At 67.9% G+C, this 55405-nt stretch carries 56 protein-coding genes (1 of these 56 running past the window's edge); 28 read left to right on the forward strand and 28 right to left on the reverse strand.

Translation table 11 applies throughout. The annotated features are described in order from the left end of the window. Positions 1–33 precede the first annotated feature (33 nt). From ASE28_RS06395 to ASE28_RS06425, 7 genes are all read right to left on the reverse strand, one after another. Positions 34–699: a methionine ABC transporter permease gene (locus tag ASE28_RS06395; RefSeq protein WP_057206961.1), complete on the reverse strand. Its 666-nt coding sequence runs from the start codon at positions 697–699 to the stop codon at positions 34–36. A gap of 14 nt (positions 700–713) precedes the next feature. Then, entirely contained in the window at positions 714–1769 is a 1056-nt protein-coding gene (locus tag ASE28_RS06400) for a methionine ABC transporter ATP-binding protein (protein ID WP_057265583.1), read from the reverse strand. Between the two features lie 157 nt (positions 1770–1926). Next, positions 1927–3333 (reverse strand): GGDEF domain-containing protein, encoded by a 1407-nt coding sequence (locus ASE28_RS06405; RefSeq protein ID WP_057265585.1) that lies wholly within the window; start codon positions 3331–3333, stop codon positions 1927–1929. Positions 3334–3549: 216 nt separating this feature from the next. Then, a complete protein-coding gene (locus ASE28_RS06410; protein ID WP_235516060.1) occupies positions 3550–4755 on the reverse strand; it encodes an MFS transporter in 1206 nt (401 codons plus the stop codon). Positions 4756–4831: 76 nt separating this feature from the next. Continuing rightward, positions 4832–5824, reverse strand: coding sequence for an ABC transporter substrate-binding protein (locus ASE28_RS06415; protein WP_082607955.1), 993 nt, complete (start codon positions 5822–5824; stop codon positions 4832–4834). Positions 5825–5935: 111 nt separating this feature from the next. Then, positions 5936–7090 (reverse strand): acyl-CoA dehydrogenase family protein, encoded by a 1155-nt coding sequence (locus ASE28_RS06420; protein ID WP_057265589.1) that lies wholly within the window; start codon positions 7088–7090, stop codon positions 5936–5938. After that, positions 7087–7908 carry a class II aldolase/adducin family protein gene (locus tag ASE28_RS06425; RefSeq protein ID WP_057206968.1) on the reverse strand — a complete coding sequence of 274 codons (822 nt, stop codon included), beginning with the start codon at positions 7906–7908 and terminating at the stop codon, positions 7087–7089. The genes ASE28_RS06420 and ASE28_RS06425 overlap by 4 nt, the downstream gene beginning before the upstream one ends. 221 nt (positions 7909–8129) lie before the next feature. Between ASE28_RS06425 and ASE28_RS06430 the strand changes: the two genes are divergently transcribed. After that, on the forward strand, positions 8130–9152 hold the full coding sequence (locus ASE28_RS06430; RefSeq protein ID WP_057265591.1) for an ABC transporter substrate-binding protein: 1023 nt from the start codon (positions 8130–8132) through the stop codon (positions 9150–9152). A 66-nt stretch (positions 9153–9218) separates the two neighbouring features. On the opposite strand, the gene ASE28_RS06435 is transcribed toward ASE28_RS06430, so the two are convergent. Further along, positions 9219–10325 carry an LLM class flavin-dependent oxidoreductase gene (locus ASE28_RS06435; protein WP_057265593.1) on the reverse strand — a complete coding sequence of 369 codons (1107 nt, stop codon included), beginning with the start codon at positions 10323–10325 and terminating at the stop codon, positions 9219–9221. Positions 10326–10654: 329 nt separating this feature from the next. On the opposite strand from ASE28_RS06435, the gene ASE28_RS31910 reads away from it, so the two are divergent. Together ASE28_RS31910 and ASE28_RS06440 are read left to right on the forward strand one after the other, a co-directional pair. After that, entirely contained in the window at positions 10655–10819 is a 165-nt protein-coding gene (locus tag ASE28_RS31910) for a hypothetical protein (protein ID WP_157421898.1), read from the forward strand. A 6-nt stretch (positions 10820–10825) separates the two neighbouring features. Next, positions 10826–11170, forward strand: coding sequence for a hypothetical protein (locus tag ASE28_RS06440; protein WP_157421899.1), 345 nt, complete (start codon positions 10826–10828; stop codon positions 11168–11170). A 27-nt stretch (positions 11171–11197) separates the two neighbouring features. Here the strand turns inward: ASE28_RS06440 and ASE28_RS06445 are convergent, their stop codons facing one another. From ASE28_RS06445 to ASE28_RS06460, 4 genes are read right to left on the reverse strand one after another with little or no spacing between them, the layout of a single operon-like run. Then, the gene (locus ASE28_RS06445) at positions 11198–12373 is read right to left on the reverse strand and encodes a cytochrome c (RefSeq protein ID WP_057265597.1); all 1176 of its coding nucleotides are present in this window, start codon (positions 12371–12373) and stop codon (positions 11198–11200) included. Between the two features lie 9 nt (positions 12374–12382). After that, on the reverse strand, positions 12383–13186 hold the full coding sequence (locus ASE28_RS06450; protein WP_057265599.1) for an ABC transporter ATP-binding protein: 804 nt from the start codon (positions 13184–13186) through the stop codon (positions 12383–12385). After that, a complete protein-coding gene (locus tag ASE28_RS06455) occupies positions 13180–14265 on the reverse strand; it encodes an ABC transporter permease (RefSeq protein WP_057265601.1) in 1086 nt (361 codons plus the stop codon). Before ASE28_RS06455 ends, ASE28_RS06450 begins: the two co-directional genes overlap by 7 nt. 7 nt (positions 14266–14272) lie before the next feature. Further along, positions 14273–15301 carry an ABC transporter substrate-binding protein gene (locus ASE28_RS06460; RefSeq protein WP_057265603.1) on the reverse strand — a complete coding sequence of 343 codons (1029 nt, stop codon included), beginning with the start codon at positions 15299–15301 and terminating at the stop codon, positions 14273–14275. 155 nt (positions 15302–15456) lie between these two features. Here ASE28_RS06460 and ASE28_RS06465 point away from each other — a divergent pair, with 155 nt between their 5' ends. The 6 genes from ASE28_RS06465 (at position 15457) to ASE28_RS06490 (ending at position 21152) form a co-directional block, all read left to right on the forward strand. After that, positions 15457–16116: a cysteine dioxygenase gene (locus ASE28_RS06465; protein WP_057265605.1), complete on the forward strand. Its 660-nt coding sequence runs from the start codon at positions 15457–15459 to the stop codon at positions 16114–16116. A gap of 31 nt (positions 16117–16147) precedes the next feature. Further along, positions 16148–17749 (forward strand): rhodanese-related sulfurtransferase, encoded by a 1602-nt coding sequence (locus ASE28_RS06470; protein ID WP_057265607.1) that lies wholly within the window; start codon positions 16148–16150, stop codon positions 17747–17749. A gap of 276 nt (positions 17750–18025) precedes the next feature. After that, complete coding sequence (locus ASE28_RS06475; protein ID WP_057265609.1) at positions 18026–18559, forward strand: molybdopterin-dependent oxidoreductase; 534 nt, start codon at positions 18026–18028, stop codon at positions 18557–18559. After that, entirely contained in the window at positions 18540–20177 is a 1638-nt protein-coding gene (locus ASE28_RS06480) for a GGDEF domain-containing protein (RefSeq protein ID WP_057265612.1), read from the forward strand. Before ASE28_RS06475 ends, ASE28_RS06480 begins: the two co-directional genes overlap by 20 nt. Beyond that, positions 20174–20536, forward strand: coding sequence for a response regulator (locus ASE28_RS06485; protein WP_162262237.1), 363 nt, complete (start codon positions 20174–20176; stop codon positions 20534–20536). Before ASE28_RS06480 ends, ASE28_RS06485 begins: the two co-directional genes overlap by 4 nt. A 1-nt stretch (position 20537) precedes the next feature. Beyond that, on the forward strand, positions 20538–21152 hold the full coding sequence (locus ASE28_RS06490; protein ID WP_057265616.1) for a hypothetical protein: 615 nt from the start codon (positions 20538–20540) through the stop codon (positions 21150–21152). A gap of 21 nt (positions 21153–21173) precedes the next feature. Here the strand turns inward: ASE28_RS06490 and ASE28_RS06495 are convergent, their stop codons facing one another. Continuing rightward, the gene (locus ASE28_RS06495; protein WP_057265619.1) at positions 21174–22106 is read right to left on the reverse strand and encodes an aldose 1-epimerase; all 933 of its coding nucleotides are present in this window, start codon (positions 22104–22106) and stop codon (positions 21174–21176) included. A gap of 22 nt (positions 22107–22128) precedes the next feature. Further along, positions 22129–23058 (reverse strand): SMP-30/gluconolactonase/LRE family protein, encoded by a 930-nt coding sequence (locus ASE28_RS06500; protein WP_057206995.1) that lies wholly within the window; start codon positions 23056–23058, stop codon positions 22129–22131. A gap of 131 nt (positions 23059–23189) precedes the next feature. Here ASE28_RS06500 and ASE28_RS06505 point away from each other — a divergent pair, with 131 nt between their 5' ends. Continuing rightward, entirely contained in the window at positions 23190–23987 is a 798-nt protein-coding gene (locus tag ASE28_RS06505) for an SDR family NAD(P)-dependent oxidoreductase (RefSeq protein WP_057206997.1), read from the forward strand. Between the two features lie 13 nt (positions 23988–24000). On the opposite strand, the gene ASE28_RS06510 is transcribed toward ASE28_RS06505, so the two are convergent. After that, positions 24001–24963: a LysR family transcriptional regulator gene (locus ASE28_RS06510; protein ID WP_057265621.1), complete on the reverse strand. Its 963-nt coding sequence runs from the start codon at positions 24961–24963 to the stop codon at positions 24001–24003. Positions 24964–25081: 118 nt separating this feature from the next. Between ASE28_RS06510 and ASE28_RS06515 the strand changes: the two genes are divergently transcribed. The 15 genes from ASE28_RS06515 to ASE28_RS06585 all read left to right on the forward strand — a co-directional run bounded on the left by ASE28_RS06515 (position 25082) and on the right by ASE28_RS06585 (position 44041). Next, complete coding sequence (locus ASE28_RS06515) at positions 25082–26533, forward strand: aldehyde dehydrogenase family protein (RefSeq protein WP_057265867.1); 1452 nt, start codon at positions 25082–25084, stop codon at positions 26531–26533. Positions 26534–26610: 77 nt separating this feature from the next. Next, complete coding sequence (locus ASE28_RS06520; protein ID WP_057207118.1) at positions 26611–27576, forward strand: ABC transporter substrate-binding protein; 966 nt, start codon at positions 26611–26613, stop codon at positions 27574–27576. 109 nt (positions 27577–27685) lie between these two features. Beyond that, complete coding sequence (chvE, locus tag ASE28_RS06525; protein ID WP_057265624.1) at positions 27686–28756, forward strand: multiple monosaccharide ABC transporter substrate-binding protein; 1071 nt, start codon at positions 27686–27688, stop codon at positions 28754–28756. 99 nt (positions 28757–28855) lie between these two features. After that, entirely contained in the window at positions 28856–30373 is a 1518-nt protein-coding gene (gene mmsA / locus ASE28_RS06530) for a multiple monosaccharide ABC transporter ATP-binding protein (protein ID WP_057265626.1), read from the forward strand. A gap of 1 nt (position 30374) precedes the next feature. After that, positions 30375–31604, forward strand: a complete 1230-nt coding sequence (mmsB, locus tag ASE28_RS06535) for a multiple monosaccharide ABC transporter permease (protein ID WP_057265628.1) — start codon at positions 30375–30377, stop codon at positions 31602–31604. 5 nt (positions 31605–31609) lie between these two features. After that, positions 31610–33145: a sugar ABC transporter ATP-binding protein gene (locus tag ASE28_RS06540; protein ID WP_057265630.1), complete on the forward strand. Its 1536-nt coding sequence runs from the start codon at positions 31610–31612 to the stop codon at positions 33143–33145. Next, positions 33138–34196 carry an ABC transporter permease gene (locus ASE28_RS06545; protein ID WP_057265633.1) on the forward strand — a complete coding sequence of 353 codons (1059 nt, stop codon included), beginning with the start codon at positions 33138–33140 and terminating at the stop codon, positions 34194–34196. Before ASE28_RS06540 ends, ASE28_RS06545 begins: the two co-directional genes overlap by 8 nt. Then, positions 34193–35230: a galactofuranose ABC transporter, permease protein YjfF gene (gene yjfF / locus ASE28_RS06550; protein WP_369818127.1), complete on the forward strand. Its 1038-nt coding sequence runs from the start codon at positions 34193–34195 to the stop codon at positions 35228–35230. Before ASE28_RS06545 ends, yjfF begins: the two co-directional genes overlap by 4 nt. 31 nt (positions 35231–35261) lie before the next feature. After that, on the forward strand, positions 35262–36995 hold the full coding sequence (locus tag ASE28_RS06555; protein ID WP_057265637.1) for an IlvD/Edd family dehydratase: 1734 nt from the start codon (positions 35262–35264) through the stop codon (positions 36993–36995). A 23-nt stretch (positions 36996–37018) separates the two neighbouring features. Further along, on the forward strand, positions 37019–37957 hold the full coding sequence (locus ASE28_RS06560) for a dihydrodipicolinate synthase family protein (protein WP_057265638.1): 939 nt from the start codon (positions 37019–37021) through the stop codon (positions 37955–37957). Further along, positions 37957–38982: a 2-dehydro-3-deoxygalactonokinase gene (locus ASE28_RS06565; protein ID WP_057265640.1), complete on the forward strand. Its 1026-nt coding sequence runs from the start codon at positions 37957–37959 to the stop codon at positions 38980–38982. The genes ASE28_RS06560 and ASE28_RS06565 overlap by 1 nt, the downstream gene beginning before the upstream one ends. Next, positions 38979–39623 (forward strand): 2-dehydro-3-deoxy-6-phosphogalactonate aldolase, encoded by a 645-nt coding sequence (locus ASE28_RS06570; RefSeq protein WP_057265642.1) that lies wholly within the window; start codon positions 38979–38981, stop codon positions 39621–39623. The genes ASE28_RS06565 and ASE28_RS06570 overlap by 4 nt, the downstream gene beginning before the upstream one ends. Positions 39624–39659: 36 nt before the next feature. After that, positions 39660–40808, forward strand: coding sequence for a galactonate dehydratase (dgoD, locus tag ASE28_RS06575; protein ID WP_057265644.1), 1149 nt, complete (start codon positions 39660–39662; stop codon positions 40806–40808). A 102-nt stretch (positions 40809–40910) separates the two neighbouring features. Then, positions 40911–41735: a hypothetical protein gene (locus ASE28_RS06580; protein WP_057265646.1), complete on the forward strand. Its 825-nt coding sequence runs from the start codon at positions 40911–40913 to the stop codon at positions 41733–41735. Further along, positions 41732–44041 (forward strand): ATP-dependent DNA helicase, encoded by a 2310-nt coding sequence (locus ASE28_RS06585; RefSeq protein ID WP_057265648.1) that lies wholly within the window; start codon positions 41732–41734, stop codon positions 44039–44041. The genes ASE28_RS06580 and ASE28_RS06585 overlap by 4 nt, the downstream gene beginning before the upstream one ends. Here ASE28_RS06585 and ASE28_RS06590 read toward each other — a convergent pair. Then, positions 44030–44803 (reverse strand): alpha/beta fold hydrolase, encoded by a 774-nt coding sequence (locus ASE28_RS06590; protein ID WP_157421900.1) that lies wholly within the window; start codon positions 44801–44803, stop codon positions 44030–44032. The two genes, ASE28_RS06585 and ASE28_RS06590, sit on opposite strands and share 12 nt — an antisense overlap. 10 nt (positions 44804–44813) lie before the next feature. Further along, positions 44814–45827: a M14 family zinc carboxypeptidase gene (locus ASE28_RS06595; protein WP_057265869.1), complete on the reverse strand. Its 1014-nt coding sequence runs from the start codon at positions 45825–45827 to the stop codon at positions 44814–44816. A gap of 159 nt (positions 45828–45986) precedes the next feature. Here ASE28_RS06595 and ASE28_RS33365 point away from each other — a divergent pair, with 159 nt between their 5' ends. The 3 genes from ASE28_RS33365 to ASE28_RS06600 are packed head-to-tail and all read left to right on the forward strand — an operon-like array spanning position 45987 to position 46911. Beyond that, complete coding sequence (locus ASE28_RS33365; protein ID WP_255357714.1) at positions 45987–46118, forward strand: hypothetical protein; 132 nt, start codon at positions 45987–45989, stop codon at positions 46116–46118. Then, a complete protein-coding gene (locus tag ASE28_RS32570; protein ID WP_164470696.1) occupies positions 46084–46251 on the forward strand; it encodes a hypothetical protein in 168 nt (55 codons plus the stop codon). Before ASE28_RS33365 ends, ASE28_RS32570 begins: the two co-directional genes overlap by 35 nt. A 24-nt stretch (positions 46252–46275) precedes the next feature. Next, complete coding sequence (locus ASE28_RS06600) at positions 46276–46911, forward strand: hemolysin III family protein (RefSeq protein ID WP_057265652.1); 636 nt, start codon at positions 46276–46278, stop codon at positions 46909–46911. Positions 46912–46923: 12 nt separating this feature from the next. On the opposite strand, the gene ASE28_RS06605 is transcribed toward ASE28_RS06600, so the two are convergent. The 11 genes from ASE28_RS06605 to ASE28_RS06650 form a co-directional block, all read right to left on the reverse strand. Beyond that, positions 46924–48300: an LLM class flavin-dependent oxidoreductase gene (locus ASE28_RS06605; protein WP_057265654.1), complete on the reverse strand. Its 1377-nt coding sequence runs from the start codon at positions 48298–48300 to the stop codon at positions 46924–46926. Positions 48301–48457: 157 nt separating this feature from the next. Continuing rightward, positions 48458–48673 (reverse strand): molybdopterin-binding protein, encoded by a 216-nt coding sequence (locus tag ASE28_RS06610; protein ID WP_056168199.1) that lies wholly within the window; start codon positions 48671–48673, stop codon positions 48458–48460. A 65-nt stretch (positions 48674–48738) separates the two neighbouring features. Beyond that, positions 48739–49563, reverse strand: coding sequence for an ATP-binding cassette domain-containing protein (locus ASE28_RS06615; RefSeq protein WP_057265656.1), 825 nt, complete (start codon positions 49561–49563; stop codon positions 48739–48741). Between the two features lie 4 nt (positions 49564–49567). Then, positions 49568–50539, reverse strand: a complete 972-nt coding sequence (locus tag ASE28_RS06620; RefSeq protein WP_057265658.1) for an aliphatic sulfonate ABC transporter substrate-binding protein — start codon at positions 50537–50539, stop codon at positions 49568–49570. A gap of 142 nt (positions 50540–50681) precedes the next feature. Beyond that, on the reverse strand, positions 50682–51551 hold the full coding sequence (gene ssuC / locus ASE28_RS06625) for an aliphatic sulfonate ABC transporter permease SsuC (RefSeq protein ID WP_057265660.1): 870 nt from the start codon (positions 51549–51551) through the stop codon (positions 50682–50684). After that, positions 51548–51922 (reverse strand): VOC family protein, encoded by a 375-nt coding sequence (locus ASE28_RS06630; protein ID WP_057207042.1) that lies wholly within the window; start codon positions 51920–51922, stop codon positions 51548–51550. The genes ssuC and ASE28_RS06630 overlap by 4 nt, the downstream gene beginning before the upstream one ends. A gap of 27 nt (positions 51923–51949) precedes the next feature. Continuing rightward, positions 51950–53113, reverse strand: a complete 1164-nt coding sequence (gene ssuD / locus ASE28_RS06635; protein ID WP_057265662.1) for an FMNH2-dependent alkanesulfonate monooxygenase — start codon at positions 53111–53113, stop codon at positions 51950–51952. A gap of 23 nt (positions 53114–53136) precedes the next feature. Beyond that, positions 53137–53277: a hypothetical protein gene (locus ASE28_RS32575; RefSeq protein ID WP_164470697.1), complete on the reverse strand. Its 141-nt coding sequence runs from the start codon at positions 53275–53277 to the stop codon at positions 53137–53139. A 21-nt stretch (positions 53278–53298) separates the two neighbouring features. Continuing rightward, positions 53299–54270 carry a sulfonate ABC transporter substrate-binding protein gene (locus ASE28_RS06640; protein WP_057265664.1) on the reverse strand — a complete coding sequence of 324 codons (972 nt, stop codon included), beginning with the start codon at positions 54268–54270 and terminating at the stop codon, positions 53299–53301. 175 nt (positions 54271–54445) lie between these two features. Further along, on the reverse strand, positions 54446–55036 hold the full coding sequence (gene ssuE, locus ASE28_RS06645; RefSeq protein WP_057207049.1) for an NADPH-dependent FMN reductase: 591 nt from the start codon (positions 55034–55036) through the stop codon (positions 54446–54448). A 31-nt stretch (positions 55037–55067) separates the two neighbouring features. Continuing rightward, positions 55068–55405: the end of a sulfate ABC transporter substrate-binding protein gene (locus ASE28_RS06650; RefSeq protein ID WP_057265666.1), read on the reverse strand. The gene runs 685 nt beyond the window's last position; only the last 338 of its 1023 coding nucleotides appear in the window; the start codon falls outside the window, past its right edge; the stop codon is at positions 55068–55070.

Here is a 55405-nt window from a genome sequence, read left to right on the forward strand (position 1 = left end):
CAATCAAGGCAAAGAGCAACCACAGCCGACAAATCAACGATGGCTCAGCCGACGCACAGCCCAATCCCCGAGACTCTGCACCGCCTGCACAAAGAAAATCAACACCAGCACCACCGCCAACATGATCTCCGGCAGAAACCGCTGGTACCCATACCGGATCCCCAAATCCCCCAGCCCACCACCACCAATGGCCCCAGCCATGGCCGAGTACCCGGTAAGGCTCACGAAGGTAATGGTCAGCCCAGCAACGATGCCAGGCAAAGCCTCCGGCAGCAGCACCTTCCAGACGATCTGGCTGGTGGTAGCCCCCATGGCCTGAGCGGCTTCGACGAGGCCGTGGTCGACCTCGCGCAGGGCCGCCTCCACCAGGCGCGCCACGAAGGGAGCCGCTGCGATGGTCAACGGCACCACGGCCGCCGCCGTGCCGATGGACGAGCCCGTGATGAAGCGCGTGAACGGGATGATGGCCACCAGCAGGATGATGAAGGGCGTGGAACGCACGGCATTCACCAGCCAGCCCACGAGCTTGTTCACGGGGCTGTTTTCCAGCACGCCGCCTTGGTCCGTGAGGCGCAGGAACACGCCCAGCGGCACACCCAGCAGGCCGCCGACGAGGCCGGAAATGCCCACCATGATGAGCGTTTCCCACAGAGATGAGGCGAAGAGTTCCAGCATGGCCGGAGTGAAATGGTCGAACATTGCTTGTTGCCCCCTCAGGTTTCAATCGTGACTTCTTCGACGGCCACGCCGCCGGCGCGCAGGTGCTCCACCGCGCCGCGCAGGCGTTCAGGCTCACCACTCGCATAGACGGCCAGCGAGCCGAAGGTCTCGTCCTGGATCTCGTCGACCTGGCCGTGCAGGATGCTCATGTCCACGCCAAACTCGCGGATCAGCTGCGACAGGATGGGCTGGTAGGCGCTGTCACCCGAGTACGACAGGCGCAGCAGCCTGCCCGCGTTGCCGGGTGCCGTGGCAGCCAGCTGGCCGGTGAGCTTGCGCACGTGGTCGAGCACGCTGGCGGGCAGCTCCTGCGGCAATATTTCGTCGATCAGGCTCTTGGTGATGGCCTGCTGGGGGCGCGTGAACACCTCCAGCACGCGGCCCTGCTCCACGATGCGGCCGGCCTCGATCACGGCCACGCGGTCGGCCACCTGCTTGATGACCTGCATCTGGTGGGTGATGAGCACCACCGTGAGGCCCAGCTCGCGGTTCACCTGGCGCAGCAGGTCGAGGATGGAGCGCGTGGTCTCGGGGTCCAGCGCCGAGGTGGCCTCATCCGAGAGCAGCACCTTGGGCCGGCTGGCCAGGGCGCGCGCAATGCCCACGCGCTGCTTTTGACCGCCACTGATCTGCGCCGGGTAGCGGTTGGCCAGGGCCGACAGGCCCACCAGCTCCAGCAGCGGGTTCACCCGCTCGCGGATGGCAGCCTTGTCCATGCCCGCCAGCTCCAGTGGAAGCGCAGCGTTGTCGAACACCGTGCGCGAGGACAGCAGGTTGAAATGCTGGAACACCATGCCGATGTCGCGCCGCGCCGCGCGCAGTTGCGCGTCATTGAGCTTGGTGAGGTCGCGGCCATTGACGATGACCTCGCCCTCTGTGGGGCGGTTGAGCAGGTTGATCACGCGCACCAGCGAGCTCTTGCCGGCACCGCTCTTGCCGATGATGCCGAAGACCTCGCCCGAATGGATATGCAGGTCGATACCCCGAAGGGCTTCCACCGGGCCTTGTGGGCCCGGGTAAATCTGGGTGATACCCCGTAAGTCGATCATGAAAAGTACAAAAGGCCGCCCCGCGCCTGTGGCGCCGGTCCGGCCCTGGTTGGAAAGGATAAGGGAATGTACTATTGCAACATAAAGAAACCAACGATCAATAAATCAAGTAATAAGACATCAAAGTTATTTGGAAGCATCGACCGCCGCGCGCGCACTACGGCACGGCGGTCGCAGCGGGCAGGGATTCGTCGCCGCTGATCACCACCCGATTGCGTCCCGATTGCTTGGCAAGGTACAGCGCCGCATCCGCGGCTGAAAGAAAAGCATCCAGCGTCACCGGCACATCCGGCACATGCGCCACCCCGATGCTGACCGTGGAGATCAATGGCGTTCCGTCCTCCAGCAGGGTGGAGTGCGCGGCACAGGCGACACAGATGCGCTGGGCAATCGCCTGGGCCACTGCAGCAGAGACGTCGGGCAACAGCACCGCAAATTCCTCGCCTCCCAGGCGGCCCAGCACGTCGGTGTCACGCAGGCAGCTGTTGACCAGTTGTGCAAAATCCGCCAGCACCAGATCACCAGCCGCATGCCCGTACACGTCGTTGACCCTCTTGAAGTGGTCGATATCGAGCATCAGCGCTGAAAACTCCCGCTGGCGGCCTGCCGTGGCGCGGAACAGCGCCTCGGCCTGGTCGATGAAACCCGCCCGGTTGAGCACCCCGGTCAGGCGGTCGTGCGTGGCAGCGTGCTGCAATTGCCGCAGCAGTTCGTTGCGCGCCGCCATGACGCTGGCCACCGCCAGTGGGGCCAGCACCATCAACGCCACGCCGATGCGAAACGACTGCAGTTCGTATTGCCCGCCGAAGTCCGACCCCAGGTGCAGGTAGCCGACCGATACCGCCATCAGCGTCCACACGCTGCACAGCAGTGTGAGCACCGCCGTCACGAACAGGCTGTAGCTCAGGGCACACCACAGCAGGCCAGGCACTAGGTATGAGACGGCACCCGGCCCGCTGATGACCATGCCCAGCGCCCCGCCCAGAAACAGGCTCAAGGCCGGCGCCAGTTTCAGCGGATCCAGGCGCAGCACGAACTCGCGGTGCCGTTGGTCGCGCTGAGGGCGGCGCCACGCCGGCATGGTCAGTATCACGGGCAGGATCACCAGGTAATCGACCAGTTCCGCCGTGAACCAGATCAGCAAACCGTCGGCGCGCGATCCATGGAAGAGCAGCGGGTTGATCACCATGCCCACCAGGCCCGCAGTCAGCGAGGCCATGGCCACGATCACGATGAGGTAGACCACCGACAGGGGCTGCAGCAGGCGCCGGTGGCCAAGGGGTATGCGTGAGAAAAGCAGGTAACCCACGATGACGCCGGCCATGTTGGCCAGTGTCAGCCAGGCCACCTTGGGCCAGGTGCCGCCCATGACCACGTCGGCGAGTATGAAACCGGCGGCCGCGCCGCACCAGGCCAGCACGGAGGTCGGCCGCAGCCGGCGCACCAGCACACCGAGCAACACCGCATTCGCGGGCCAGAACGCCGCCAGCGCCCCGGTGGGACGGGTCAGGATGCCCAGCAGGGCAAACCCGAAAACCAGGCTACCGAGCAACAGCGCATCCATCGCAGACTCTTTGGCGAGCGCAGGCCACGCCGGGACTGCGCCGGGGGGAGGTACAGGTTCCTCTGTCATGGGCACCTCACGGCCACAAGGTCCCGCACCATGCGGGACCCCGCCTGACCGTTTTCTTTATATCGGTGAACCGGCAGGCTGCGGGCCCGCGCATACCCTCTTGCTTCCAAGCCGGGGGCCGGGCATGCACCCCCGGATCAAGGGCCCCTACGCAGCGACCGCCACCACCCGCCCCTGGACCCTGCGCGAGACCAGCACGCCCAGCACCACCACGCCCGCTGCGGCCATCGAGAACACCTGCGCGATCCAGCCCCGGTCCACACTGGCCGCCACTGCCAGCACACCGAGCGACTGGCCCAGGAACAGCAGGCAGGCGAACAGCGTTACGGCCGTGCCCCGCGCCTCCGGCGCCATCTGCGTGGCCTGCACCTGCAAGGTGTTGTGCAGCATGTAGAAGCCCAGGCCTGCACAGAAGCAGCCCACCACCGCCAGGTGCACCAGGGGCGCCCAGGCCAGCAGCAGCAGGCCCACCGCGATCATCATGGCCCCCAGCAGGGCCAGGCCTTTTTCGCCCAGCAGGGCCAGCCAGCGGCGCGCCATCAGGCTGTAGACCAGGCCGCCCACCCCATAGAGCACCATCACCCCGCCGGCTGCCGAAGCCGACAGGCCAAAGCCGTCGACCATGCGCGCGGGCACAAAGGCCATGGTGCCAAACCCCAGGGCCCCCTCCACCGCCACGATGGCCAGCACCCAGCGCACCCGGGGCATGCGCAGAAGGCGCCCCGTGGTGGCCAGGTAGGCTGGCAGCGAGAAGGCAGCCGGTTCGGCCGGATGGTCACCCGCCGCTGCAGCACCCGCCACCGTGGCACGCATCTGGCGCAGCAGCAGGGTGGCAGCCGTGAGGAACAGCACAGACAACACGGCAAACGCCCAGCGCCAGCCCAGGGCCTCCACCGCGAAGCCGCCGAACCACTGGCCGGCCATCATCCCCGATACCGTGGCCACCATGAGCCGGGCCAGCGTCTCCTGGCGCTGCTCGTAGGCCACGCTGTCCCCGATCCAGGCCATGGACAGCGGGATGATGCCAGCCGCCGCCGCGCCCATGAACGCGCGCGACACCACCAGCACCGGCAGGGTCGGCGCCAGGGCCGTGACGGCACTGAAGACCGCGCAGGCGAAGGTGGCGCCGATGATCACGCGCACCTTGCCAAAGCGGTCACCGAGCGGGCCGTAGAAGAGCTGGAGCACGCCGTAGGCGACCGCGAACGCGGCGATCACCGCCGACGCATCACCGGTGGTGACATGGAACTCCTGGGACAGGGTGACCAGCATCGGATCGCACACGCGCATGGATGCCATGCTGGAGAAGGCCGCCACGCTGATCAGGCGCAGCATCGTCGAGGAAGAATGCATAGGCGCCGATTGTGCGGCGCAGCGCGCCAGGCTGCTGGCGGCGGGTCAAATGCCCTGGGGCGCGGGGCCCCTGCCGTCAGGCCTTGGCATTGAACCGCGTATCGAAGGTGCCCCGCACGTCCAGCCGCTGCTTGAGGAGCCCTGCCGCCAGGTAGAAATCCGCCGTGCGCTGCTGGTCGGCCAGCACCTGGGCGTCGATGTCCTGCCAGCGCGTGGCGCGGCGCTCGAACTGCAGCTGCGCAGCGTCGGCCGAAATGCCGATGATGCGCGCGAGCGACTGGCCAAAGGGCTTGGCGTTCTGGTACGACCAGACCTGGGCGCGCACCACACGCTCCTTGAAGTCCTGCAGCACTGCGGTCTTTTCGGCCAGGGCCACCTCCGTTGCGGCCAGGTAGCTGAGCCCGCTCCACAGCCCGCGCCCGTTGACCAGCACGCGCGCGTGGCCGCTGGTCTCGGCCAGCGCGGTGTAGGGCTCCCAGGTGGCCCAGGCATCGACGGAACCCTGCGTCAGCGCGAGCTTGGCGTCCGGCGGGGGAATGAAGCGCAGCTGCACATCGTCGGCCTTGAGGCCCGCCGACTCCAGCACCTTGAGCGTGACGAAGTGGCCGATGGAGCCGCGGTTGGTCGCAATGCTCTTGCCCTTGAGGTCGGCCGCAGTCTTGAGCGGCGAATTCGGGGCCACCAGCACCGCCGTGCCATAGGCATCGGAGCGGCTCGCGGCAAAGGCCTTCACGCGGCTGCCAGCGGCCAGGGTGAACAGCAGTGGCGCATCGCCGATGGGCCCGAAATCCACGGCATTGGCGTTGAGCGCCTCGGCCAGCGGCGCGGCGGCCGGGAACTCGCTCCACTTGATGTCGTAGGGCAGGTTCTTGAGCTCGCCTGCAGCGTCGAGCAGGGCCTGCAGCCCGCCTTTCTGGTCGCCCGCGCGCAACAGCACGCGGGACTGTGCGTGGGTGAGCAACGGCGACAGAAAGGAACTGGCGGCGACGGAGGCGGTGAGCAGGTGGTTGAATTGGCGGCGCAGCATGGTGGCGTTGGACAAGAAGTGATCGGATTGGACAGGCTGCATTGCAGCACCCGCCGCGCGCCAGGCCAACGAAGCCTTGCGTCCATGGATATGCGGTTTTCGTATGCAGCGGGCATCCGTCCGGGGTCGGCACCCCGGGAACGCATTGCCCCGTCAGCCCAGGGCCGCCCTACCCGCCGCCACGTGCACGCTGTCATCTTGCGGTGTGTGGATGCGCCCGCACAGCACGTCGCGCAGGTGGCGCTCCAGTGGGTTCCTGCGCGCCAGGCCGTGGTTGCTGGTGAGCGACAGGGCCACCTCCACCGCGTGCACGGCGTTGTGGGTCACGGTGGACTTGATCAGGCCGCTGTCCACCGACGAGACCGGCACACCGGCATCCACGTCGGCCGCCAGGCCGCGCAGCAAGCGGTCATTGGTGAGCAGCAGCCCTTCCAGCGTGCCCACGGCCTCCTGCACGCGCGGCAGGCTGGCCAGCGGCGCGCCCAGGCTGGCGGGGCTGCGCGTGCGCAGGAAGTCGAGCAGCCATGCGCGCGCAGCCCGTGCCACACCGGTGTAGAGCCCGCCCAGCAGGACCACCATCTCGGCCTGCACGGCGGAGTCACCCCGCGCCCAGTCCTGCGGCAGGCGCAGTTCCAGCGCATGGCTGGCGGGCACCGGCACGCTGTCGAAATGCACATCGTGGCTGCCGCTGGCACGCAGGCCCAGGTGGTCCCAGGTGGGGTCGATACGGATGCCGGGCGCCCCTGCCCGCACCAGGAAGGCGCCGGTGCGCGGCGCCTCCTCGTCGGTGCGGGCCCACACCAGGTACCAGCGCAGGATGGGTGCGCCGGTCGAATAGATCTTGTGGCCGGTGATGCGCCAGCCTGCGCCCGCACCCTCACCCGCGCGGCGTGCCACCGTGGCCGGCAGGCCGCCGCGCGCGGGCGAGCCCAGCTCGGGCTCCACACGCAGGGCATTGATCAGCGACACCTCGCGCACCGACTCCTGCACCAGCTGGCGCGCCAACACCTCAGGCCAGGGCGATCCGGCCCGGCCCATGGCGCGCTGCTGCATGTACTGCATGGTCAGCACCAGCGCGGTGGCCGGGCAGCCCTGTGCGACGGCGCCGATCACCTCGCCCAACTGGGCCAGCGAGGCGCCCTGCCCGCCCAGGTGGCGCGCCCCGGCCAGCGACAGCAGACCGGCCTGCTGCAGCTCGGTGAAATTGCGGTGCGGAAAGCTGCCTTCGCGGTCATGCACGGCAGCGCGCGCGCCGAACTCAACGGCCAGCGTGCGGGCCAGTTGGCCTGCCGTGAGGGGCGCGTTCACTGAAGCACCTCGGGGTGCTCGCGCACCACGATGTCGAACAGGCTCTTGAAGGTGAAGTGCGCCCCGCCCGGCCCGCCGATCTGCGCATGCGTGTGGCGCGCCACTTCGGGCCGGATGGGCCGGGGCACGCCCGCGGCCTCGGCCAGCAGTTGGGTGTGGCAGGCGTTCTCGAGCGCGATGTACCACCAGGCAGCCGCTTCCACCGAAGGGCCGGCCGTCAGAATACCGTGGTTCTGCAGGATCACGGCTTTCTGGTTGCCCAGGGCCTGGCCGATGCGAAAGCCCTCGTCCGTCTCAAGCACCACGCCCGTGAAGTCATCGAACAGCGCATGGTCCTCGTAGAAGATGCACGAGTCCTGCGTCAGCGGGTCGAGCCGGCGGCCCAGCGCTGACCAGGCCTTGCCGTAGGTCGAATGCGTGTGCGCAGCGGCCACGATGTCGGGCCGCGTCTCGTGCAGCGCCGCGTGGATGGCGAACGCCGCCCGGTTCAGCGGACCGTTGCCGACCACAATCTCGCCCTGAGAGTTCACGAGCAACAGGTCCGACACCTTGATCTGCGAGAAATGCAGGCCCAGCGGGTTGACCCAGAAATGGTCCGCCCACTCCGGGTCGCGCGCCGTGATGTGGCCCGCTAGACCATGGTCGAAGCCATGCTGGGCGAACAGGCGAAAGGCCACGGCCAGGTTCTCCTGCCGGTGGCGGCGCTCGGCCTCCAGCGTGGGGCGCGCTGGCGGTGGATCGAACCAGTCCTTGCGCTGGGGGGCGAGGTTCCGGGCGTGGAGGTTCAGCGGAGGCAGCAGCGTGGCTGAGGAGGACATCGGGAGGCCTTGTGTCTGGGGAATGTGCTGCCCACCATAAAGGCCGCCCCCGGCACCGCCAACGAAGAAAAGCGCGTGTGCACATTCGGTTTTGGCATGAGGCGGGGCGCATGCTGCGGACCGCTGATTTGCGCATATCGATGCTACGCAATGGTCGTTGGAGCGGGAAAGCGGTTGCTGGAACCTTGGCATTCCCGCAGAACGACGAAAGGACTTTCTCCATGCCATTGCCAACCACCTCCGGCACCCACCGCCGCACCCTGCTGCGCGCCGGCCTGGGTGCGGCCACGCTGGCCACTCTAGGCGCACCCGCCGTGGCGGCAGGTGCCACCGACCTCTCCAAGGTCACCCTGCGCATCGGCACCTACAAGGGCCTGTGGCGCCCCCTCATCGCGGCCAGCGGCCAGGGCCAGACGCCCTACCGCATCGAGTGGCGCGAGCTCAACAACGGCGTGCAGCACATCGAGGCCATCAACGGCGACGCGCTGGACCTGGGCTCGGGCAGCGAGATACCGGCCCTGTTCGCGGCGCGGCAGAAGGCGCAGGTGCGCTTCATCGCCGTCACGCGCGAGGATCTGAACAACCAGGTCACCCTGGCGCGCAAGGACGCGCCCATAACGCGCATCGCCGACCTCAGGGGCAGGCGCGTGGGCTATGTGCGCGCGACCACCTCGCACTATTTTCTGAGCCGGCAGCTGGCCGAAGCGGGCCTGTCGTTTGCCGACATCACGCCTGTGAGCCTCACACCGGCCGACGGCCTGTCGGCCTTTGACCGGGGCGACCTCGATGCCTGGGCCATCTATGGCTACAACGGCCAGCTGGCGCGCCTGCGCTACGGCGCGCGCGTGCTCAAGACCGGGGATGGCTACCTCTCGGGCAATTTCCCGATCTATGCCAACCCCAGGTCTGTGCAGGACCGGCTCAAACACGCCGCCATCAGCGACTACCTGCAGCGCCTGCGCCGCGCCTACCTCTGGGCCAATGGCAACTACCTGGCCTATGCCCGCGCGCAGTCGGAAGAAACCCGCGTGCCGGTGGGCGACCTGATCGAGCTGTGGAACAACCGCAGCACCGACTACGACCTGCGCGCCGTGGACGATGGCGTGGTCAAGGGCCACCAGGCCGTGGCCGATACCTTTCTGAAGCTGGGCGTGCTCGATGGCCCGGCCCAGGTGGCCCCGCTGTGGGACCGCAGCTTCAGCGGGGCATTTGGGGCAAGAGGCGCTGTGCAGCCACCCGCCTGAGCCCAAAAGCACTGCGGCGCGCACTCGCAAGAAGTGCGCGCCGCATCTGCCCGCAAGGCGCGGTGCTCAGGCCACCTTCAGCGCCACATGTGCTGCGGTCTGCCGGTCCCGCTCGGCCACCTTGGCGCGCACCAGGGGCAGCAGTTCACGGCCATAGTCGATGGCATCCACCAGCGGATCGAAGCCGCGGATTAGGAAGGTGGTGATACCCAGGTCGTAGTATTTCAGCAAGGCGTCGGCCACCTGCTCGGGCGTGCCCACAAGCGAAGTGGAATTGGAGCGCCCGCCGATCTCGCGCGCGATGGCCGTCCACAGGCGCTCGTCCACCCGGTCGCCCTTGGCGGCGTCGGCCAGCAGGCGCTGGGCCCCTTCGCTCTGCTGGGGACCGACGCCGCGCGAGTAGCCCTGCTGCACGCGCAGGCGGCGCGTGTCTTCGAGGATCTGCTCGGCGCGCGCCCAGGCTTCGTCCTCGGTCTTGCCCAGGATGGGGCGAAAGGAGATGCTGAACTCCACCTCGCGGCCATGCAGCGTGGCCTCGGCGCGCACGCGGCGCACCAGGTCGCCGGCCTGGGCCAGCGACTCGCCCCACAGGGCATACACGTCGGCATGCTTGCCGGCCACCTGCAACGCGGGCGCCGAGGCGCCGCCGAAATAGATCGGCACATAGGGCTGCTGCAACGGCTTGACCTCGGACCAGACACCCCTGGCGCGGTAGTGCGCGCCCTCGTGGTCGAAGGGCTTGTCGGCCGTCCACACGCGGCGCAGCAACTGCAGGTACTCATCGGTGCGGGCATAGCGCTCGTCATGACCCAGGAAGTCGCCGTCGCGCTGCTGGTCCTCGTCGGAGCCGCCGCTGATGTAGTGCACCGCCAGGCGCCCGCCGGTGTAGTGGTCCAGCGTGGCCAGCTGGCGCGCCGCCAGCGTGGGCGCGACGAAGCCCGGGCGGTGGGCCAGCAGAAAGCCGATCTTCTCGGTGACCGACGCGGCATAGGCCACGGTGAGCAGGGTGTCTGGGCTGGACGAGCTGGCGGGCACCAGGATGCGGTCGAAACCTGCGTGTTCGTGCGCCTGGGCGAACACGCGCACATAAGCAGCATCCACGGCCGGGCCCTTGCGGGCGATGGTTTCAGAGACTTCGTGCGGCTGGATCATGCCGATGAACTGGACGGGCATAGCGGGCTCCTGGTGAGGCAAGTAAATGAACCGGTCCATGATGGAACGCCCACCGCTGTCAGCCAACGAAGAAAACCGCGTTTGCAAATTCACTGCGCACATACCGCCTGCGGCCACTGCTGCGGTGTGCGGTCACTACTGCCCCCCCCCGGCCCCACCCCATGCGCAGGACTTGCGCATGTTGACGGCGGCGCCGTTCGCCATGAACGCGCTGGAGGGTTGAGCGCAGCCCTGGCAAAATGCCGGAAATAACACGACGAGAGAGGGATTTTCATGCATTGCAACCAAGGGATGGCCGTGCCTGCCGTACCCGCCCCGGAGGGTTTCAGATGAACCGCAAGACCCAGGCCGGAATCGCCGGCATGGCCGTCGGCGGGCTCTGGCTGCTGGCCAACCTGCGGCACGTCCAGGCACAGGGCTTCGTGGCCATCGGCATGCCGCTCGTCATCCTGGTGCTGGGCGGCATCTACTTCGCGTGGGGACGCAAGGAGTAAGCGGTCATGGATATTCGACACACCTTGGCCGGCATCGCACTGCTGGCACTCTCCGGCAGCGCCCTGGCGCAGGAGGGTACCGGCTGGCTGGCCGGCACCTGGCAACTGGCCGAAGATCGCAAGAAGCCCGGCTTCACCGACGACTTCATGGACTTCGACGCCCAGGGCACGGTGTTGCTGCGCGACAGCCAGAAGGCCTATGCCCACTGCCGCTACCAACCGGGTGCCGGCGTGCTTCTGCTCACCTGCATCGCGGGCGGCAAGGAACGGCCGATGACCATGCGCGTGGCACCGGACAAGGCGTCGCTGACCAACTCGGTGGGCGACGTGTACCGCAAGAACCGCAAGTAGGGGCGCGCCAGTCCGCCCCCATCCGATTCAGTGCGGAAAGCCACCGCGCGTGAGCCGCACCGGTTCTGCGTCTATGCGGCGGATCAGCGCCTCCAGCCCGTCGTCCGGTGCGACGGCGGCGACCGCCACCGGTACATCGGGGGGCGCCCCGGGCACGGTGGTCGAGCGGCAGACCAGGTCGTCCTCGGACCAGGCCGCCTTGCCTGGCTGGCCGCGGGCGCGCAGCCAGCCGGCGCGGTCCACGATCAACTGGTAGCCCGGCAGTTCGGCGGCCGGGATGCCCAGGACCAGCGCCAGAGCCTGGTCTAGAGCATGCAGGTCTGCCTGCGGCCGGCATTCGGAATCGCCCCCTGCAGGCAGAACGCCGGCGACCAGGGTGACCAGGCGCGGGTCGTCGGCCACGGGCTGCACGCCGGGCCCCGCCACGGCCACGCGCACGCGCTGCCCCACCAGCTCGCGGCTGTGTCGCGCGTCACCCTGGCGGCATTGCACGGCCATGGCCGGCAGGCGCACCGGGCGGTCCCAGGTGCCCGATTCGCGCAGCATCTGCCCGGCGGCATGGGCCTGCAGGTAGTCGAGCACCTCCCAGATCTGCCCATCGCTCAATGCGCTGCCCACGCCGGGCATGGTGGGCACGCCCGCGCGGTTGTGCATGCCCTCGCGCACGCGCCAGAACAGCTCGCCGTCGAGCCGCTTCCACAGCAAGGCCCCGTTCAGGTTGGGTGGCCACTGCACCAGCTGCGGCGCGTCTGGCCCCTCTCCGCGGCCGTCGGTGCCATGGCAGCGCACGCAGTGCTGCTGGTAGGTGGCCTGGCCGCGCACGATGCCTGCCGCAGCAAAGCCGGTGGGCGATTGGTGCAGGCTGGTCGCCACGGCCGGCGCCAGCAGCAGATGGGCCTGGGGCCAGGGCGCCAGCACCAGCACGGTGATGGCCAGGGCCACCAGCGGCCACCGGGCACGGCGCCAGGCCAGCGCCACGGCCAGCAGCACCAGCGCCCCGCCTGCGCAGGCCAGCGACCAGAGAACGCGCCGTGCGTGGCCAGCATCCACCACCAGCATCTCGGCCGCAATGCGATGCGCCAGCGGCCAGCCGGGCTGGCCATGGACCTCGGGCGCCAGGCCCAGGGCATGCAGAAGCGCGCGCAGGCCCTGCTGTGCGGCATGCAGGCCTTCGAGCAGGCCGTTCAACAGTTCAGGCGACAAGAGCCTGGCCTACCAACTCGCATCCAGCCCCAGCAGGGCCAGAGCCTCATGGCGCAGCGCGGCCAGGCGCGGGTCGCCGCGGTGGCGTGGGTAAGGCAAATCGTTCACCAGCACCTGCTGGATACGCGCCGGCCGGTCGGAGAACACCACCACGCGCTGCGCCATGAAGAGCGCCTCTTCCACGTCGTGCGTGACCAGCAGGGCCGAGAAGCCGGTGCGCTGCCACAGGTCCACCAGCTCGGTCTGCATGGAAAGGCGCGTGAGCGAGTCGAGCTTGCCCAGGGGTTCGTCGAGCACCAGCAGGCTCGGGTCGTTGACCAGGGCCCGCGCCAGCGCCACGCGCTGCGCCATGCCGCCCGACAGCTGGTGCGGGAACACCTTGGCAAAGTCCTGCAGGCCGACCAGGCTGAGGGCCTGGTCCACCCGGTGGCGCTGCTGGCGCAGGATGCCGCGCGCCTGCAGGCCCAGGGCCACGTTGTCCCAGACGGTGCGCCAGGGGAACAGCGTCGGGTCCTGGAAGACCACGATGCGCGAGGGATCGGGCTCGGTGATGGGGGTGCCGTCCTGTAGCAACTCCCCCGTGGTCGCGGGCTCGAGCCCCGCCACCAGGCGGAGCAAGGTGCTCTTGCCACAACCGCTGGGCCCGAGCAGCGCCACGAACTCGCCGGGGGCAATGGAAAGGTCGAGCTCGTCGATGACGTGCAGCGGGCCTGCGGGCAGGTCGAACCAGTGGCTCACATTGCGCACGTCGATGCGCGCACCAGTGACCCGGGCTGCGGCGCCCGCCTCGGCGGCAATCGCTGTACTCACCATTTCACCACCCCCTTCTGCCACGACAGCACCCGGTCACGCAGCACGAACAGCAAGGTGATCACGCCCGAGAACAGCAGCGCCATCACGATCAGCGCGGCATACATGTTGGGGTACGCCGCCCAGCCCTGGGCCCAGGTCAGATACCAGCCCAGGCCGGCCTTCACGCCCAGCATCTCGGCCACCACCAGGGTGGAGAACGCCGCGCCCAGGCCCATGAACAGGCCCACGAAGACCTGCGGCAGCGCGGCCGGTATGGCCACGCGCAGCACCAGGAACCAGGGCGACGCGCCCATGGTGCGCGCCACGTCGTAATAATTCTTGTGCACGCCGGCCACGCCCGACCAGGTGAGGATGGCCACCGGGAAGGCCGTGCCCAGCGCGATCAGGAAGATCGCCGTAGACCAGCTCGACGGGAAGAAATAGAAGCTCACCGGCAGCAGCGCCGTGGTGGGCACCGGCCCCAGGATGCGCAGCACCGGGTGGATCCAGTAGCTGGCCTGGCGCGACCAGCCGATCAGAACGCCGGTGACGAAACCTGCTGCCGCGCCGATGGCAATGCCCAGCGCCAGCAGGCGGATCGATGCGCCAGCGCTCTCCAGCAGGCGCCCCCAGTCGGTCACATACACCTCCACCAAGCTCTGCGGCGGGGCAAAGAACGGCGGCGGCAAGGTACCCAGCTTGGCGGTGAACACCTCCCAGACCGCGAGACCGACGGCAATGGCCACCAGCCAGGGGCCCGCGCGGCGCGCGCGCCCACCCACAACGCCGAAAGCCGCCGGGGCCAGGGCCAGCGCCACCAGTGCCACGGCCACTACGCCGGCTCCCAGGGCGAATTCCTGGGTGAACTCCCATTCGCTGAAACCCGCGGGCTTGTTGGGCCACAGGTAGGTAAGCAGGCCCAGGGCCGCCCAGGCAACGGCAGCCACCAGGCCCGTCCACCAGATGGCGGGAATGGGCAGGGCCGCGCCGAAGGTAGCGGGCGCAGCCGCTCTGGTGGCGGGCGCGGCTGCACGGGGCGCCCGGGGCGCATCGGCCACGGATGCGGGCGCAGGCAGGATATGGTCGGCAACGGTGCTCATGGCGGGATCAGGCCAGAACGTCGGCGTGCACATGCGCGGCAAAGCGCGCGGGGTCGGTAGAGGGCTTGAGCACCCCCACCAGCTTGAAGTCACGCGCGTAGAACTCGATCTCCTGGCGCAGGGAGGTGCCCACCGGGTGGCTGCGGTGCGTGAGCGTGCCCAGCACGGCGCGCAGGTCTTCCTGCGGCACCTTGGAGTAGGGGCTGAAGATGCGTGCCGTCTCGTTGGGGTTGTCGGCCACGAAGTCCGAGGCCTCGATGATGGCGCGGGTGAGGGCCGCCGCCGTGCCCTTGTCGCTGCGCACCATGGCGCCGCTCACGCCCAGCACGCAGCAGGTCTTGGCCGCGTACTCGCCCGAGAGGTTGGAGGCCAGATCCACCAGGCCCTTGGTGCGCCGCTGGATCAACAGCAGGTTGGGGTCGCCGTCGGCAATGGCCTGGGCCTCGCCCTTTTCCACGGCCAGGCCCAGCATGTCGCCGGGGAACTGGCGCCAGGTGACGTCCTTCTCGGGGTTCAGACCCGCCTTGGCCAGCAGCACCGAGAAAAAATTCTTGCCCGGGCTGTTGAGGTCCGACACCGCGATGGTCTTGCCCTTGAGCTTTTGCAGGCTGGTCACGCCCGCCGCCTCGTAGCCCACCAGGCGCGAGCAGCCGCCATGCGAGCTGCCCACCAGCTTCACGTCGAAGCCCGACTCCAGCGGCTTGATCCAGCGGTGCACCATGCCCAGGCCAGCATCGGCCTTGGAGGTGGCGATGGTCTCCAGCAGCTGGTCGGTGGAGCCCGCGAAATTGACCAGCTCGACCTTGAGGCCGTGTTTTTCAAAAATGCCACGCTCGATCGCCACCGGGGCGGCCGACAGGCAGATGGCGTTGGCGTTCCAGGCCAGCTTCACCTCGCGCAGCTTGCCGGCGGCCAGCACCTGGCTGCCGACCACGCCCGAGGCGCCCACCACCGTGGCCGCACCCGTTGCACGCAGCAACTGCCGACGCGACCAATGCGCTTCTCCCCCACCCAGAATCTGGCCCTTGTTGTTCATGCCCTGCACCCCATGTGTAATGAAGACAACGGTGGCAAGCACCGCACCAGCCGCATTGCAACTGCTGGGCACCGAAAAGAGAACGAAGAAAAACGGAGATGGATATGCAAAAGATTCCGCACACCCCCACGCCCAACGCTGGTGCAATGCGGGGAATGAATGCCCTCGCCTCCACAGCCAGAGAACCCACCGCCCCTACCGCTGCCCCGGTTTCCCCCGACACCGCCCGCCTGCGCCACTTCGTGCAGCAACTGGCGGCCCTGGTGGAAAGCGCCCCGCCCGAGCCCGAACTGCTCGAACGCGGCGGCGCCCTGCTGGGTGCGCTCGTGGCCCATGACGACTGGCTGCCCGCCGCCTATGCGCAGCCCAGCCCCGAGCGCTACCAGCAGTTCCTGCTGCATGCCGACGCCCTGGGCCGCTTCTCGGTGGTGAGCTTTGTCTGGGGCCCGGGCCAGGCCACGCCCATCCACGACCACACGGTGTGGGGCCTGATCGGCATGCTGCGCGGGGCCGAGGATTCGCAGGCCTATGCCCGCACGGCGGACGGCCGCTGGGCGCCCGCCGGTGCACCGCACCGCCTGCAGCCAGGCCAGGTGGAGGCCGTGTCCCCTACCATCGGCGACGTGCACCGCGTGAGCAACGCGGTGGATGGCCAGACCTCCATCAGCATCCATGTCTACGGCGCCAACATCGGTGCCGTGCAGCGCAGCGTGTACCTCGAAGACGGCACGCGCAAACCCTTCATCTCGGGCTACAGCAACAGCACCCTGCCCAACATCTGGGACCTGTCCCGCAACCCGGCCCCCTCGGCCTGACCCGATTTTCAAAGACCCGTACGATCCCGCAATGACCGCACCCGCCATTCCCCAGACTTCCGTTCTCCAGGTCCGCCAGGCCCTGCTCGCCCGCGAGGAAATCGCCTTGCTCGACGTGCGCGAGGAAGACCCCTATGCCCAGGGCCACCCGCTGTTCGCCGCCAACCTGCCGGCCGGCAAGATCGAGCTCGATGCCTGGGCACGCATCCCCCGCCGCGACACCTTCATCGTGGTCTACGACGATGGCGAGGGCCTGGCCGAGCCGGCGGCGCGCACGCTGCAGCAGTTGGGCTACACCCAGGTGACCTTGCTCGCACGCGGCCTGCAGGGCTGGCGCGATGCCGAGGGCGAGCTGTTCATCGACGTGAACGTGCCCAGCAAGTCCTTTGGCGAGCTGGTAGAGGCCGAGCGCCACACGCCCTCGCTGGCCGCCGAAGAGGTGCAGGCCCTGATCGACGCCAAGGCCGACGTGGTGGTGCTGGACGCACGCCGCTACGACGAATACCACACCATGAACATCCCCACCGGCGTGAGCGTGCCCGGCGCCGAGCTGGTGCTGCGCGCCCAGGCGCTGGCGCCCAACCCGGCTACGCAGATCATCGTGAACTGCGCCGGGCGCACGCGCAGCATCATCGGCACGCAGTCGCTGGTCAACGCAGGCATACCCAACCCCGTGGCCGCGCTGCGCAACGGCACCATCGGCTGGCTGCTGGCCGGACAGACGCTGGAGCGCGGCGCCAGCCGCCGCTTCGATCCTGCCGTGCACATCGACCGCGCCCAGGCGCCGCAGCGGGCGCGCAGCGTGGCCGACCGCGCCCGCGTGCAGCGCGCCCAGGCCGACGACCTGGCCCGCTTTGTGGCCGATGCCGGCCGCACCACCTACCTGCTGGACGTGCGCACGCCCGAGGAGTTTGCGGCCGGCCACCTGCCGGGCTTTCGCAGCGCGCCGGGTGGGCAACTGGTGCAGGAGACCGACCACACGGCCGCAGTGCGCGGCGCGCGCCTGGTGCTGGTGGACGACGATGGCGTGCGCGCCAACATGAGCGCATCGTGGCTGGCCCAGATGGGCTGGGAGGTGTGGGTGCTCGACAGCGCACACCCCGCAGACTTCAGCGAAACCGGCGCCGTGGTCAACCAGGTGCCCGAGCCCGCCGGCCCCATCGCCTGGACCACGCCGGAGCAACTGGCCGCATGGCTGCAGCAGGAGCCGGCCGGGCACACCGCCGTGCTCGACCTCACCAGCAGCGCCAACTACACCCAGCGCCACATCCCGGGTGCCTGGTTTGCCCTGCGCTCGCAGCTGGCGCACGCCGTGGCCTCCATCCCGCAGGCGCGCCGCTACGTGCTCACCTGCGGCAGCAGCCTGCTGGCCCGCTATTCGGCGCAGGACCTGGCGCGCCTGACCGGGGCCGAGGTGCAGGTGCTGGCCGGCGGCACCCAGGCCTGGATCGCCCAGGGCCTGCCGCTGGAGCATGGCGAAACGCGCCTGGCCTCGCCACGCACCGACCGCTACCGCCGCCCCTACGAAGGCACGGAAAGCCCGCGCGCGGCCATGCAGGCCTACCTGGACTGGGAGTTCGGGCTGGTCGAGCAGTTGGGCCGCGACGGGACACACGGCTTTCGGGTCATTTGAAGCGGTACCGCATGGGCGGCCGGCAAGACCGGCCCGCACACGCGTGGAACCCCGGGTGCCATGGGCGATTCTTGCGCACCATGGGCGCCCGGAATGTGCCGCGCTTCAACCCATACGCGGCGCCGGGCTGCATGGCCAAGCTGTCAACAATTGTCAAAGCGGGCCTATTGCCCCCACAACAGCGTGCAAACAAGCCCACTTTGCAGGGCATCCCGGCATAGTCGCTGCGTCTGCTCCTGACACTGCATCCGAGGAGCGAGCCAGCGAGACCCCTTCATGACGCCCTGTTTCCGCGCGGGGCTGCCCTGCGCAGCGTTCGCCCTGTTTGTTGTCCTGTCCAGCCTGTGGCTGCCATTGCCCTCCCATGCCAGCCTGGTGTGCCAGCCATCAGGGGCGCGGCCGGTGCTGAAACTGCAACGCCCAACCCAGCCAGCCCTGGCCTGCGACCTCCAGGCGCTGGAGAGCCTGCCGGCCCGTGACATCGTCACCACCTTGCCGCAGGCCCTGGGGATTGCCGGCAAGTCCCAGTGGCGCGGCGTGTCCTTGCGCCAGTTGGTGGAACGGATGGGCGGCAACGAGCGCCACCAGATCGAGCTGACCGCTCTGAACGACTACGCCGTGCGCATCCCATGGAGCGACCTGTTGCAGTACGACCCGGTACTGGCCTACCGCCGCAATCACCAGCCAATCAGCATCCGCGACAAGGGCCCCCTGATCCTGATCTATCCCTTTGACGCACACCCCCAGTTGCAAAAGCAGGACTACGTCAACCGCACCATCTGGCAGGTCAATGTCCTCTCCGTCCGATAAGCCCCTGTCGCCTGCGGCGCAAGCCGCCCGCCTGCCACGCCACGAGCGTGGAACCTATTGGCTGCTGGCCCTGGTGGTGGCCATGGTGGTGGCCACATCCGTCGCCTTGTGGTGGACGCTGCGGCAGGCGCAATCGCTGGCGCAGCCGTTTCAGAAAAGCGATCTGTGGTACGTGTCGAGCGTGCACAGCGAACTGGGGCGGGTCGCCTTGCTGGCGCGCAAGGTGAAAGCGCTGGAGGCGCCCGAGGAGGAGCTGCGCGAGCGCCTGGAGGTTCTCTACAGCACCCTGGACATGGCCGGCGCAAGCCAGCGCATCGGCGCGCGGTTGCGGCAGGATCTGGCGCAGCCAGCACTCGATCTGGAGGAACTGGGCCGGCATGTAAAGCGCTGGTCCAGCCGCATGGCCTCGGCACCGCCCGAGCGTGCCGGCCTGAGCGACGACATCATCGCGCACACCGATGCCCTGCTGCAGAGCACCCGCAAGGCCGTGGTGGCGGTACACCTGTTTTCCTCACAGGACACGGACCGGATTCGCCAGGAACTGCAAGACCATTTCATGCTGCTCAGCGCCGTGCTGGGGGGCCTGCTGGTAGGCACGGCCCTCTTGATCCGCAAGCTGCTGCAAGAAGCCCGGGCGGCACAGGCCCTGTCCCAGCAGCTGGCGCAGGCCAACCGCCAGCTGGAGATGCGCGTGGCCAGCCGCACGCGCGAGATCGATGAGCACCGCGCGTTGCTGGGATTCATACTCGACTCCAGCCCCAGCGATGTCGTTCTCGCGGACGTCGAAAGCGGCTTCGTGCACTTCATCAACAACCAGATGGTGGAACGCCTGGGGCTGCAGTGGCCACCCATGAAGCTGTTCCTGCCCGAGTTGCTGCACGACCCTGCCACCAGCCGGCAATTGATGGATGCGCTGGAGAAGTATGGCCAGGTGGATGGAATGGAAGCGCTCATCGGCACCAGAAATCCACGCTGGAGCTCCCTGTCGGCGCGCCTCATCGAGGTTGATGGCAAGCTGGCCCATCTGCTGTGGGGCTTCGACATCAGCACGCACAAGCAACTGGAGTCGCAGCTGCGTGAACTGGCCACACGCGATTCACTGACCGGCCTGCTCAACCGGCGGGCCTTTCTGGAGCGCGGCACCGCACTGCTCGACCACTGCCGCCGCCATGCCAAGCCGTGCACGGTGCTGATGATTGACATCGACCACTTCAAACGCATCAACGACCGGTATGGGCACCAGACCGGCGACGACTCGCTGCGTGCATGCGCCACCTCGATTGCGGGCGCGCTGCGCGAGGCCGATATCCTGGGGCGACTGGGGGGCGAGGAATTTGCGGCCCTGCTGCCCCACTCGTCCACCGAAAGTGCCCAGCTGGTGGCCGAGCGCATCCGCGACGCCATCTCGCAACTGCAGATCCTCTCCACCGCCAGCGAGCCGTTGAGGATCACCGTGTCCATCGGCATGGCCGAGATGGCGCACCGGGATGCCGGGATCGAGACCATCCTGGCATGGGCCGACCAGGCGCTGTACCGTGCCAAGGCCACGGGCCGCAACAAGGTGCTGGCCTACGAACGATCCACTCCATCTCCCGATACAACCGAGACCCTGCCATGAGCCTGCGACTTTTGATTGTTGACGACAGCCGCATGTCCCGGCTCATCCTGCAAGGATTCATTTTGCAGGCCCACCCCCAATGGACCATCCTGCACGCCAGCAGCGGCGAGGAAGCCCTGAAAATGTGTGAAGAACACCCGGTGGACCTGGTGTCCATGGACTTCAACATGCACGGGATGACCGGCCTGGAGGCGGCCCTGGCGTTGCGCAAGACCCGGCCCCAGTTGCCCATTGCCATCCTCACCGCCAACGTCCAGTCTGCGATGCAGGAACGCATCGACGAGGCCGGCCTGGTATTCATTGCAAAACCCATCACAGCCGATGCAGCGAGGAAGCTCGCAGCACTGGCAGGAGCATGACATGACTGCCAAGCTTGATGCGGAACAAATAGACGCGCTCAGCGAGATCTTCAACATCGGTGTCGGCAAGGCGGCCGCTGCCATGGGCGATCTCATGCACGACGAGGTGCTGCTTTCAGTGCCGCACGTGAGCATTTTCACGGTGAGCGAGGCGGCCCAGCAACTGGGCACCGCCGGCAGCACCATGTATGGGGTGCGCCAGCCCTTCCGGGGCGTGTTCAACGGCGACGCGCTGCTGATCTTTCCGGGCGACAAGAGCCTGGAGATCGTCCGCATCGTCGCGGGCCAGAGCCTGCCGGGCGAGGACCTGAGCGCCATCGAGCAGGATGCCATGACGGAGCTGGGCAACGTGATGCTCAGCGCCTGCCTGGCCACCCTGGCCGACCTGCTGGGCAACGAGTTCGAGCTGAGCCCGCCCCGTGTCGACGTGGGCGACAGCCGCACCATTCTGGGCACGCGCATCCAGAACCACCTGGTGGTGTTCCTGCACATCCGCTTCGAGCTGCTTAGCAGCCAGATCGAAGGCTTCGTGGTGTTCGTGCTCAACACCACGTCCTTGCTGGCGCTGCGCGCAGCAGTGAACAGGCTTCTGGGTCGCCAGGCAGAGGTGGACTGATCCGACGGAAATCGCCTGTTGCTAGCCAACGGCCAGCCGGCCGTAGCGCCACTGCACGTTCAGCGCAAACGACTCCCCCTGCGCCAGCACGCGCAGCCCTGGCTGCCCCGCCAGGTGAAAGGCATCGATGGGCTGGGTGATGGGCTCGAAGCAGAAGGCCGGGCCCTGCGGTGGGCGGTAGATGAGGCAAAAGTGCTGCCCGGCGCCGCCATCGGCACCGAAGTCGGGCATGCGGGCGGTCAACCGCAGGCCGTGCTCGGGCCAGTCGATCTGCGCCGTGCCACCCCAACCGGTGTAGCCGTTGTCGATCAGGGTGCCATGGGCCGAGACGCCGGCATTCAGGTCCCAGCCTTCAGGGAACTGCCGGGTGTGTTCGGTCGGCAACGGGTCGTTGCCGCACAGCCAGACGGCCTGCACCGGTGCGCTGATGCGCGTGCCCGGCGTGCGCGGAAACCAGGGGTGCACGCCAATGCCGTAGGGCAGCGGCTCGGCGCCGAGGTGGCGCACCAGCACATGCTGGTCCAGCCCGCCCTCCACCAGGCAAAAGGTCTGCACCGATTCGTAGTCGTAGGGGTTGCCCCCGAAGCGCTCCGAGCGCAGCTGCATCTGCAGCGTGTCCGGGGCGGGCTGCGACAGCACCCACGGCTGCAGCCAGCCATCGCCGTGGATGGGATAAGGCTCGCCTACCCGGTTGGGCTGCATGGGATGGAACTGCCCGGCGTGCGTGAAGCCGCCGCCGCTGATGCGGTTGGACCAGGGCACCATGGCAAACGAGGCCAGCTGGTACAGGTCGGGGGTGGCACCATCCCAGGGGCGCCAGAGGTCGAGTCGACCGCCAGGCTGCTCCGGGGCGTCGATCTGCCAGGCGGCCACGCTGCCGCCCAGGGAGGGGACCAGCCCCAGGTGCTGGCCCGCATGGCTCAGCCAGGTGATGGGATGGGTGGTTTCGCTCATGTGCAAGCTCTCGTGAAAAGGGTCAACCGCCGAACAGATGGGCGGGCACGCCGGGGCTGTCGATCTCGATGGCAAACACGCTGCCGGCCAGCGGCTCGGTAGCAAGTTGCGCCGGCGTGAGACCCACCCGCGCGGTGGTGATGAACAGCGTGCGAAGGTCCGCCCCGCCAAAGGCGCAGGTGGTGACCTGGCTGGCGGGCAGCACCACGCGGCCCAGTTCCTCGGCCGTTTCGGGGTCGTGGCAGCTCACGCAGTGGCCGCCCCAGTGGGCGATCCAGATCCGGCCCAGGGCGTCGGTGGTCATGCCGTCGGGCAGGCCGTCCTCGGCACTGAAGCGTTTCCACATCTGCTTGTTGGACACGGTGCCTGCCACCGCATCGAAGTCGTAGCGCCAGGTGATGGAACTCAGCGTGTCGTTGAAGTACAGGCGCTGTCGGCCCTCCGCCATGGCCCAGGTGGGCCCGTTGGTCACCACGAAGCCCTCGTCGTGGCGCGTGCAGCGGCCGTCGGGGTCGTAGCGGTAGAGCGCACCGGTGGGCAGCTTGCAGTCAAAGTCCATGCTGCCGCCCCAGAAGCGGCCCTCGGCATCGCACTTGCCGTCGTTGAAGCGGTTGCCCGGCAGCTCGGCTGCGGGCTGGTGCAGGCAATGCGGGGCGCTGTCGGTGGCGGGGTCGAACAGCGCGAAGCCGCGCCGCAGGGTGATGATCAGACCGGGCGCGTCCCGGCGCTCGGCCAGGGCCGATATCTCTTCGTCGAAGCTCCACTGCGTCTGCAGGCCCGTGGCCGGGTCCAGCCGGTACAGGCGGCAGCCCAGGATGTCGAGCCAATACACCACCTGCTCCCGCACGGACCATACAAGCCCCTCCCCCAGCTGCGCATCGGATTCGACCACGCAGCGCAGGGGCAACGTGACGGTGGGGACGGGAAATCGCGACGCAGCGGACGCTGCCATGGGACTCTGGTTGCTCAAAGCTTGTCTCCTGTTTGTTGTTTACCTGCCTGCCTCTTGACGCCGGGCATCTTATCAACGTCAATTGATGCATGGAATGATTATTTTTGGAATTTTTTGATATACAAATTGCAATGACAACTGGTATCCATATCCCCTCCCAGCCCGCTGCGCTCGCCCACTTTCCGAGCTTGCAAGGCCGCTCGGTCTTCATCACCGGCGGCGGCAGTGGTATCGGCGCTGCCATCGTCGCAGCATTCGCCGAACAGGGTGCGCGCGTGGCCTTCGTGGACGTGGCGCGCGAAGCCAGCGAAGCGCTGGCCCAACAACTCGTGGACGCAGGCCACGAGCGCCCGTGGTGGCAGGTGTGCGACGTGCGCGACATCGCCGCGCTGCAGGCGGCCGTGGCCGAGGCAGCAGGCGCGTTGGGTGATTTCTCGGTGCTGGTCAACAACGTGGCCAGCGATGACCGCCACACGCTGGAGTCCGTCACCCCCGACTACTACGACGAGCGCATGGCCATCAACGAGCGCCCGGCCTTCTTCGCCATCCAGGCCGTGGTGCCCGGCATGCGCCGCCTGGGCGCGGGCTCGGTGGTCAACCTGGGCTCCACGGGCTGGCAGGGCAAGGGCGCGGGCTACCCCTGCTATGCCATTGCCAAGTCGTCGGTGAACGGGCTCACGCGCGGCCTGGCGCGCACCCTGGGGCAGGACCGTATCCGCATCAACACCGTATCGCCCGGCTGGGTGATGACCGAGCGCCAGATCAAGCTCTGGCTCGACGCCGAAGGCGAGCAGGAGATCGCGCGCAACCAGTGCCTGCCCGACAAGCTGCGCCCGCACGACATCGCACGCATGGTGCTGTTCCTGGCGTCCGATGACGGTGCGATGTGCACGGCGCAAGAGTTCAAGGTGGACGCCGGCTGGGTGTAACCTTTCCCCTGTTTCAATCCCCGGCTTCGAGCCGGCGTCCGTACTGCACCAGGCTGGTCTGCTTGAGCGCCTTCATCATCACCTTGGCGGCCGGCGACAGCAGCCGGTCGGTGCGGGTGATGATGCCGAAGGCATCCATGTGGCAGGGCATGGCCAGCGGCAGCACCGCCACCATGCCGTGCGAGGCGTAGTAGTGCGCCACGTCGGCGCCGACCACAGCGATCATGTCGCTCTGCTGCAGCATGCGCGTCATGAACAGCAGGGCCGCCGTCTCCACCACGTTGACCGGCGGGGCCAGCCCGTCCTGCTGGAACATCAGGTCGAAGCGGTGGCGCAGCACGCTGCCTGCGGGCGGCACGATCCAGCCCGCGGCCAGCACGTCCCGCAGGGTCAGCCCGGCCATGCCCGACAGCGGATGGCCCGGCCGGGTCACGGCGCAGACCAATTCCTCGCTCAGCGGTTCGTAGCGCAAGTTGGCCTTGTCATGCTCTTCGAACAAGCGGCCCACCAGGATGTCGAGCTTGCCCTGCTCCAGCCGGTCCATCAGCACCGGGCTGGTCTCGATGTCGAGCGAGATGCGCAGGCTGGGGTGCTCCTGCTTGACCAGGGCCACGGCGGCGGGCAGCAGGCTCAGGCCCGGCGAAGTGATGGCCCCGATGCCCACTTGGCCGAAGTGCCCGGTCTTGAGGGCCGCCAGCTCCACATGCGCCTGGTTCAGGCTGGCCAGCGCCATGCGCGCGTGGCGGATCATGGTCTCGCCATACCAGGTGGGGCGCATGCCACGCGGCAGGCGTTCGAACAGCGATACCTCCAGCACGTCCTCCAGGTCCTTGAGCAGCTTGGACGCGGCCGGCTGCGTCATGCTGAGCACTTGGGCCGCGCGGTGGATGTTGCCCTCCTCGGCCAGGGCCACCAGCAAGAGCAGCTGGCGCGTCTTCAGGCGTGCGCGAATGAACCAGTGGTTGTAGGTGCTCATGGGGTTTTCCAGAATGCGTAGACGTATATCTATTTTGTCAAAAAAACTATTAGATTGATATCTAAATCGATCTTAGACTTTGCCGCACACCAGCACCAAGGTTCTTTCCAAGGTCTTCATGAAACTCGGCGATACGCAGCAAAACCCCCGGCACCTGATCAATGGGCGCTGGGAGATCGGCACCACCACCGGGGTGAGCACCAACCCGTCGGACACCCGTGAGGTGGTGGCCGAGTACGCCCGGGCCGACCGCAACCAGACCGAGCGCGCCATCCGCGCCGCCGCCGACGCCCTGCCCCACTGGAGCCAGAGCAGCCCCCAGCGGCGCGCCGACGTGCTCGACCACATTGGCAGCGAGCTGTTGGCGCGCAAGGACCAGCTCGGCACCCTGCTGGCCCGCGAGGAGGGCAAGACCCTGCCCGAGGCCGTGGCCGAGGTGGCCCGCGCCGGCCAGATCTTCAAGTTCTTTGCCGGCGAGGCGCTGCGCATTCCGGGTGAGCTCATGGCCTCGGTGCGCCAGGGCGTGCAGGTGGACGTGACCCGCGAACCCGTGGGCGTGGTCGGCATCATTGCGCCCTGGAACTTCCCGTTTGCGATTCCGGCCTGGAAGATCGCCCCCGCCCTGGCCTATGGCAACACGGTGGTGTTCAAGCCGGCCGAGCTGGTGGCCACCTGCGGCTGGGCCTTGGCCGAGATCATCAGCCGCTGCGGCCTGCCGGCCGGCGTGTTCAACCTGCTGATGGGCAGTGGCCGCGAGGTGGGCCAGACCTTGGTGGACCACCCGTTGGTGAATGCGATCAGCTTTACGGGATCGGTCGATACCGGAGAGCGCATCCTCAAGTCCGCCACGGCGCGCCGTGCCAAGGTGCAGCTGGAGATGGGCGGCAAGAACCCCCTGGTGGTGCTGGCCGACGCCGACATGGAACAGGCCATCGACTGCGCGCTGCAGGGCTCGTACTTCTCCACCGGCCAGCGCTGCACGGCATCGAGCCGGCTGATCGTCGAAGCCAGCGTGCACGATGCCTTCGTGGACCGGCTGCGCCAGCGGCTCGTGGCCCTCAAGGTGGGCCATGCGCTGGAGCGCGGCACCGAGATGGGCCCGGTCGCCGATGCCAGCCAATTGGAGCAGAACCTCTCTTATGTGGAGATCGCCCGGAGCGAGGGCGCCCAGCATGTCTGGGGCGGCGAGCGGCTCGAGCGCGCCACGCCCGGGCACTACATGGCCCCGGCGCTGTTCCTGGCCAAGCCCGAGCACCGCATTGCGCGTGAGGAGATCTTCGGCCCGGTAGCCTGCGTGCTGCGCGCCGATGACTACGAGCATGCGCTGGCACTGGCCAATGACACGCCCTACGGCCTGTGCGCGGGCATCTGCACCACCTCGCTCAAGCACGCCATGCATTTCAAGCGCAACGCCGTGGTCGGCATGACCATGGTCAACCTGCCCACGGCGGGGGTGGACTTCCACGTGCCCTTCGGCGGGCGCAAGGATTCGAGCCACGGCCCGCGCGAGCAGGGCCGCTACGCCGCAGAGTTCTACACCACCGTCAAGACGGGCTACATGCTCGCCTGAATCGCCAGGTTTCCTTTCCCGCAGTGCATTTCTTTCTTCCACAACAGCGTCAACAACAGACAGACAGGAGACAAATGATGAAACTGAACCGCCGGACCCTCGTATCCGCCCTTGCCTGCGCCCCCGTGGCCGGGCTGCTCCCGGGCGCCGCCTGGGCCCAGAAACCCATCGTACTGGGCTTCAGCCAGGTGGGTGCCGAGAGCGAGTGGCGCACCGCCAACACCGAATCGATCAAGTCCGCCGCCAAGGAGGCCGGCATCGAGCTCAAGTTCTCCGACGCCCAGCAAAAGCAGGAGAACCAGATCAAGGCCATCCGCTCCTTCATCGCCCAGAAGGTGGACGTGATCGCCTTCTCGCCGGTGGTCGAGTCGGGATGGGAGAACGTACTGCGCGAGGCCAAGGCCGCCAAGATCCCCGTGGTGCTGACCGACCGCTCGGTCAACGTCAAGGACCAGTCGCTGTACGTGACCTTCATGGGCTCGGACTTCGTGGAAGAAGGCCGCAAGGCCGGCCGCTGGCTGGTGGACAAGATGAAGGACCAGAAGGGCGACGTCAACATCGTCGAACTGCAGGGCACCGTGGGCTCGGCCCCGGCCATCGACCGCAAGAAGGGCTTCGAGGAAATCGTCAAGGCCGACCCCAAGTTCAAGATCCTGCGCTCGCAGACCGGCGACTTCACGCGCGCCAAGGGCAAGGAGGTGATGGAAGCCTTCCTCAAGGCCGAGGGCAAGAAGATCAACGTGCTCTACGCGCACAACGACGACATGGCCATCGGCGCCATCCAGGCCATCGAAGAGGCCGGCATGAAGCCCGCCAAGGACATCACCATCATCTCCATCGATGCGGTCAAGGGCGCCTTCGAGGCCATGATCGCCGGCAAGCTCAATGTGAGTGTGGAGTGCAGCCCCCTGCTGGGCCCGCAGCTGATGACCGCCGTCAAGGACATCAAGGCCGGCAAGGCGGTGCAAAAGCGCATCGTGACCGAGGAAGGCATCTTCCCGATGGAAGTGGCCGCCGCCGAGTTCCCGAAACGCAAGTATTGATGCCGCTGCTGCCGGTGTAGAGCCGGCAGCACGGCAGGAGGCCGGCCCCGCGCGCCACAGGAGGTGTACGAGGGCCGGGCAGAAAACCAGAAAAACAGGAGACAAATTGATGAAACGCACCATTTTCAAGACCGTACTGGCCACCGTGGCCCTGGCTGCCATGGGGGCCGCACCGCTGGCACTGGCCCAGGACAAGGGCAGCATCGGCATCTCCATGCCCACCAAGTCCTCGTCGCGCTGGATCGCCGACGGTGACAACATGGTCAAGGTGCTCAAGGAGCGCGGCTACAAGACCGACCTGCAGTACGCGGACGACGACATCCCGAACCAACTCGCACAGATCGAGAACATGATCACCAAGGGCGCCAAGGTGCTGGTGATCGCCTCCATCGACGGCACCACCCTCTCGCGCGTGCTGCAGAGCGCGGCCGACAAGGGCGTGAAGGTCATCGCCTATGACCGACTCATCAAGGGCTCGAAGAACGTGGACTACTACGCCACCTTCGACAACTTCCAGGTCGGCGTTCTGCAGGCCAGCTCCATCGTCGACAAGCTGGGCTTGAAGCAGGGCAAGGGCCCGTTCAACATCGAACTCTTCGGTGGCTCGCCCGACGACAACAACGCCTTCTTCTTCTACGACGGCGCCATGAGCGTGCTCAAGCCCTACATCGACAGCGGCAAGCTGGTGGTGCGCAGCAAGCAGCTGGGCATGAACAAGGTGGGCACGCTGCGCTGGGACGGCTCGGTGGCCCAGGCCCGCATGGACAACCTGCTCTCGGCCTACTACGGCAAGGACAAGGTGCACGCCGTGCTCTCGCCCTACGACGGCCTGTCCATCGGCATCCTGTCGTCCCTGAAGGGCGTGGGCTACTGCACGGCGCAGCAGCCCTGCCCGGTGGTGAGCGGCCAGGACGCGGAGATCCCCTCGGTCAAGTCCATCCTCAAGGGCGAGCAGTTCTCCACCGTGTTCAAGGACACGCGCGAACTGGCCAAGGTCGCCGCCAACATGGTGGACGCCACGCTCTCGGGCAAGCAGCCCGAGATCAACGACACCAAGACCTACAACAACGGCGAGAAGGTGGTTCCGTCGTACCTGCTCAAGCCGGTGTCGGTCGATGCGTCCAACTGGAACGCGGTACTGGTGGGCAGCGGCTACTACAAGGAATCGCAAGTCAAGTAACCCAGGCCTGGGCCAGGGGAGGCAGCGCATCTCCCCTGGTACCAGGGCCACGTGAGACAACAGAGGAAGCCCGCAGCGCTTCCTGCACGAGCCCAGTCCATGATTCTTGAAATGCGGAACATCCGCAAAACCTTCCCCGGCGTGGTCGCACTCAACCAGGTGAACCTGAACGTGCGCGCCGGCGAGATCCACGCCATCGTCGGCGAGAACGGCGCGGGCAAGTCCACGCTGATGAAAGTGCTCTCGGGCGTCTACCCGCACGGCAGCTACAGCGGCGAGATCGTCTTCGAAGGCCAGGAGCGCCAGTTCGGCGGCATCCGCGACAGCGAGCACCTGGGTGTGATCATCATCCACCAGGAACTGGCGCTGGTGCCGCTGCTGTCCATTGCCGAAAACATCTTCCTGGGCAACGAGACGGCGCGCCATGGCGTGATCGACTGGATGGCGGCGCACAGCAAGGCCCAGGCCCTTTTGAGAAAGGTCGGCCTCAAGGAGTCGCCCGAGACCCTGGTCACCCACCTGGGCGTGGGCAAGCAGCAGTTGGTGGAGATCGCCAAGGCGCTGTCGCGCCAGGTGCGCCTGTTGATCCTGGACGAACCCACGGCCAGCCTCAACGAGAACGACAGCCAGGCGCTGCTGGACCTGCTGCTGGAGCTCAAGAAGCAGGGCATCACCTGCATTTTGATCTCGCACAAGCTCAACGAAATATCGCGCGTGGCCGATGCCATCACCGTGCTGCGCGACGGCAGCACAGTCGAGTCGCTCGACTGCCGCACCGGCCTGGTCAGCGAGGACCGCGTGATCAAGGCCATGGTCGGCCGCGAGATGGCCGACCGCTACCCGCCGCGCCAGCCCGACATCGGCCCCACCGTGTTCGAAGTGCGCAACTGGCGCGCCCACCACCCGCAGCATGCCGATCGCGAGGTCATCAAGGGCGTCGACCTGCATGTTCGGCGCGGCGAGATCGTGGGCATCGCCGGCCTCATGGGCGCGGGCCGCACCGAACTGGCGATGAGCATCTTCGGCAAATCCTGGGGCCAGCGCATCAGCGGCCAGGTGCTGCTGAACGGCCAGGAGATCGACGTCGGCACGGTGGAGAAAGCCGTGCGCCATGGCCTGGCCTACGTCACCGAGGACCGCAAGGGCAACGGCCTGGTGCTCAACGAGGACATCCAGTTCAACGTCTCGCTGGCCAACCTGGGCGGCATCTCCACCGCCACGGTGATGGACCATGGGCGCGAGCACCAGATCGCGCAGGACTACCGGCGCAAGTTGCGCATCCGCTGCTCGGGCGTGGACCAGAAGACCGTGAACCTCTCGGGCGGCAACCAGCAGAAGGTGGTGCTGGGCAAGTGGCTCTTCACCAACCCCGAGGTGCTGATCCTCGACGAGCCCACGCGCGGCATCGACGTGGGTGCCAAGTACGAAATCTACACCCTGATCGCCCAGATGGCGGCCGAAGGCAAGTGCGTGATCGTGATCTCGTCGGAAATGCCCGAGCTGCTGGGCATCACGGACCGCATCTACGTGATGAACGAGGGCCGCTTCGTGGCCGAAATGCCCACCGCAGAAGCCTCGCAAGAAAAAATCATGCGCGCGATCGTGAAAGCCAGTTGAGATGACCCCAATGACCCCCTCCCCTACCGCCACGCTTGCCAGCGCCCCTGCCGAGGCACCGGCCCACCACGACAAGCCGCTGCTCGAACACCTCAAGCACAACTTCCGCGAATACGGCATGCTGATCACGCTGGTGGCCATCATGGGCTTCTTCCAGTACATGACCGACGGCACGCTGATGCAGCCGCTCAACCTCACCAACCTGCTGCTGCAAAACAGCTACATCGTCATCATGGCGCTGGGCATGCTGCTGGTGATCGTGGCCGGGCACATCGACCTGTCGGTGGGCTCGGTCTGCGGCTTCATCGGCGCGCTGGCCGCCGTGCTGATGGTGGAGTACCACTGGCACTTCCTGCCCGCATCGCTGGTGTGCCTGCTGTGCGGCGGCATCATCGGTGGGCTGCAGGGCTGGTTCGTGGCCTTCTCGCGCATTCCGTCCTTCATCGTCACGCTGGCCGGCATGCTGGTGTTCAAGGGCCTGGCGCTGGCGCTGCTGGCCGGGCAGTCGGTGGGGCCGTTCCCTGCCGAGTTCCAGATGCTCAGCTCGGGCTTCATCCCCGACCTGTTCAGCGTGGAGGGCCTCAAGCTCACTTCGCTGCTGCTGGGCGTGGCCGTGGCTGTAGCGCTGGCAGTGGCCGGGGTGCGGGCGCGGGCCAACCGCCTCAGGCACGGCGTGCAGGCCGAGCCGCTGGCCCTCTTCGTGGCGCGCACCGCCGTTTTTGCGGCACTCCTGGTCTATTTCTCGTACCTGCTCGCCTCGTACAAGGGCCTGCCCAACGTGCTGGTGGTCATGGCGCTGCTGATAGTGCTGTTCGAATTCGTCACCAGCCGCACCACCATCGGCCGGCGCATCTATGCCATGGGCGGCAACGAGAAGGCGGCCAAGCTCTCGGGCATCAAGACCGAGCGGCTGTCGTTCTATGCCTTCATCAACATGGGCGTGCTGGCCGCACTGGCCGGCCTGGTGTTTGCCGCGCGGCTCAACACGGCCACACCCAAGGCGGGCCTTGGCTTCGAGCTCGACGTGATCGCCGCCTGCTTCATCGGCGGGGCCTCGGCCTCGGGCGGCGTGGGCAAGGTCATGGGCGCGGTGATCGGCGCCTTCGTGATGGGGGTGATGAACAACGGCATGTCCATCCTCGGCATCGGCATCGACTACCAGCAGGTCATCAAGGGCGTGGTGCTGCTGGCCGCGGTCTTGGTCGACGTCTACAACAAGAACAAGGCCTGAAAGCCATGGACGCGGCCGCCGTTCACGCCCTTGCTCCCGTGCTGGAACTCACGGGCATCCACAAGCATTTCTCGGGCATCCCCGTGCTGCGCGACGTGCAGCTCAACCTGTACCCGGGCGAAATCCACGCCCTCATGGGCCAGAACGGCGCGGGCAAGTCCACGCTGATCAAGGTGCTCACCGGCGTGCTCGAAGCCAGCGGCGGGCAGATGCGCCTGGCCGGCCAGGCCGTGTGGCCCGATTCGCCGCTGGCCGCGCAGCGCCTGGGCATCAGCACCGTGTACCAGGAGGTCAACCTCTGCCCCAACCTGTCGGTGGCCGAGAACATCTTTGCCGGCCGCTACCCGCGTTGCGGCATCGCCCAGGGCTTTCGCATCGACTGGGCCACGCTGCACCAGCGTGCCCGGGATCTGGTGGCGCGCATCGGCCTGTCCATCGATGTCACGCGACTGCTCTCGGACTACCCGGTGGCCGTGCAGCAACTGGTGGCCATCGCCCGGGCGCTGAGCATCGAGGCCAAGGTGCTGATCCTGGACGAACCCACCTCCAGCCTGGACGACGACGAGGTTCAAAAGCTCTTCGAGGTGCTGCGCCGCCTGCGCGGCGAGGGCCTGGCCATCGTCTTCGTGACCCACTTTTTGAACCAGGTGTATGCTGTTTCGGACCGCATCACGGTGCTGCGCAACGGTGCCTGGGTGGGTGAATGGGCCGTGGGTGACCTGGGCCCGCAGGCCCTGATTGCCGCCATGCTGGGGCGCGAGCTGGCAGCGCAGTGCACCGAGCCACCGGTGATCCCCGTGTTCGACGACGCGGCGCAGGCCCTGCTGGAGGCGCAAGGCCTGGGCCAGAGCGGGCAGTTGCAGCCCATCGACCTCAAGGTGCGAGCCGGCGAGGTGGTGGGCCTGGCGGGCCTGCTGGGATCGGGCCGCACGGAGCTGGCACGGCTGCTGTTCGGTCTGCAGGCGCCCGACAAGGGCGTGCTGCGCATTGATGGCCGTGCCGTCACCTTCTCCAATCCCATGGATGCGATCCGCGCGGGCCTGGCCCTGTGCCCCGAGGAGCGCAAGACCGATGGCATCGTGGCCGAACTCTCGGTGCGCGAGAACATCGCCCTGGCGCTGCAGGCGCGCATGGGCATGGGCCGTTTTCTGTCGCGTGCCGAGCAGACCGCGATTGCCGAGCGCTATGTGCAGCTGCTGGGCATCAAGACCACCAGCGTGGACACGCCCATCGCCCTGCTCTCGGGCGGCAACCAGCAAAAGGCGATCCTCGCGCGCTGGATGGCCATCGAGCCGCGCCTGTTGATCCTGGACGAGCCCACGCGCGGTATCGACGTGGCGGCCAAGCAGGAAATCATGGAGCAGATCCTGTGCCTGGCCGATGCCGGCATGGCGGTGGTTTTCATCTCCTCCGAAATGAGCGAAGTGGTGCGCGTGGCGCACCGCATCGTGGTGCTGCGCGACCGCCGCAAGGTCGGCGAGCTGCCTGCAGGCAGCAGCGAAGAAGCCGTGTACGAACTGATTGCCGCCGAAAATGCCTGACGCACCCTCCCCCTCCTCTTCTCTGCTGGCCGCTGCGCTGCGCCACCGGCTCACCTGGCCGCTGGTCACGCTGGCCCTGCTGCTGGCCGTGAACACGGCCTTCAACGCGAGCTTTCTGCACATCGAGTGGCGCGATGGCCACTTCTACGGCAGCCTGGTCGACATCCTCAACCGTGCGGCACCCCTGGCGCTGGTGTCGCTGGGCATGACCATGGTGATCGCCACGCGCGGCATCGACATTTCGGTGGGCGCGGTGGTGGCCATCGCCGCCGCCGTGGGCGCCTGGATGATCGGCGGCTCGGTCTCGGGCGGCGAGAGCCGCTTTCCCCTGCCGCTGGCCATCCTGGGCGCCATCGGCGTGGCGGCACTGTGCGGGCTGTGGAACGGCCTCCTGGTCGCCAAGGTGGGCATGCAGCCCATCATCGCCACGCTGATCCTGATGGTGGCCGGCCGGGGCATTGCCCAGTTGATCACCGACGGGCAGATCATCACCATCTACTACGCGCCCTTCTTCTTCCTGGGCGGGGGCTACCTGCTGGGCCTGCCGTTTTCGCTGTTCGTGCTGGCCGCCGTGTTTGCCGGGCTGTACCTGGCGGTCACGCGCACGGCGCTGGGCCTGTTCGTCCAGGCCGTGGGCATCAACCCCACGGCGGCGCGCGTGGCCGGCGTGCAGTCGCGCCGCCTGGTCGTGGCGGCCTACACCTTCTGCGGCGTGTGTGCGGGCATCGCAGGCCTGCTCATCAGCTCTAACGTGAAGAGTGCCGATGCCAACAATGCCGGCCAGATGCTGGAGCTCGATGCCATCCTGGCCGTGACGCTGGGCGGCACGGCACTGACCGGCGGGCGCTTCAGCCTGGTGGGCAGCGTGATCGGCGCGCTCATCATCCAGACGCTGACCTACGCCATCTACTCGCTGGGCGTGCCGCCCGAGATCAACCTGGTGGTCAAGGCCGTGGTGGTGTTCATCGTGATGCTGCTGCAGTCGCCCGACTTCCGCGCGCAGATCGGCGCCCTGGTGCGCCGGCCTGCGGCCGGGGGAGCCCTGTCATGAGCGGCGGACACAGCCCCACCCTGGATGTGGCACCTGCCGCCGCCGCGCCAACACAACGCCCTGTTTCTCCCAGCATGCGCCTGAACCCCAAGTACCTGCCGCTGGCGGCCACCATCGCGCTGTTCCTGGCCATGGCCACGGCGGGCTCGGTGCTCTACACCGGTTTCTTCTCGGCCCAGGTGTTCCTCAACCTGCTGATCGACAACGCCTTTCTGATCATCGTCGCGGTGGGCATGACCTTCGTGATCCTCTCGGGCGGCATCGACCTGTCGGTGGGCTCGGTGGTGGCGCTGACCACCATGGTGCTGGCCAGCCTGGTGGAGCACCACCACTGGAGCCCATTCGCAGCCATCCCGCTGGTGCTGCTCATGGGCACGGTGTTCGGGGCCTTCATGGGCTTTCTGATCGAGCGCTTTCGGCTGCAGCCCTTCATCGTGACGCTGGCGGGCATGTTCCTGGCGCGTGGCCTGTGCTACCTGATCAGCATCGACTCGATCAGCATGGCCGACGAGGCCTATTCCGCGATGGCGCAGTGGCGCCTCGAACTGTGGGAGGGTGCCTCGCTCTCGCTGGGCGCGCTGATCGCCATGGCCGTGCTGCTGGCCGCCATCTTCGTCGCGCACTGCACGCCGTTTGGCCGCAACGTGTATGCCGTGGGCGGCAACGAGCATTCGGCCGTGCTCATGGGCCTGCCGGTGCGCGCCACGGTGATAGGCGTGTACACGCTCTCGGGCCTGTGCTCGGCGCTGGCCGGCGTGGTGTTCACCTTCTACATGCTGTCGGGCTACGGCCTGCACGCCACGAGCATGGAGCTCGATGCCATCGCCGCCGTGGTGATCGGCGGCACCCTGCTCACAGGCGGCGTGGGCTACGTGGCCGGCACCCTGTTCGGCGTGCTGATGCTCGGAATCATCCAGACCCTGATTTCCTTCGACGGCACGCTCAGCTCGTGGTGGACACGCATCGTCGTCGGCGTGCTGCTCTTCGTCTTCTGCCTGCTGCAGCGCCTGCTGACGCACCGCACTTCCAAGTGACCCCGCATCTCCCTCTCCCCCAAAAACAACCATGACCACCTCCCCGCGCAAGCTCCGCTCCGCCGAATGGTTCGGCACCGCCGACAAGAACGGCTTCATGTACCGCAGTTGGATGAAGAACCAGGGCATCCCGGACCATGAATTCGACGGCCGCCCCATCATCGGCATCTGCAACACCTGGTCCGAACTCACACCCTGCAACGCCCACTTTCGCAAGATCGCTGAGCATGTCAAGCGCGGCATCTACGAGGCGGGAGGCTTTCCGGTCGAGTTCCCGGTGTTCTCCAACGGCGAGTCCAACCTGCGCCCCACGGCCATGCTCACGCGCAATCTGGCCAGCATGGACGTGGAGGAAGCCATCCGCGGCAACCCCATCGACGCGGTGGTGCTGCTGGTCGGCTGCGACAAGACCACCCCTGCCCTGCTGATGGGCGCGGCCAGCTGCGACGTGCCAGCCATCGTGGTCACGGGCGGGCCCATGCTCAACGGCAAGCTCGACGGCAAGGACATCGGCTCGGGCACGGCCGTGTGGCGGCTGCACGAATCGCTGAAGGCCGGCGAGATCAACGAGCACCAGTTCTTCGCGGCGGAAGCCGGCATGTCGCGCTCGGCCGGTACCTGCAACACCATGGGCACGGCCAGCACCATGGCCTGCATGGCCGAGTCGCTGGGCACCTCGCTGCCGCACAACGCGGCCATCCCGGCCGTGGACTCGCGCCGCTATGTGCTGGCGCACATGTCGGGCCGGCGCATCGTGGAAATGGCGCACGAAGGGCTCACGCTCTCGAAGATCCTCACGCGCGAGGCGTTTGAAAATGCCATCCGCACCAATGCGGCCATCGGCGGCTCGACCAACGCCGTGATCCACTTGAAAGCCATCGCCGGCCGCATCGGCGTGCAGCTGGACCTGGAGGACTGGACGCGCATCGGCCGCGGCACGCCCACGCTGGTGGACCTGCAGCCTTCGGGCCGCTTCCTGATGGAGGAGTTCTACTACGCGGGCGGCCTGCCTGCCGTGCTGCGCCGCCTGGGCGAGAACGGCCTGCTGCCCCACCCGGACGCGCTCACCGTCAACGGCAAGAGCCTGTGGGACAACGTGCGCGAAGCGCCGCAGTACAACGACGAGGTGATCCGCCCGATAGACAACCCCTTGATCGCCGATGGCGGCATCTGCATCCTGCGCGGCAACCTGTCGCCGCGCGGCGCGGTGCTCAAGCCCTCGGCGGCATCGCCCGAACTGCTCAAGCACCGGGGGCGCGCCGTGGTGTTCGAGAACCTGGAGCACTACAAGGAGCGCATCGTCGATGAAGACCTGGACATCGACGCCAGCTGCGTGATGGTGATGAAGAACTGCGGCCCCAAGGGCTACCCCGGCATGGCCGAGGTGGGCAACATGGGCCTGCCGCCCAAGCTGCTGCGCCAGGGCGTGAAGGACATGGTGCGCATCTCCGACGCGCGCATGAGCGGCACCGCCTACGGCACGGTCGTACTGCATGTGGCGCCCGAGGCGGCTGCGGGAGGGCCGCTGGCCGCCGTGCGCGACGGTGATTTCATCGAACTCGACTGCGAGCAGGGCCGCCTGCACCTTGACATCAGCGACGAGGAACTGGCCGCACGCCTGGCCGCGCTGGCCAGTACCGACATGGGCGGGCGCGGCGGCTACCAGCGCCTGTACGTGGACCATGTGCTGCAGGCCGATGAGGGCTGCGACTTCGACTTCCTGGTCGGCTGCCGGGGCGCTGCCGTACCGCGCCATTCGCACTGATGACCACTTCTCTCCACAACGACATGCCAACGACCATCTCTGCCAAGCCCCCCCGCTACCGCGGCATCTTCCCCGTGGTGCCCACCACCTTCCACGAAGATGGCACCCTGGACCTCGACAGCCAGAAGCGCTGCCTCGACTTCATGATCGATGCCGGCGTGGACGGCCTGTGCATCCTGGCCAACTTCTCCGAGCAATTTTCCCTTTCGGACGCAGAGCGCGAGACCCTCACCCGCCTGTCGCTCGAACATGTGGCCGGCCGCGTGCCGGTGATCGTCACCACCACGCACTACGGCACCCGCGTATGCGCCGAGCGCAGCCGCACCGCGCAGGACATGGGCGCCGCCATGGTGATGGTGATGCCGCCCTACCACGGCGCCACCTTCCGCGTGCCCGAGGCGCAGATCTACGAGTTCTATGCCCGGGTGTCGGATGCGATCGGCATTCCCATCATGGTGCAGGATGCGCCGGCCAGCGGCACCGTGCTATCGGCCCCGTTCCTTGCGCGCATGGCGCAGGAGATCGAACACCTGGCCTACTTCAAGATCGAAGTGCCGGGCGCTGCCAGCAAGCTGCGCGAGCTGATCCGCCTGGGCGGCGCCGCCATCGAAGGCCCCTGGGATGGCGAGGAAGCCATCACCCTGCTGGCCGACCTCGACGCTGGCGCCACCGGTGCCATGACCGGCGGCGGCTTTCCCGATGGCATACGCCCCATCCTCGAGGCGCACCGCCAGGGCGATGCCGACCAGGCCTTCGCGCTCTACCAGCGCTGGCTGCCGCTCATCAACCACGAGAACCGCCAGGGCGGCATCCTTACCGCCAAGGCGCTGATGAAGGAAGGCGGCGTGATCGCCAGCGAGGCCGGGCGCCACCCCTTCCCCGCCATGCACCCCGAGGTGCGCCGGGGGCTGATCGACATCGCGCGCCGGCTCGACCTGCTGGTGCTGCGCTGGGCGCGGTAATGACGAGCAACACCGCCCTTTCCAACGGCGCGGCCGCCCTGATCGGGCTGGACTGGGGCACCAGTTCGCTGCGCGCCTTCCGCTTCGACGACACAGGCCAGGTGCAGCAGATGCGCCAGCGCCCCTGGGGCATCATGAACCTGCCCGTCGCAGCCAATGGCCAGGCCCACGCGACCCAAGGCGCTGCTTTCGAGCATGCCTTCGACGATGTCTGTGGCGATTGGGTGCAGGCCCGGCCCGGCATCCCCGTGCTGGCCTGCGGCATGGTGGGCAGCGCCCAGGGCTGGCGCGAAGCGCGCTACCTCGAATCGCCCGCCTCGCTGGACCACCTGGCGCGCGGACTCACGCTGGTGGAGCACAGCACAGGCCCCCGCGTGCATATTGTCCCCGGCCTGCTCCAGCGCGGCGACCTGCCCAATGTGATGCGCGGCGAGGAGACGCAGGTGCTGGGCGTGATGGCGGCCTCGGCCCTGCCGGGCGATGCCCCGGTGCTGATCGGCCTGCCCGGCACGCACAGCAAGTGGGTACTGGCGCGCCGCCGCTCCATCGAACAGTTCCACACCTTCATGACCGGTGAGGTGTTTGCGGCGCTGCGCGGACACACCATCCTCGGGCGCACCATGCAGCCTGCCGAGGCGCCCGACGACGCAGCGTTTGCGCGCGGCCTGCAAGTGGCGCGCTCGGCAGAGGCCTCGCTGGGCCTGCTCTCGCACATCTTCAGCACGCGCACGCTCGGGCTCACGGGCGCGCTGTCCGGCACGGCCCAGGCGGACTACCTCTCGGGCCTGCTGATCGGCCACGAAGTGGTCGCACTGGCGGCACAACAGGCGCCAGGCGCCGCGCACGCACACGTGGTGCTCTGCGGCGAGCCCGACCTGTGCCGGCGCTACGCCCTGGCCCTGGCCGCCTACGGCTTGCCGGCGCCCGAAATGGCCGACAACGCCACCGCGCGGGGGCTGTGGCAGATCGCCACCGCCGCCGCGCTGGTGACCCCTACCGACACACAAGCTGCACGATGCGCATGACTCCTTCCGACCTTCTTTCCGCCTCCATGCAAAGCTGCGGCCTGGTCGCCATCCTGCGCGGCGTATCGCCCGCCGAAGTGGTACCCATCGGCCAGGCGCTCTGCGAGGCCGGCTTTCGCATCATCGAGGTGCCGCTCAACTCGCCCGAGCCGCTGGCCAGCATCCGCGCGCTGCGCGACGCGCTACCGGCCGAGGTGCTGATCGGCGCCGGCACCGTCATCCGCCCCGAGGACTGCGCCGCCGTGGCCGCTGCCGGTGGGCAGATCGTGGTCATGCCGCACAGCGATGCGGCGGTGATCCGCGCCGCCAAGGCGGCCGGCATGGCCTGCGCCCCGGGCGTGGCCACGCTGACCGAGGCCTATGCCGCGCTGGCGGCGGGGGCCGATGCGCTCAAGCTCTTTCCGGCCGAGGCGCTGGCGCCCGCCGTGCTCAAGGCCTGGCGTGCCGTGCTGCGCCCGCCGGTGGCGCTGCTGCCCGTGGGCGGCATCACGCCCGAGGGCATTGCGGCCTATGCCGCAGCCGGTGCCAGCGGCTTCGGCCTGGGCTCGGCCCTTTACAAGCCCGGCGACAGCACCGCCAGCGTGGCGCGCCAGGCGGCCGCCTTCATGCAGGCCTGGCGCCAGTCCTATCCCGCCCCCTGACGGATCCCCTCCCCACTATTCGACGAACTCCCCGCCATGAAGATCACCCGACTGACCACGTTCCTGGTGCCACCGCGCTGGTGCTTTCTGAAAATCGAGACCGACGAGGGCATCGTCGGCTGGGGCGAGCCCGTGCTCGAAGGCCGGGCCCACACCGTGGCGGCCGCCATCGAGGAACTGGGCGACTACCTCATCGGTAAAGACCCGCGCCACATCGAGGACCACTGGACGGTGCTCTACCGTGGCGGCTTCTACCGGGGCGGCGGCATCCACATGAGCGCACTGGCCGGCATCGACCAGGCGCTGTGGGACATCAAGGGCAAGGCCCTGGGCGTGCCCGTGTCCGAGCTGCTCGGCGGCTGCGTGCGCGACCGCATCAAGGTCTACAGCTGGATCGGCGGCGACCGTCCCGGCGAGACCGCGGCAGCGGCCAAGGCCGCGGTGGACCGGGGCTTCACAGCGGTGAAGATGAACGGCACCGAGGAGCTGCAGTATGTGGACAGCTTCGACAAGGTGGAAAAGTGCCTGCAGAACGTGGCGGCCGTGCGCGAGGCCGTGGGCCCCAACGTGGGCATTGCCGTGGACTTCCACGGCCGCGTGCACAAGCCCATGGCCAAGGTGCTGTTCAAGGAGCTTGACCCGTACCGGCTGATGTTCATCGAGGAACCCGTGCTCAGCGAGCACTACGAGGCACTGAAGGAACTGGCGCACCTCTCGTCCACCCCCATCGCGCTGGGCGAACGGCTGTACTCGCGCTGGGATTTCAAGCGCGTGCTGTCCGAGGGCTATGTGGACATCATCCAGCCCGACCCCTCGCACTCGGGCGGCATCACCGAGACGCGCAAGATCGCCACCATGGCCGAGGCCTACGACGTGGCCCTGGCCCTGCACTGCCCGCTGGGGCCGATTGCGCTGGCGGCCAACCTGCAGCTCGACGGCGTCTGCTACAACGCCTTCATCCAGGAGCAGAGCCTGGGCATCCACTACAACGCCAGCAACGACCTGCTCGACTATGTGTCCAACGGCGAGGTGTTTGCATACGAGGACGGCATGGTCGCCATCCCCCAGGGCCCGGGCCTGGGCATCGAGGTCAATGAAGCCTATGTACGCGAACGCGCCGCCGAAGGCCACCGCTGGCGCAACCCGGTCTGGCGCCACAAGGATGGCAGTTTCGCGGAGTGGTGAGGTTCCCGGCGGTGTAACAACACGGTGAAGGGGTGACGGCAAGGGCGAAAGGGGGGAAATACTGTAATTACAATCAGTGTTTTGAAGAATCCCCGAGCCCATATGACGGCGCCGACCATCAACCGCTTCCACCGCACCCGCCTGATGCAGATCTGGCGTTCGGCCGGCTGGCCCTGCAAGGACGCGCTGGAGATCGACCTGCTGGCTGCGCAGCTGGTCGCCCTGCACACCTCGCCCGAGGGCTTCGAGACCCTGAAGCTCACGGAGGACGGCCTGCGCACCCTGGCAGAGGCGCGCCAGCGCGGAGTGCGGGCCCTGAGCGCGCACGACCGGCTGGGCCAGAAGTTTGCCGCGCACCTGCTGGCCTCGGGCCGCATCGTCTGGCGCGAGCTGTCGCTGCGCGCCGTGATCGAGGGTGCGGCCCCGGAAACTGCGCCGCTGACTCCGGCAACCAGCAACCCGCTGTGGAGCGAGGACACGCCCACAAGCCGCAAGGCCGCCAATGTCTGGCGCATGGCACGGCCGGACCTGTTCTCAGTGCGCAACACCACGGTGCCGGCCTACCTGCAGCCCATGGTGCACGAGATCAAGTACAGCCGCGCCGATCTGCTCTCGGACCTGCGCCACGACGCCAAGCGCCAGGCCTACCAGTGGCTGTGCGAGGAGTGCTACTACGTGTTTCCGGCCGGTGTGGCCGAGCCCGGCGAGATCCCTGAGCACTTCGGCATCTGGGTGCTGCACGGCGGGCTCGACGATGGCCGCTTCGAGCTACTGCGCCCCGCCCGCCATGCCAGTTGCGCCCTGCCTTTCGCGGTGTGGATGGCCCTGTGCAAGGCCACGCCGCTGCGCAGCGAAGACGAACTGGCGCAGGCCCACCTGGGTGAGCCGGCTGCAGACGACCTGCCTCCCTGTACCGAGGCCCCATGACCTATACCGTGGCGGTGCGCGAGCTGTGCGAGTTCACCGCCAAGCAGGGTGACCTGGACCTGCGCTTCACGCCCGCCCCCACGGCCCTGGAGGGCATGGCCGGCCATGCCGTGGCTGCCGCCCGCCGGGGCGACGGCTACCGTGCCGAGGTGGCGCTGGCCGGCAGCTACAAGAGCCTGCGCGTGCGCGGCCGCGCCGATGGCTTCGACCCCGAGCATGCCCGGCTCGACGAGGTCAAGACCTTCAAGGGCCGGCTCGACCGCCAGCCCGCCTCGCACCGCGCGCTGCACTGGGCGCAGGCGCGCATCTACGGCTGGCTGTTGTGCGCGCAGGAGGGGCTTGAACACATCGACCTGGCGCTCGTGTACTTCGACATCGGCAGCCAGAAAGAGACGGTCTTCACCGAGCGCCGCAGTGCGACCGAGCTGCAGCGGCATTTCGAGGAACAGTGCGAGCGCTTTCTGGCCTGGGCCGAGGCGCAGGTGGCACACCGCGCTGCGCGCGATGCAGCGCTCACCGCCCTGGCCTTCCCGTTCGGCGGCTTTCGCACCGGGCAGCGCCCGCTGGCCGAGGCGGTGTACAAGGCCGCAGGCGCCGGGCGCTGCCTCATGGCCCAGGCGCCCACCGGCATCGGCAAGACCATGGGCACGCTGTTCCCGCTGCTCAAGGCGGCGCCCACGCAGCGCTTGGACAAGGTGTTCTTCCTTGCCGCCAAGACCTCAGGCCGGCAGACGGCCCTCGATACCCTCGCTCGCCTGGCCGACAGCGCACCTGACCTGCCGCTGCGCGTGCTGGAGCTGGTGGCACGCGACAAGGCCTGCGAGCACCCCGACAAGGCCTGCCACGGCGAGTCCTGCCCGCTGGCCCAGGGCTTCTACGACCGTCTGCCCGCCGCACGTGCCGCCGCATTGCGGCCTGGCGCCGCGGGTGAACGCATCACCCTGCACCAGAGCGAGGTCCGCAGCGCCGCGCTGGCGCACCAGGTCTGCCCCTACTACCTGAGCCAGGAACTGGCGCGCTGGGCCGACGTGGTCGTGGGCGACTACAACTACTACTTCGACATGGGCGGCCTGCTGCACGGCCTGGCCCAGGCGAATGGCTGGCGCACGGCGCTGCTGGTGGACGAGGCCCACAACCTCGTGGACCGGGGCCGCAAGATGTACACCGCCGAGCTGCGCCCCGACGGCTTGGCCCAAGCGCGCAAGTCGACCAGCGCCAGCCGCTACCCTGCGGTCAAGAAGGCGCTGGACAAGGTGCGCCGCGCCTGGGTGGCGCTGGACAAGCGGCAGGCTACCGCCTATGCGGTGCACGAGGCCTTTCCCGAAGACCTGCTCACCGCGCTGCAGCAGTGCGGTAACACCCTCACCGACCACCTGGCCGAGCACCCGGCAGAGCCCGATGCCGCCCTGCAGGCCTTCTACTTCGATGCCCTGCACCTGGTGCGCATGGCCGGGCTGCTCGACGCGCACTCGCTGGTGGACGCCACCCGGCCCACGGCCCCGGGCCTGCCCCAGGCCGCCCGGGCGCCCGGCAGCTCCACCCTGTGCATCCGCAACCTGGTGCCCGCGCCCTTCCTCGGCCCGCGCTGGGAGGCCGCGCACACCAGCACGCTGTTCTCGGCCACGCTGCGGCCCGAGCGCTACTACACCGACCTGCTGGGCCTGCCCACGGACCACCTGGCCATCGATGTGGAATCGCCGTTCCAGGCCGCGCAGCTGACGGTGCAGGTGGCGCGCCACATCTCCACCCGCTACCCCGACCGCAAGGCCTCGCTCGCGCCCATCGTGGCGCTGATGGCGCAGCAGTTCGCAGAGCGCCCCGGCAACTACCTGGCCTTCTTCAGCAGCTACGAATACCTGCAGCAGGCGGCCACGATGCTGGCCGAGCGCCATCCGCACCTGCCGCACTGGAGCCAGTCGCGGCGCATGCTCGAATCGGAGCAAAAGCAGTTCCTTGCGCGCTTCACCGAGAGCAGCGAGGGCATCGGCTTCGCGGTGCTGGGCGGGGCTTTCGCCGAGGGCATCGACCTGCCGGGCCGGCGCCTGATCGGCGCTTTTCTGGCCACGCTGGGCCTGCCGCAGGTCAACCCCGTGAACGAGCAGGTCAAGGAGCGCATGCAGGCGCTGTTCGGCGAGGGGTACGACTACACCTACCTCTACCCTGGCCTGCAGAAGGTGGTGCAGGCTGCGGGCCGCGTGATCCGCACGCCCAGCGACGAAGGCGTGGTGCACCTCATGGACGACCGCTTCGGCCGCCCCGAAGTGCGTGCGCTGCTGCCCACCTGGTGGGCGCAGTCAGGCCGCTGACCGGCGGGCCGCCGCCCAATCGGCCACCTGCCCGGCCACCCAGGCCGGATCGTCCAGCGGCAGGTCGTGCCCCGCCCAGGGGTGCAGCACTAGCGGGCAAGCCCAGGCACTGGCGATGGCCTGCGAGCACTGGCTGCTCACCAAGCCATCTTGGGTGCTGGCCAGCAGCAGCATGCGGTCCACAGGGCACGTGCGCGGCGCCCGGTAGCGTGCAGCGGCCACCAGTTGGCGCAGGGCATTCGATGAAGACACGGGCCTTTGCGCGCGCGCGGCCACCCAGTCGGCCACCACGGCCGCACGCTGCGGCGCACGGTTGCTGGTGAGCCGCAGCACGGCGGACTCCGCTGCGAGCGGGGTGGGCGCCATCAACACCTCGCGCAGCAGCGCCACATAGTTGCGCGGCCGCAGGCGCCGGTAGAAGGGGCTGAAGGTGCCGAAGCTGGTGTTGATGAGCACGCAGCCCTGTACCTCGTCCGGGGCCGTGCGCGCCCATTCGGTGGCCACCATGGCCCCGAGCGACATGGCCAGCAGGTGGTGCGGCCCGGTGCTGCCGCGCCGTTCCAGCTCCGCCTGGCATTGGGCCACCATGGCCGCCACCGACGATGGGCTTGGGCGCGCATGCCAGCGACCGTTGCCCGGCAAGTCCAGCATCAGCACCTCAGCACCCGGCATGGCGGCCAGAAAGGCCGGCACGAAGCTGCCCCAGTGCACGGCCTCGCGCGTAAGGCCACGCAGAAAGATCCAGCGGTTTGGCTGCGGCATCGCCATGCCATCAATACCAGAAGCTGAGCGCATCGGCACGCCGCTGCACCCGCGCTTCAGGCGCAGGCACCCAGCGCTCGTGGCTGCCCGCCGCGCGCGAGAGAAAGTCGAGCAGCGGCATGTGCCGGCGCAGCACGCGCTGCAAGCGGTGGTTGATCAGCGGGTTGAAGATGCCCTTGCGCGAGAACAGCTGGCGCGGGTTCTTCTTGATCCAGCGCCACGAGCCCATCTCCAGCGTCAGCGGCAAGAAGGTGCGCGTGGGGTCGTTGCAGGCCTGCATGTACAGGTGGTCCCACAGGTCGCCGTGCGTGAGGTACTGCGCGCTCTGCGGCTCGATGATGTAGGGGTGGTAGGCATGCGCCTGCAGAAAGATCTCGTGCAGCGCATGCAGCTCCGGCAGGTGGGCAATGGGCTTCTTCGTGTGCGCGAACGGAAACCACAGCCGGTCGCTGATGCCAAAGCCCGAGTGGCAGTCCAGCGCGATGCTGAACGGGCGGGACAGCAGTTCATCGTGCACCACCTCGCACAGGGCCCGGCTCTCGGCCTCCATGGGCGCACCCGGTTTGCCGCGGTACCAAGGCAGGCCCGCACTCAGGCGCTGGCCGCCGATGAGGAAGGGCACCCGGTCCAGTGCGTCCACCGGGGCATTGCGCATCAGGTCCACCCCATTGGGGTTGGCCCGGGTGGCAGCCCACATGCCGCCCGGGTTCACGATGGGCATGAACACCAGGCGCACCTGCTCGAGCTGCTGGTTCAGGGCCAGGTCCCAGGGCAGGCGCGTCACCACGTTCTGCAGGTAGGCAATCACCACCTCGGCGCCGATGCCTTCGAGCCCGTGGATGCCGCCGAAGAAGCCCATGGCCGGCACGCTGCGGTCCGGGTTGCCCAGGCTGATGGCGTGGATGGGAAAGCGCTCGCCCGAAGGCATCTCCACGGTATGCACAACCCGGGCGTCCAGGCGGTCGCCGCCCTGGTCGATGATCTTTTGCAGCGCCGCAAGTTCGGGCAGAACGGTGTCGGGCACGGTGGTGGTTGTCTCTGGCAGCGAAAAACAGCCAGCATAGCGCCCGCAGCCCCCTGCGCCAGGGTCTTTGCGCAGGCCTGTTGCGATTGCCACACTGACGCAAAACCGTCACACGGCAAGGCTATCTTGGGGGAGCTTCACACCACCCAGGAGGTCACCATGCTCTGGAAATTTCTCGGATTGCAGCGGTTGTTCGACGAGCTCTTGGACGAGAGCTGGTTCTCCTTCGACCTTCCTGACAACGACTGCTTCTTCCATGACGAACCGCTCCCGCTCTCCGCGCAGGATTGAACCGCTGCGCACCGTGGCGCTGTTCGGGATCATGGGCTGCGCGATGGCCTGGGGCCTGGTGGAGCTGTTCGCGCTGCAGCGCTCGCGCTACCACGCCTGGCGCGAACGGCAGCACACGGCCCTGCACCGCTGATCCCGGGCCGAGACGGTCCTTGCCATGCAGTGCCGCGACCAGACCCCTGGCGAAGAACTGGCCAACAGTGCCAGCCACGGCCTGGCACTGCTGGCCGCCGTCATCGCGGCCCCTTTCCTCATCGCCTCCGCACGCCCGCAGGGCGCTGCCAGCGTGGCCGGCGCCATCGTCTTCGCCGCCACCATGGTGCTGCTGTACCTGGCCTCCACCGTCTACCACGCCCTGCCCGAAGGGCGCTTCAAGCAGGCGGCGCTGAAGCTCGACCACGGTGCCATCTACCTGTTCATCGCGGGCAGCTACACACCCTTCGCCCTGCACCGTCCCGATGGCGACTGGAACTTCGCCCTGCTGGCGCTGGTCTGGGCCGTGGCCGCGCTGGGCCTGGTGCTCAAGGCCTTCAACCGGCTGCGCACGGCGTGGCTGTCCACCGGCATGTACGTGCTCATGGGCTGGCTGGCCCTGGTGGCCGCCCTGCCCCTCATCGGCCACCTCACGCAGTGGAGCGCGCACTGGCTCATCGCCGGCGGCGTGGCCTATACCGTGGGGGTGGCATTCTTCGTGCTCGATTCACGGCTGCGCTACGCCCACGCCGTATGGCACGGCTTCGTGGCCGCAGGCACGGGCTGCCATGCCGTGGCGATCATGGGCTACGGCGGCTGAGCCGGCCAGGGCTCAGGCTGCTACCGCTTCTTCGCGCACAAAGGCCGAACCTGCGGCCGCTACCGTATGCCGATTGGCGGGCACCGGCAGCTGGAAATGGCTGCGCAGCGTTTCGCCCTCGTATTCCGTGCGCAGCAACCCGCGCGCCTGCAGCACCGGCACGGCCAGTTCCACGAAGGCCTTGAGCGAGGTATTGGGCAGTGCCTCGAAGAAATTGAAGCCATCGGCCGCGCCGCCCTCGAACCAGCGCTGGATTTCATCGGCCACCTGCTCGGCCGTGCCCACGAAGGTGCGGCGCGGTCGGGCGTGCCACAGGGCCACCTCGCGCAGGGTCAGGCCGTGCTCGCGCGCATGCTGCTTGATGCGGTCGCTGGTGCTCTGCTGGCTGTTGCGGCCCAGTTCACCGAGGTCCGGGAAGGGCTCGTCCAGCGGGTACTGCGAGAAGTCATGGTCGTTGAACGGCCGGGCCAGCGCGGCGATGGCGTTCTCGATGGGTACCAGCGCGGCCAACTCTTCGTAGCGGCGCTCGGCCTCCTCCTCGGTGCTGCCCACGATGGGGCGAAACCCCGGCAGCAGGAACACCTCGTCAGGGTTGCGCCCCTCGGCCCGCACACGGGCCTTCACGTCGCGGTAGTAGGCCTGCGCCTCCTCGAAGCTGTCGGCATGGAAGAAGATCGCATCGGCCCGCTGCGCCGCAAAGGCCTTGCCATCGGGCGAGGCACCGGCCTGGAAGATCACGGGTTGGCCCTGGCGCGAGCGCGCGATGTTCAGGGGCCCCTCCACGGCGAAGAACTCGCCCTGGTGGTCCAGGCGGTGCAGCTTGGCCGGGTCGAAGAACCGGCCGGTGGCCTTGTCGCGCACCATTGCGTCGTCCTCCCACGAGTCCCACAGGCCCTGCACCACGTCCAGGTGCTCACCGGCCAGGCGGTAGCGCACGTCGTGCGCATAGTGCTCCTCGCGCCCGTAGTTGCGCGCGCTGCCGTCGAGCCATGAAGTGACCACATTCCAGCCCGCACGGCCGCCGCTGATGTGGTCGAGCGAGGCGAACTGCCGGGCCACGGTGAAGGGCTCGCTGTAACTGGCCGTCACGGTGGCCACCAAACCGATGTGCGAGGTGGCGCCGGCCAGCGCAGAGAGAATGGTCAGCGGCTCGAAGCGGTTGAGGTAGTGGGGACTGGACCGCGGCGTGATATGCACGCTGTCGGCCACGAACAGGAAGGTGAAGCGTGCCTGCTCGGCCAGCTGCGCCTGCGCCTTGTAGAAGCCGAAGTTCACGCTGGCATCGGTGACCGCATTTTCATGCCGCCAATCACCCCAGCCAGCGCCTACGCCATGCAGCACCAGGCCGAGTTGAAGGGTACGGGGCTTTGCGGTGCTGCTGGCGGTCATGCGGGAATCCTGTGGAGGCGAATCGAAGCCCGCAGCTTAGGTCTGGACGCTCCGGGAGCCAACGAAGAAAAACGGATATGGCTATGCCCGCCCCGCAAATGTGAAGGCCCCGCGTCGCGGGGCCTTCAAGGGGGCTGAAGGCGCCCCCAGGCAGGCATCACAGCTTGGCGATGGACACCTCGGTCGATTTCACCAGCGCGACCACGTCGGAGCCCACGACCAGCGCCAGATCGTCCACCGAGCGCGTGGTGATGACGGAGGTGACGATGCCCCAGGGGGTTTCGACATCGACCTCGGAGACGACGTCGCCGCGGATGATCTCGCGCACTTTGCCCTTGAACTGGTTGCGCACGTTGATGGCTTGAATGGACATGGTGTTTCTCCTTGAAAGTCCGGGAACGGATGGATGGGTCAAAAAATCAGAGGGGGCGAAGGCGCTCACACCGCCCAGCGCAGGCCATGCGCGGGCACGCCGGGCCAGCGCGCGTCGGCGGCGCTGGGCCCGGCATCGGGCTTTTGCAGCACGCGGTCGAGGATGCGTTTTTCGATGGCGGCAAACGCGGCATCGCCATGCGAGCGCGGGCGCGGCAGGTCGATCAGCTGGTCCAGCGCAATCTGCCCGTCTTCGATCAGGATCACGCGGTCGGCCAGGGCCACCGCCTCCTGCACGTCGTGCGTGACCAGCAGCGCGGTGAAGCCGCTGGCCTGCCACAGGCCTTCGATCAGGCGGTGCATCTCGATGCGGGTCAGCGCATCGAGCGCGCCCAGGGGTTCGTCGAGCAGCAAGAGGCGCGGGTTGTGCACCAGCGCACGCGCCAGGGCCACGCGCTGGCGCTGGCCGCCCGACAGGCGTGCCGGCCACTCGCCCAGCCGGTCGCCCAGGCCCACGCGGGCCAGCACGTCGGCGGCGGCGCCACGGCGCTCGGTGGGCAGGCCCAGGGCCACGTTGTCGGCCACACGCTTCCAAGGCAAGAGGCGCGAGTCCTGGAACATGATGCGCGTGTCCTGGCTCAGGCCGTCCACGGCCTGGCCGTCGAGGCGGATGGTGCCACCCGAGACAGATTCGAGGCCCGCCACCAGGCGCAGCAGCGTGCTCTTGCCGCAGCCGCTGCGGCCCACGATGGCCACGAACTGACCGGGCTCGATCACCAGCTCGGTCTTCTTGAGCACCTCGCGGGCGCCGTAGCGCTTGTCCACGCCGCGCACTTCCAGGCGCACGCCGTTGTTGCCGCCTGCGGGCGATGAAACGTTGGTTTGTGCCATGGTGTCAGGCTCCCGGCTTGAAGAGCGCCACGTCCAGCGTGTTCACACGCCGGGGCAGCAGTTTCTCGGACAGAAAGGCATCGGCAATGCGTTGCTGCTCGGAGAGGCCGCCCGGCAACACGGCACGCACCTCGTAGCTGCGGCGGCTGTTGGCCTGCTCCACCGTGGCGGCATCCAGCCCCCACACGGGTGCCAGCAACGCGGCGGCGTCCTTGGGGTTGCCCTTGACCCAGGTGCCGGCCTTCTGCAGCTCGGCGAACAGCACGCGCAGCACGTCGGCGCGCGCCTGGGCATATGGCGTGGCGGCCAGGTAGTAGCGCTGGTAGGAGGCCACATCGCGCCCGTCGGCCAGGATGCGCACATTCGACTGGCGCTGCACGGCGGCAAGGAACGGGTCCCACACCACCCAGGCGTCGATGGCACCGCGCTCGAAGGCGGCGCGGCCGTCGGCCGGCGTGAGGTAGGCGGGGTCGATGTCCTTGAACGACAGGCCGGCCTTCTCCAGCGCGGCGATCAGTAGGTAGTGGGCACCGGCGGCCTTGGCAAAGCCGATCTTCTTGCCCTTGAGGTCGGCCACGGTCTTGAGCGGCGAATCGGCGCGCACCACGATGGCCTGGGCCGAGGGGGACGGCGCCTCCTGCGCCACGAAGGTCAGTGCGGCGCCAGCCGCCTGGGCGAACACCGGCACGGTGTCGGCCACGTCGGCGCTCACGTCGATGTTGCCCAGGTTCAGGGCTTCGAGCAGCGGCAGCCCGCTGGTGAACTCATGCCAGGTGACCTTGGTGCCCAGGGGCGCCAGCAGCTTTTCGAGCGTGCCCTGGGTCTTGAGCACCACGATCAGGGTGGACGACTTCTGGTAACCAATGCGCACGGTATCGGGCTTGGCGCCGCTTTGTGCGGACGCCAGGCCGCTGGCCGTGGCAGCCAGCAGCGCCAGCGCCGTGCGCCGGGAGAGGATGGAAGAATAGGCAAACATGCGGGTCCTTGGAATCTTGGAATGCGGTGGTAGGGGTCCTACGGATTCGCGTTCGACCGTATGACTAGGCGGGAAGCCGCAGACAGTGCTGTAGCACGGCAAGGCGAACCAACGACGTCAGACGGTTGAAGGCGAATCCGTATCAGGCGCTCTGGTAGCCGGGGTGCCAGCGCAGCCAGTAGCCTTCCAGGCCCTTGGCGAACAGGTCGGCCAGCTTGCCCAGCAGCGCGTACAGCAGGATGCCCACGAGCACGATGTCGGTCTGCAGGAACTCGCGTGCGTTCATGGTCAGGTAGCCGATGCCCGACTGCGCCGAGATGGTCTCGGCCACGATCAGGATCACCCACATCAGGCCCAGCGAGAAGCGCAGGCCCACCAGGATGCTGGACAGCGCGCCGGGCAGGATGATCTGGCGGTACAGCTGCCAGCGCGACAGGCCATAGGTGCGCCCCATCTCGATCAGGCCCGGGTCCACGTTGCGGATGCCGTGGAAGGTGTTCAGGTAGATCGGGAAGAACACCGACACGCTGATCAGGAACAGCTTGGCCGACTCGTCGATGCCGAACCACAGGATCACCAGCGGGATCAGCGCCAGCGCCGGGATGTTGCGCACCATCTGGATGGTGGAATCGAGCAAGGTTTCGAACAGGCGCACCGATCCCGTAAGCAGCCCCAGCGCCAGCCCCAGGCCGCCGCCGATGGCCAGGCCCGCGAGCGCCCGGCCGGCGCTGACCTTGACGTGCGTCCACAGCTCGCCCGAGGCGGTCAACGTCCAAGCGGCCTTGATCACCTCCAGCGGCGCGGGCAGCACCCGGGTGGAGAGCCAGCCCAGCGACGAGGCCACCTGCCACACCACGATCAGGGTGACCGGCACGGCCCAGGGCAAGAGGCGCTGCAGCACGCCCTTGGCAAAGCGCAGCCATTGCGAGGGCACCAGCGGCGCCAGGCTGGGCGCGTCGATGGAGTCGGCCACAGGCGAGACCTGCAGCTCACGGAGGGATGATGAAGTCATGCGAACTCCTGTCGTTCGGTGTCGGGTTCCAGAAATTCCAGCTGGTTGCCCGCCGGATCTTTCACGTAAAAACGCAGGTAGCCGGGCAGCGCCCGGTTCTCCACCAGCGGCAGTTGGGCCTGCAGCAGGCGCCCGCGCAGCGCGGGCAGATCCTGCACCTCCAGCGCCAGGTGCGACACCGAGGGCGCGCCCTGCCAGTGGTCGGTGGGCACCAGGTCGATGCGCTGGGTACCGGCGGCAAAATGCAGCGCGTTGCCTGCGGCCAGCCGCACCTCGGGCAGGCCGAGCAGGCTGCTGTAGAAGTTGCGGATGGGTTCTTCCGAACCGGCCGGAAAGGCCAGTTGCACGTGGTTGATGGAATGGATGGCCATGGGCGGATCTCCTTGGGTGCCGTGCGCTCAGCTTTGCGAGGCGCGCGGTGGCAGCTCGTTGGCCACCGATTCGCCGAACGGGCCCAGCGGGTTGCCGCCGCTGAGCTTCTCGCGCACGGACAGGGGCAGCAGCGGGAACACCAGCTCGGCAAAGCGGTAGGCCTCTTCCAGGTGCGGGTAGCCCGAGAGCACGAAGGTGTCCAGGCCCAGGGCCGCGTATTCCGTGATGCGTGCAGCCACCGTCTTTGGGTCGCCCACCAGGGCCGTGCCAGCACCGCCGCCCACCAGGCCCACGCCGGCCCACAGGTTGGGGCTGATCTCCAGGTCCGCCCGCGCACGCTTGGCGCCACCGGCATGCAGACGCGCCATGCGCCGCTGGCCTTCCGAGTCCATGCGTGCGAACACCGCCTGGGCGCGCACCACGGTCGCATCGTCGACGTGGCTGATGAGTTCCTCGGCCGCGGCCCAGGCCTGCTCGTCGGTCTCGCGCACGATGACGTGCAGGCGGATGCCGAACTTCACCGTGCGGCCCTTTTTGGCCGCACGTGCGCGCACGTCGGCCACCTTCTTGGCCACATCGGCCGGGGGTTCGCCCCAGGTGAGGTAGGTCTCGACCTGCTCGGCCGCCAGGTCGTGGGCCGCGTCGGACGAACCGCCGAAGTACACCGGTGGATGCGGGTTCTGCAGCGGCGGGAACAAGAGCTTGGCGCCCTTCACCGTAAGGTGCTGGCCCTCGAAGTCATAGGTTTCGCCGGTGTGGCTGCGGGCCATGATCTCGCGCCAGATGCGGATGAACTCGGCCGACTGCTCGTAGCGCGTGGCATGGTCGAGGAACACGCCATCGCCCTCCAGCTCGGTCTGATCGCCACCGGTCACCAGGTTGATCAGCAGGCGCCCGCCCGACAGGCGGTCGAAGGTGGCGGCCATGCGCGCGGCCAGCGCGGGCTGGTGCAGGCCCGGGCGCACAGCGACCAGGAACTTGAGCTTCTTGGTGACCGCGATCAGGCTCGAAGCGATCACCCAGGGGTCTTCGCACGAGCGGCCGGTGGGAATGAGCACGCCTTCGTAGCCTAGGCTGTCGGCCGCCACTGCCACCTGCTGCAGGTAGTCGTGGCTGAGCTGGCGCGCGCCCTTGGAAGTGCCCAGGTAGCGGCTGTCGCCATGGGTGGGAATGAACCAGAAGATCTGCATAGGAAACCTCTTTTGTTATGGCGTCAGTAGGAGATGGCAAAGCCGAACCGGGGCGCACGCACACCCGCGCAGCGCGGCCGGGTGGGCAGGCCCCAGGAACTCGCGGTCACGCACAGCACGCGGCGCAATTGCTCGTGCAGGGGAAAGGGCATGGGGGTGTGCATGGAAGGCTCCCGGGAAGAGGGTCAGGCGCCCAGGTCCACCGGCGCGGCGTGCAGCAGGTTGAGCTTCTTGGGGATGAGCTTGAGTTCGAAGAAGGTGTCGGCGATCGACTGCTGCTCGGCGATGATTTCGCGCGTCACGGGGGCGGTGCCGAACTTCGCGCGGCTCAGGTACAAGTCGGTGATGCTGCGGTCCAGGCCCAGCACCGTGGTCAGCTCCGCAGCGGCCGCGCCCTGGTTCTTCGAGGCCCAGGTGTCGATGGCGTTGACCTCTTCGATGGCGATGCGCAGCACGTCGGCGTTGCGCGTGGCGTAGTCGCGCGAGGTGAAGTAGTAGGCGCGGTTGTTGACTACGCCGGTGGCGTCCACCAGCAGGCGGGCGTCCAGCGTCTTCTGCGCTGCGGCCAGGAAGGGGTCCCAGATGATCCAGGCGTCCACGGCGCCCTTCTCAAAGGCGGCGCGCGCGTCTGCCGGCGCCAGGAAGATCGACTGCACGTCACCGTACTTCAGACCGTTCTTCTCCAGCAGCTTGACCAGGAAGTACTGCACGTTGGAGCCCTTGTTGTAGGCCACGCGCTTGCCCTTGAGGTCGGCCACGCTGCGGATCGGCGAGTCCTTGGGCACGATCACGGCCTCCAGTGCCGGGCGTGGCACGGTGGCGCCGGCATACACCAGCGGCGCACCGGCGGCCTGGGCAAAGATCGGGGGCGCTTCGCCCACGTCGCCGAAGTCGATGGCGCCCACGTTGAGTGCCTCGAGCTGCACCGGGCCGGCGTTGAATTCGGTCCAGGTGACCTTCACGCCCAGCGGGGCCAGGCGCTTTTCGAGCGTGCCGCGGCCCTTGAGGATGGACAGCCAGCCCTTCTGGTGGCCTACGCGCAGCACGCGTGCCGGCGTCTGGCCGAACGCCGTTCCACCGGTGGCGCCCAGGGCGGCAGCGGCCAGGCTGGAAAGGACCACCTGGCGGCGGCGCGAAGAGAGGAAGGTTTGTGTCATGGCAAGGTGTCTTTCAGCAATATCTGGTGGTGCGGTGGTTCGACCGGTGGCGGCGGGCATGCGGCGGCCTGGCCTGCCCGCATCGGCGGGTGCCGGCTCGACAACAAAATGGGGAGAAAAGAGGGGGATGTGGATGCCGCCGGAGCGTTGAAAAGCTCGGGCGACACCCACTGCGTCAGACGCTACATCGCACCTGCGAGAAGTGCACCGGCGCAAAGCGCCCGGCCTGCGCAGCCGGGGGGCGCAGGGTTTCGGTGATCAGCACGTTCACCGCTTCGTCCAGGCGGGCGGCAATATCTGCATGCAGGTCGTAGGCGCCCTCGGGCGTCAGGGCGACCTGTGAGTCGGTGGCGTAGATGCCGGGCAGGATGTGCTTGGCGCCCAGCGACTGCAGCACGGGCCTGAGCGCATAGTCCAGCGCCAGCATGTGGTGCGGGCTGCCGCCCGTGGCCAGGGGCAGCACGATCTTGCCCTTGAGCGCGGTCTGCGGCAGCAGGTCCAGGAAGACCTTGAGCACGCCGCTATAGGCCGCCTTGTAGACCGGCGTAGCCACCACCAGCACCCGCGCCTGGGCCACCTGGTCGACGGCGCCGACCACCGTGGGGTGGGCGAAATCGGCCAGCAGCAGTGCCTGGGGCGACAGGTCGCGGATGTGGATGCGGTCCACCAGCGCGCCGCGCACCGACAGGCGTTGGGCCACGGCGTCCAGCAGGGCGGCTGAGCGCGAGCGTTCCGACGGGCTGCCGGCAATCAAGAGGGCTGACATGGAGAACTGTCCTTTGCGCGATGGGCGGGGTTCACTTGCGTGTATAGATCTGGTCGAAGCTTGCGTTGTCGGCGAAGTGGTCCTTGGCCGCCTTGTCCCAGCCACCGAAGGCGCCGTCGATGGTCACCAGGTTGAGCTTGGGGAACTGCTTGGCGTACTTGGCCTTGGCCTTGTCGGAAATGGCCGGGCGGTAGAAGTTCTTGCCGGCAATGTCCTGGCCTTCCTCGCTGTACAGGAACTTGAGGTATTCCTCGGCCACCACACGGGTGCCCTTCTTGTCCACGTTCTTGTCGACCACGGACACGGCGGGCTCGGCCAGGATGGACAGCGACGGCGCGATTACGTCGAACTTGGTGCCGAATTCCTTTT

This window comes from Acidovorax sp. Root219, from assembly GCF_001428665.1.
Classification (GTDB): Bacteria; Pseudomonadota; Gammaproteobacteria; order Burkholderiales; family Burkholderiaceae_C; genus Acidovorax.

Coding starts and splice junctions, on each gene's coding strand:
- ssuC (WP_057265660.1), bottom strand. CDS start 51,551: ATGACTTCATCATCCCTCCGTGAGCTGCAGGTCTCGCCTGTGGCCGAC.
- ASE28_RS32575 (WP_164470697.1), bottom strand. CDS start 53,277: ATGCACACCCCCATGCCCTTTCCCCTGCACGAGCAATTGCGCCGCGTG.
- ASE28_RS06555 (WP_057265637.1), top strand. CDS start 35,262: ATGACCACCTCCCCGCGCAAGCTCCGCTCCGCCGAATGGTTCGGCACC.
- ASE28_RS06590 (WP_157421900.1), bottom strand. CDS start 44,803: ATGCCGCAGCCAAACCGCTGGATCTTTCTGCGTGGCCTTACGCGCGAG.
- chvE (WP_057265624.1), top strand. CDS start 27,686: ATGAAACGCACCATTTTCAAGACCGTACTGGCCACCGTGGCCCTGGCT.
- ASE28_RS06510 (WP_057265621.1), bottom strand. CDS start 24,963: ATGAGCACCTACAACCACTGGTTCATTCGCGCACGCCTGAAGACGCGC.
- ASE28_RS06585 (WP_057265648.1), top strand. CDS start 41,732: ATGACCTATACCGTGGCGGTGCGCGAGCTGTGCGAGTTCACCGCCAAG.
- ASE28_RS06565 (WP_057265640.1), top strand. CDS start 37,957: ATGACGAGCAACACCGCCCTTTCCAACGGCGCGGCCGCCCTGATCGGG.
- ASE28_RS06505 (WP_057206997.1), top strand. CDS start 23,190: ATGACAACTGGTATCCATATCCCCTCCCAGCCCGCTGCGCTCGCCCAC.
- ssuE (WP_057207049.1), bottom strand. CDS start 55,036: ATGTCAGCCCTCTTGATTGCCGGCAGCCCGTCGGAACGCTCGCGCTCA.
- ASE28_RS06410 (WP_235516060.1), bottom strand. CDS start 4,755: ATGCATTCTTCCTCGACGATGCTGCGCCTGATCAGCGTGGCGGCCTTC.
- ASE28_RS06545 (WP_057265633.1), top strand. CDS start 33,138: ATGCCTGACGCACCCTCCCCCTCCTCTTCTCTGCTGGCCGCTGCGCTG.
- ASE28_RS06490 (WP_057265616.1), top strand. CDS start 20,538: ATGACTGCCAAGCTTGATGCGGAACAAATAGACGCGCTCAGCGAGATC.
- mmsB (WP_057265628.1), top strand. CDS start 30,375: ATGACCCCAATGACCCCCTCCCCTACCGCCACGCTTGCCAGCGCCCCT.
- yjfF (WP_369818127.1), top strand. CDS start 34,193: ATGAGCGGCGGACACAGCCCCACCCTGGATGTGGCACCTGCCGCCGCC.
- ASE28_RS06640 (WP_057265664.1), bottom strand. CDS start 54,270: ATGACACAAACCTTCCTCTCTTCGCGCCGCCGCCAGGTGGTCCTTTCC.
- mmsA (WP_057265626.1), top strand. CDS start 28,856: ATGATTCTTGAAATGCGGAACATCCGCAAAACCTTCCCCGGCGTGGTC.
- ASE28_RS06560 (WP_057265638.1), top strand. CDS start 37,019: ATGCCAACGACCATCTCTGCCAAGCCCCCCCGCTACCGCGGCATCTTC.
- ASE28_RS06400 (WP_057265583.1), bottom strand. CDS start 1,769: ATGATCGACTTACGGGGTATCACCCAGATTTACCCGGGCCCACAAGGC.
- ASE28_RS06455 (WP_057265601.1), bottom strand. CDS start 14,265: ATGAGCACCGTTGCCGACCATATCCTGCCTGCGCCCGCATCCGTGGCC.
- ASE28_RS06415 (WP_082607955.1), bottom strand. CDS start 5,824: ATGCAGCCTGTCCAATCCGATCACTTCTTGTCCAACGCCACCATGCTG.
- ASE28_RS06520 (WP_057207118.1), top strand. CDS start 26,611: ATGAAACTGAACCGCCGGACCCTCGTATCCGCCCTTGCCTGCGCCCCC.
- ASE28_RS06450 (WP_057265599.1), bottom strand. CDS start 13,186: ATGGTGAGTACAGCGATTGCCGCCGAGGCGGGCGCCGCAGCCCGGGTC.
- ASE28_RS06440 (WP_157421899.1), top strand. CDS start 10,826: ATGGATATTCGACACACCTTGGCCGGCATCGCACTGCTGGCACTCTCC.
- ASE28_RS06580 (WP_057265646.1), top strand. CDS start 40,911: ATGACGGCGCCGACCATCAACCGCTTCCACCGCACCCGCCTGATGCAG.
- ASE28_RS06435 (WP_057265593.1), bottom strand. CDS start 10,325: ATGCCCGTCCAGTTCATCGGCATGATCCAGCCGCACGAAGTCTCTGAA.
- ASE28_RS06615 (WP_057265656.1), bottom strand. CDS start 49,563: ATGGCACAAACCAACGTTTCATCGCCCGCAGGCGGCAACAACGGCGTG.
- ASE28_RS06515 (WP_057265867.1), top strand. CDS start 25,082: ATGAAACTCGGCGATACGCAGCAAAACCCCCGGCACCTGATCAATGGG.
- ASE28_RS06495 (WP_057265619.1), bottom strand. CDS start 22,106: ATGAGCGAAACCACCCATCCCATCACCTGGCTGAGCCATGCGGGCCAG.
- ASE28_RS31910 (WP_157421898.1), top strand. CDS start 10,655: ATGAACCGCAAGACCCAGGCCGGAATCGCCGGCATGGCCGTCGGCGGG.
- ASE28_RS06630 (WP_057207042.1), bottom strand. CDS start 51,922: ATGGCCATCCATTCCATCAACCACGTGCAACTGGCCTTTCCGGCCGGT.
- ASE28_RS06610 (WP_056168199.1), bottom strand. CDS start 48,673: ATGTCCATTCAAGCCATCAACGTGCGCAACCAGTTCAAGGGCAAAGTG.
- ASE28_RS06395 (WP_057206961.1), bottom strand. CDS start 699: ATGTTCGACCATTTCACTCCGGCCATGCTGGAACTCTTCGCCTCATCT.
- ASE28_RS06425 (WP_057206968.1), bottom strand. CDS start 7,908: ATGTCCTCCTCAGCCACGCTGCTGCCTCCGCTGAACCTCCACGCCCGG.
- ASE28_RS06460 (WP_057265603.1), bottom strand. CDS start 15,301: ATGAACAACAAGGGCCAGATTCTGGGTGGGGGAGAAGCGCATTGGTCG.
- ASE28_RS33365 (WP_255357714.1), top strand. CDS start 45,987: ATGCTCTGGAAATTTCTCGGATTGCAGCGGTTGTTCGACGAGCTCTTG.
- ASE28_RS06500 (WP_057206995.1), bottom strand. CDS start 23,058: ATGGCAGCGTCCGCTGCGTCGCGATTTCCCGTCCCCACCGTCACGTTG.
- ASE28_RS06470 (WP_057265607.1), top strand. CDS start 16,148: ATGACCGCACCCGCCATTCCCCAGACTTCCGTTCTCCAGGTCCGCCAG.
- dgoD (WP_057265644.1), top strand. CDS start 39,660: ATGAAGATCACCCGACTGACCACGTTCCTGGTGCCACCGCGCTGGTGC.
- ASE28_RS06570 (WP_057265642.1), top strand. CDS start 38,979: ATGACTCCTTCCGACCTTCTTTCCGCCTCCATGCAAAGCTGCGGCCTG.
- ASE28_RS06475 (WP_057265609.1), top strand. CDS start 18,026: ATGACGCCCTGTTTCCGCGCGGGGCTGCCCTGCGCAGCGTTCGCCCTG.
- ASE28_RS06480 (WP_057265612.1), top strand. CDS start 18,540: ATGTCCTCTCCGTCCGATAAGCCCCTGTCGCCTGCGGCGCAAGCCGCC.
- ASE28_RS06485 (WP_162262237.1), top strand. CDS start 20,174: ATGAGCCTGCGACTTTTGATTGTTGACGACAGCCGCATGTCCCGGCTC.
- ASE28_RS06430 (WP_057265591.1), top strand. CDS start 8,130: ATGCCATTGCCAACCACCTCCGGCACCCACCGCCGCACCCTGCTGCGC.
- ASE28_RS06605 (WP_057265654.1), bottom strand. CDS start 48,300: ATGACCGCCAGCAGCACCGCAAAGCCCCGTACCCTTCAACTCGGCCTG.
- ASE28_RS06540 (WP_057265630.1), top strand. CDS start 31,610: ATGGACGCGGCCGCCGTTCACGCCCTTGCTCCCGTGCTGGAACTCACG.
- ASE28_RS06620 (WP_057265658.1), bottom strand. CDS start 50,539: ATGTTTGCCTATTCTTCCATCCTCTCCCGGCGCACGGCGCTGGCGCTG.
- ASE28_RS06465 (WP_057265605.1), top strand. CDS start 15,457: ATGAATGCCCTCGCCTCCACAGCCAGAGAACCCACCGCCCCTACCGCT.
- ASE28_RS06600 (WP_057265652.1), top strand. CDS start 46,276: ATGCAGTGCCGCGACCAGACCCCTGGCGAAGAACTGGCCAACAGTGCC.
- ssuD (WP_057265662.1), bottom strand. CDS start 53,113: ATGCAGATCTTCTGGTTCATTCCCACCCATGGCGACAGCCGCTACCTG.
- ASE28_RS06405 (WP_057265585.1), bottom strand. CDS start 3,333: ATGGATGCGCTGTTGCTCGGTAGCCTGGTTTTCGGGTTTGCCCTGCTG.
- ASE28_RS32570 (WP_164470696.1), top strand. CDS start 46,084: ATGACGAACCGCTCCCGCTCTCCGCGCAGGATTGAACCGCTGCGCACC.